Genomic DNA, 57,671 nt, shown 5'->3' with positions numbered 1-57,671 from the left:
GGCCGGCACAGGCAACACAAGGCCACACCTTCTCTGCACAAGAACAATCGCTTCCACCGAGAAGCAAGAGGGTCCACATGAACAGCAAATCCGCCGTCGCCGCAACGCAGGCTGTGGCCGGGATCGGTCGCCATCGCTTCCTGGTCCTGGCACTTATCTTCGTCATCACCGTCATCAACTACGCTGACCGCGCCACCTTGTCGATCACCGGTACCGAGGTGCTCAAGGACCTCGGCATGGACCCGGTCATGCTGGGCATGGTCTTCTCCGCTTTCGCCTGGGCATACGCCTTGGGCCAGGTCCCTGGTGGCTGGCTGCTCGACCGCTTCGGCGCCCGCCGCGTCTATGGCATCAGCCTGATCCTCTGGTCGCTGTTCACCTTGCTGCAAGGCACCGTGGGCTGGATGGGCCTGGCCGGTGTATCCGCCGCGGTGGCGCTGTTTTCCATGCGTTTCATGCTCGGCCTGGTGGAGTCGCCGGCCTTCCCGGCCAACTCGCGCATCGTCAGTTGCTGGTTCCCCACGCGTGAACGCGGCACTGCTTCTGCACTGTTCAACTCGGCGCAGTACATGGCTGTGGTGGTGTTCGCCCCGCTGATGGCATGGATGACCCATACGCTGAGCTGGGAGCAGGTGTTCATCTGGATGGGGGTATTGGGGTTGCTGCTGAGTGTCGTGTGGTTCCGCCTGTATCATGAGCCGCACAATGCGCCGTGGCTGAGCCGCGAAGAGCTGGACTACATGCGTGAAGGCGGCGCGCTGGTCGACCTGGAAAAGGAACGCAAGGCGGCCAAAAGCAAGCCGACCCGTGCCGAAGTCATGCAGCTGTTCACCAGCCGCAACCTGTGGGCGGTGTACCTGGGCCAATACTGCATCACCGCGCTTACCTACTTCTTCATCACCTGGTTCCCGATCTACCTGATCAAGGGCCGCGGCATGACCATCATGGAAGCTGGCTGGGTGGCCGCGTTGCCTGCGATTTGCGGCTTTACCGGTGGCATCCTCGGTGGCTTCGTGTCTGACTGGCTGATCCGCCGTGGCGTGCATCCGTCCAGGGCGCGCAAGACCCCGTTCATCATCGGCATGGCACTGTCCACCACCTTGGTGCTGGCCAACTATGTGGAGGGCAACGCGGCGGTGATCGCCCTGATGACCCTGGCCTTCTTCGGCAAGGGCCTGGCGGCGGTGGGCTGGGCGGTGCTGTCGGATGTGGCGCCGAAGAAGATGGTTGGCCTGTGCGGTGGCGTGTTCAACGGCATTGGCAACGTTGCCGGCATCGTCACCCCACTGGTGATCGGTTATGTGGTGGCCAGCACTGGTTCGTTCCACAACGCACTCTGGTTCGTGGCCGCCCATGGCGTGCTGGGGATCCTCGCTTACCTGTTGCTGGCCCGGCGCTTCGAGCGTACCGGGCAGGCGTAGGCAGACGCCTTGGCAACAGAGGCCCCGGGAGACCGGGGCTTTTTTGTGGGTGGCTGAATGTGCTTTTGCCTGTGCCGGCCTCTTCGCGGGCTCGCCCGCTCCCACAGGGATACCCTAAGCCTCCAGACCTGCGCTGTACATGTGGGAGCTGGCTTGCCGGCGATAGGGCCGGCCCAGGCAACACACATCCAAATGAAAAACAAAAGCCCCAGATGGCCCGATGACGCGATCGGACATGCCATTCACGACATCTGGCGCTCAGGGAAATGCCCTGTCGTGATCGAATAGTTGCGAGGCGTTCTCGTGTAATTTCCCACAGCCCTGCAAGGCTTAAATGAAGCCCGAATTGCACTGACACGTCGCATCTGTGATGCGCGCCAAAAATCAACAACAGCACGCGAGCAACGTGTCGACTTATTGATTTCAAAGGAGATATTTTTCGCCTACGCCTGCCCGTCCATCCTTGTGTCAGCAAAAAGAGAACAACATCAATGAACACCGTGGGATCTGATGGCAACCTTGCACAAGGTTTCAAGCCACGTCATGTAACGATGCTGTCCATCGCCGGCATCATCGGCGCCGGACTTTTCGTAGGCTCTGGCCACGCCATCGCGGCGGCCGGGCCAGCAACCATAATTTCCTATTTCGTGGCCGGTACCCTGGTGGTGCTGGTCATGCGCATGCTCGGCGAAATGGCCGTGGCACACCCTGACACCGGATCGTTTTCCACCTATGCCGACCAGGCCATCGGCCGCTGGGCCGGCTACACCATCGGCTGGTTGTACTGGTGGTTCTGGGTACTGGTGATCCCGATCGAAGCGTTGGCTGCCGGGCATGTGCTGAACGCCTGGTTCCCGCAGGTGGACAGCTGGATCTTCGCCCTGGCCTCGGTGCTGTTGCTGGCCGGTACCAATCTGTTCAGCGTGGCCAAGTACGGCGAGTTCGAGTTCTGGTTCGCCATCCTCAAGGTCACCGCCATTCTTGGCTTCATCGGCCTGGGCTTCGCCGCGCTGATGGGCTGGCTGCCCAACCGCGAAGTCAGCGGCCTGAGCGGGCTGATGGCCGAGTACGGCGGCTTTGCGCCGAAGGGCTGGTCGGCGGTGGTCGGCGCGTTCATCACCGTGATGTTCAGCTTCATCGGCACCGAGGCGGTGACCATCGCCGCATCCGAGTCCAGCGACCCGTCGCGCAACATCGCCAAGGCTACCCGCTCGGTGATCTGGCGCATCAGTACCTTCTACATCCTGTCGATTTTCGTGATCATCTCGGTGGTGCCGTGGAACGACCCGCAACTGGCAGTGGTGGGTTCGTACCAGCGTGCGCTGGAGATCATGAACATCCCCAATGCGGCGTTCATGGTCGACCTGGTGGTGCTGGTAGCCGTGACCAGTTGCATGAACTCGTCGATCTACATCGCCTCGCGGATGATGTACTCGCTGGCCAAGCGCGGTGACGCCCCGGCCTTCCTCAACAAGACCTCCAAGGTTGGCGTACCGCGCGCTGCGGTGTTCGGCAGCACCCTGATCGGTGCGGCCATTGCCATCCTCAACTACTTTGCGCCGAAGGGTGTGTTCGAATTCCTGCTGGCCAGTTCTGGTGCCATCGCCCTGCTGGTGTACATGGTCATCGCCATCTCGCAGCTGCGCATGCGCCGTCGCCTGGAGCGGGAGAACACCGAGCTGAAATTCCGCATGTGGCTGTTCCCGTACCTGACCTGGGCGGTGATCATCTTCATTGCCGGGGCACTGGCGGTGATGATGTACACGCCCGAGCACCGGGCGGAGGTGAGTTCGACATTGGGCCTGGCGCTGGTGATTTCCTTCCTGGGAATCGTGACCTCGCGGGGCCATGCGCAACCGGTGGGGGCGCGGTCGATGGGGTGATTGAGTTCACCTGGCGGTAGGGCAGGGGGCACCAGTGGATGGGTGCCCTTTGTTTTTTTGAAACACTTGTTTGGAGTGGCTGACGGTCGGAAGGCGGCTTTCCAGGCGTAGACTCCCTTTCGAAATCATAAAGGGAGTCGATGCATGAGCGCAGAACAAAAAACACAAGCGCCAGCGGCCCTTCCTTCGGTAAAGGATGACCGGTTCGAGGAAGTGCTCGGGTTGATTCGGGATGCCAGGCAACGTGCGGTGCAGGCGGTCAATACACAATTGATAGATTTGTACTGGCAGGTGGGGGCCTACATCAGCCGCAAGCTGGAGCGGGCTGAGTGGGGGGATTCGGTGGTCAGCCAGCTGGCTGCTCACCTGGCGCTGACGCAACCAGGATTGCGAGGCTTTACCAAGCGTAACCTTTTTCGGATGCGTCAGTTCTATGAAGCGTATCGAGGCCATGAGAAAGTGTCAGCACTGCTGACACAATTGCCCTGGACGCATAATCTCACCATTCTTACCCTGAGCAAGTTGCCGGAGGAGCGTGAGTTCTACCTGCGTCTAGCCATCCAGGAGAAATGGTCCAGTCGCGAGTTGGAGCGGCAATTCAAAACTGCGCTTTTCGAGCGCAGTGTCGCGAATCCTGTAAAGGCCTCTGCAGGTCTAAAGCAGAACTATCCTGCTGCCATGGATGTATTTCGAGATGCCTACATGGTCGAGTTCCTTGGCCTGCCAAGCGAGCATGCCGAAGCGGATCTGCATTGTGCACTGATGGGCCGGCTTAAGCAGTTTCTGATCGAACTGGGCCGGGATTTCTGCTTCGTCGGCTCTCAATACCCGCTTCAGGTCGGCGGCCGGGACTTCGCACTCGACCTGCTGTTCTTCCACCGAGGCCTCAACTGCCTGGTGGCGATCGAACTGAAAGTCGGCCGCTTCGAGCCAGAGTATCTGGGCAAGCTCGACTTCTATCTGGAAGCACTGGATCGCAATGAGCGCAAGCCTCATGAAAACCCTGCCATCGGCGTGTTGCTATGCGCCAGCAGGGAGGACGAGGTGGTCGAGTACGCACTTAATCGAAGTTTGTCTCCAGCGCTGATTGCGGAGTATCAGACGCGCTTGCCGGACAAGGCGCTGTTGCAGGCCAAGCTGCATGAGTTCTATGCCTTGGGGGCTGCAGAGGAGCAGGGTGCCTGAGCAGCAGTCAAGCCCCGCCCATCACGCTTTCCACATAACGCATCACCGCCGGCGCTTTCTCGAAGCGCCGGTGAACCAGGCTTAGCCACGAACTTGCCTGGCAGTCGACGATACGTCGGTAGTTAACCTGCGGCAGGCTGATGCGTTGCACTACCGACTCCGGCACTACGGCGATGCCTTGGCCGAGGGACACCAAGGTAATCACCGCCACCAGGCTGCCGGGTTGCGGGCCGAGCCGAGGGACGAAACCGCCCTGTGTCGCCACTTCCAGCGTGCCGGAAATCTGCTCGGGCAGAATGAAGGTCTCATTGGCCAGGCGTGAAGCCGGGATCTGCGGTACTTCATTGATGCGCGAGCTGGCGGGCAGGGCGAGGACGAAGCCTTCCTGGTGCAAGGCGATGGCTTCGAGTTCTTCCGCTAGCTCCATCGGCGAGCGCACGTAGGCCAGGTCAAGCAGGCCATCGCGAACCATGCCGGGCAGTTCGGCCATGGGCAGTTCGCGGATGTTCAGGCGCACCCCGGGGCAGGTTGCGCTGTAGCGGCTGACTTGCTGCTGGAGCATGCCCGAGTAGGCGGCCGAGGCCACGTAGCCCAGTTCGATACGCCCACTTTCACCACGGGCGGCGCGTTGCGCGCCCAGTTGCGCGGCGTCGAACTGGCGTATGGCATGCTCGGCCTCGATCAACAGCGCCTGGCCGGCGGCGGTGAGGTTGACTTCGCGCTGGTTGCGCTCGAACAGGCGCACGCCCAGCTCGCGTTCCATGTCCTGGATCTGCCGGCTGAGGGTGGGTGGGGCGATGCCCAGTTGCTCGGCAGCGCGGGTGAAATGGCCGTGGCGGGCGACGCAGAGGAAATAGCGGAAATGGCGGATTTCCATGGGTGTTACCTACAGGGTAATGACGCGGGCCGCCGGGGCTAACAAGCCATGGCGCTAGCGGCGTTATGGTGAGGCCAACACTACAAGGCTGGTGGCTTGGCGGCAAAGAAAGCCTGTGGGATTGCACGGGACCTTGTGGGAGCGACTGTCTTCCTCAAAATCTAAACAGCTTGCACGGCCCCTGTGGGAGCGGGCTCGCCCGCGAACACGGGCGGAGCCCGTGCCATCCATCGCGGCGTTTGCTTCGCGGGTAAACCCGCTCCCACAGGGGCTGCGCTGCCTTCGATGGCTGTGCAGAGGGTCTGAGGTCAGGCAAACAGGTGCTCGCCAAGCCAACCAGCTCTGCCTTTGGAGCCCCATCATGCCCTCTGCGCGTTTCACCCTGCTCACCGCCTCCCTGGTCTGCGCCCTGATCATCCTCGACACCAACATCGTCGCGGTCAGCCTGCCCAGCATCGCCCGCGACCTGTCCGGCTCGTTCGCCGATATCGAATGGGTGGTCAGCGCCTACCTGCTGGCCTTCGCCGCCTGCCTGCTGCCCGCCGGCAGCCTGGCCGACCGTTTCGGCCGGCGGCGCATGCTGCTGCTTGGCCTGGCCCTGTTCGGCATCGCCTCGCTGGCTTGTGGCGCGGCGCCCAACCTGCTGTTCCTCGACCTGGCCAGGGCCGCCAAGGGTGTCGGTGCGGCATTGCTGCTGACTGCAGCCCTGGCCGCGATCGGCAACCGCTTCCACCAGCCGCAGGAGCGCATGCGCGCCTGGGCCTTCTGGGGCGCCTGCATGGGCGCGACCATCACCTTTGCGCCGCTGCTGGGCGGGGTGATCGCCAGCACTTTGGGCTGGCGCTGGATCTTCTACATCAACCTGCCGTTGGTGGCGGTACTGGCAGTGATGGTACTGCGTAGCGTCGAAGAGTCCCGCGACACGACGGCGGCCCGGCTCGACCCGTGGGGCAGCCTGACCTTCGCCGGCAGCCTGGGCTACCTGATCTGGGCGATGATCGATGCCAACCAGGTGGGCTGGGACAGTGCCCGAACACTTGCTCGGCTGGTGATCAGCGCTTTCCTGTTCGGCCTGTTCGTCATGGTCGAGCGCAGCCAGGCGCGGCCGATGATCGACCTGCGGCTGATGCGCAGCGGGCGTTTCGTCGGCGCCTTGCTGGGCATGTTCGCCTACGCTGCCTGCGCCCAGGTGATGATGACCCTGCTGCCGCTGTACCTGCAGAACGGCTTGCAACTATCGGCCCTGGCCGCAGGGGCGGGCATGCTGCCATTCGCCGTGGCCATGCTGCTGACACCGCGCCTGGGCATGCGCCTGGCCGCGCACTGCAGTCCGGCGCAGGTGTTCGCGCTTGGCCTGGTGCTGGTGGGGGCGGGCAACCTGCTGTGTGCCTGGGCCACGCGCCAGGGCGGCTACGGCACATTCGCCCTGGCCAGCCTGGTGCTGGGGGCGGGCGCCGGGCTGCTCAATGGCGATACGCAGAAGAACATCATGGCCTGTGTGCCGCGCGAACGTACCGGCATGGCATCGGGGTTGAGCACCACCACGCGGTTCGGCGCGATCGTGCTGGCCATCGGGGTGCTTGGCGGCGTGCTGGCCGCCCGAAGCGGGCAATTGCTGTACGAGGCCATGGCCGCCGTGGCACCTGCGCAATTGGGCCAGGTTGCAATGATGGCCACACGGGTTGCCGCGGGTGACCTGCCGGCAGCGTTGGCCCTGCTCGACCCCGGCTTGCGTGAAGCAGCGGCTCCGTTGGCCCGTCAGGCGTTCATCGGTGGTTTCGAAGCAGTGTTGCTGGTCGCGGGCGTGGCGGCGCTGCTGTTCGCGGTGCTGGTCGGCATGTTGTTGAACCGACCACTGCCGGCCATGCCGGAGGGGCTGTTGGCCGAGGGGCAATCATGAAGCGGGCAGGCGTGTGGGGTCGGTCAGGCGCCGTGCAATGACCTGAAAAATAAATGAGGTGGTTTCTCATTCTCCTTCGGCCTGTGGATAAGGCCGGAATACAGGCCAGCACGCCGACCCCCTTCACGGAGCGAGAGAATGAGTTCGAACCCGGTTCCACAGCGCCATCCATTGAATCGTGCCTTGCACGGTGCGCTCTTTGGTTTGCTTGTCAGCAGCTACGCACTGCCGTCGCTTGCGCAGCCCTTGAGCGCCGATCAGCACAACCCGCTCAAGCAGTGGAACATCCCTGCCGGCCCACTGGCGCCGGCGCTTGACCGCTTTGCACGCGAGGCGGGTATCAGCCTTTCCTTCGATGCGCAGAACGTCGCCAACCGCAATACCCAAGGCGTACAGGGCGCATTCGAGACATCGGCTGCACTGTCGTCGTTGTTGCAGGGCACCGAGCTACAGCTGGAGCAGCAAGGCCCGAATGCGTATCTGCTGATACCGCAAACCAAGCCTGCTGGCCCGCTCGAACTTGGCGCAACAGAGGACTATCGCCTGGCGCCAGTCATCATCAACGCCAAGGTCAAGGCCAGTGCCGACGATGATACCAACTCGGTGGTCGCCCAGGAGCTCTGGGTAGGTGGCAAGGTGGCGACCAGCATCCGCAACACGCCAGCGTCCGTGTCCGTGGTTACCCGCAAGGAAATGGAGCAGCGTAGTGTCAGCACCACGGAAGAGGCGCTGCAGTACACCCCGGGCGTGGTCAGCGATTACTACGGTTCGGACGACCGCAACGACTACTTCCTGATCCGTGGCTTCCAGGCCACCACCTATCGTGACGGCCTGACCTTGAGCTCCATGCGCGGTGTGCGCGAAGACCCTTACGCCTATGAGCGCATCGAGATTCTGCGCGGCGCCAACTCCACCCTGTTTGGCCCGGCCGACCCAGGTGGCTCGGTGAACTTCGTGACCAAGCAGCCGCGTTTCGAGAAGTTTGGCCAGGGCTACGTGACCTACGGTTCCTATGACCATGCCGAGACAGGCATTGACGTAGGCGACGCCCTGAACGACGAACAAACCCTGGCCGGTCGCTTCACCGCCAAGATGCAGAACAGCGACCGTGAGTACGACCACTCGCAGGACGACAACCGCTTCGTCATGGGTGGCCTGACCTGGGCGCCGACCGACTACACCTCGGCCACCATGATTCTGGACTACCTGAAAACCGACAGTTCGCCGAACAGCGGCGGCTACCCGCTGGACAAGGAATACGACCGCAGCGATTTCTTTGGTGAGCCCAGCTACAACTTCCACAATGTCGAGCGCACCAGCCTCAGCGGCAATATCACCCACGACTTCGACAACGGCTTCGTACTGCGCAGCAACCTGCGTTACAGCGAGCTGAGCGATGACTTTGGTTACGCCTACCTGAGTGATAGCCCCTCGCGTGTTGGCACCGTTATTCCACGCTACGTTTTTGGTACCGACACCGATGCCGATCAGCTCAACGGCAACCTGATGCTGCAGTACGATGCTCAGTTCGAGAACATCGACAGCAGCACTTTGGTGGGTGTGGAGTATCTTGACTCGACCACCAAGCAAAGTTCCGTCTATGGCCTTGCGCCCTCCATCGATATCGCCAACCCGGTATTCACCGGCGTGCCAGGCGACATCACGCCCTATACCCGCACGAAGAACGACGCTACGACCAAGGCTGTGTTCCTGCAGCAGAACCTGTCGTTCTATGACCGCTTCATCGTTACCGCAGGTATGCGCAATGACTCGATGGACCTGTCCAGCAAGGAATACATCGGCGGAGTGCAGAAGGAAACAGACAACTTCTCCGAAACCTCTTACCGCGCGGCACTGACCTACATCGTCAACGATGAGGTTTCTACCTATGTGAGCATGGTGGAGTCCGTTTCGCCTCCACAAGTAGGCGTTACACCGCAAACGGGCAAGCAGTACGAAGTAGGCGTGAAGTATTCGCCCATGGGGATGGACGCGCTGTTCTCCGCCGCGGTCTATGACCTGACCCAGGAAAACGTCACCATCGCCGTGGTGCTGCCGAGCGGCATCATCGAGCAGCAGACCGTTGGCGAGTCGCGGGTGCGCGGCCTCGATCTGGAAGCCAAGGCGCAGGTGACGCAGGACATCAGCGTGATTGGCGCTTATTCCTACATGGAGTCCGAGGTGCTGCGCGGGTCGTTGTGGAATGGCACCTCGCTCAAGGGTAATGAGTTTGCCACTGCGCCGAAGCATACGGCTTCGCTGTGGAGCTACTACGACATACCTGGCACTGATGTGAGCGTTGGCCTGGGGGCGCGGTATGTTGGTTCTTATTACATGGATGCTGCCAACACCAAGAAGAGCGATGGGACTACGCTGTTCGACGCTGCCTTGAATTACCAGATTGCCAAGGGCACCGACCTGGCACTGAATGTCAGCAACCTGTTTGATGAACAGCATGTGGTGGGGTCGGGGACGGCGGACTATTACAACCCGGGGCGGGAGATTACGGCTAAGTTGAGTTATAGCTGGTAGGGCCAGCCTGCTTTCCAACCTCGAGACCTTTGCCCGCTGTATGGCGGGCATTGCCCAATTTGCCCTTCATGACACTGTCCCGCCCCATGGAGCTGTCTTGCCGGAGCGCCGGACCGGTCGGAAAGGGACGCGCAGGCCCCAGCAATCTTGAAGTGTGGCTGAAATCAAAGAGCTGCTAACACGCCCATTTCGCGACATAAAGTTCATCCCGAACAATACCGGCGCAGGCCGTGCCATACCCCGCATGCATAGTGGGATATGGCAAAGGTATTTCCTGCCGTGCCTCCGTCCAGCCTATGGTCTGCCTTTCACGGAGTTCCGCTTTCTCGGAATCACGGCCTTGGCTTCTTGTAGCTCAACCTGCTCCCGAATGCTTTCGCTGTCATAGCCTTCTCCATCGGCCTCAATGATGGAGTTCGGAAGGTAACTTGAACGGACCCTTACAGTGAGTCATCGAATACTTGCTTGTATGGCTGCCCACGCCACATCCCAGCGCACCCGCTCCTGTTCTAGGCGGACTTGTTGCCCACAGGTATTGCTCTTAAGCAACTGATAGAGCTTTTGTTCTGTGCTGGTGAGTAATGGGAGCTCGATGGAAAGATGCTGGTCCTTCTCCTCCACCCATAAATCTCGATGATTCATCAGCGTTGACTCATCCATAAGCACAGTCTTCAGGGCAGTGATGTATGTTCTGGCTCGATTAAGAATGGCAAAGCCATGCGTATCAATGTCACCCCAATAGATGCATTGCGCCTGTTGTAGCCATGGAAGCTGCCCCAGAATGTCAACCGCGTAACCCAGCCGCATAATCACAACCGACCCTGGCAGGTCATCAAAGGCAAGCCCGGTTTGAAGGTTCTCAACAATGAAGACATTCGTTGGCCGTATGCCAATGCTTGCCACTTCCTCAAAAGGTGCAGAGATATCGCCAAGGCCGTCCAAACGGGCTCTCAGCTCTGGGGCCAGAACACGCATGCGCAGCAGCTGCGGCTGCGGCCTCAAACCGCAGCGCCTAAAGAAGTCGCGATCCCCTGTTGGGTCATTCTGAAGTGTCGCAACCAGATCAGAGATAAGCCCCTTGCGCGACTCCAGCCATTTGCTGTCGGCACCGGCCACCGGAATTTGTCGTGGGTAGAGATTGGATTTTGAATTGAGATTGATCCAATCCAGCATCTCTGTCAGGCGACGAAAATTGGTATCGCTGTAGTCAGCGAGGATGTCAAAGTGCCTCGGTAACTGCTGCGCCAGAACCGGCCAGCGAGCAATGAGCGTTTGGTAACGAGACTGGGCTCGCTCCCATCGTCTGGATTCACCAATCCACATGGCAACATCTTCAGGACTGCGTAACGCCAGTTTCTCTGGCAGTCGCTGGACGCCAAGCGCTTTCCAGCGGCGCTCACACCAGGAAAGGATACCGATTCCTTGCCAGCGTTGCCATGCGCTTACCCAAGCTCGAACGCCGTCGACTTGCCGCAGGGCTGCCTGTTCCGTAGGTATGCCGAGTGGAACTTCCAGTGGCCATGGGCTCTCGCCAGTATCACCGATCAACCACTCGCGGTGTTTACTCTGAAAGCGACGAGCAAGAAATTGTCTGACATCGTCAGGAAGCTTCAATGCTAGCCTCCTCTCGAGCGTGCTCAGGCAGCTTCAACCGCTGACGGTCACCGTCGTACTCGATCAGCAGCAAGCCTGACACTCGCCGGTCACTGATATCTACAAAGCAGGCGCCACCGATGAATGGTTCGAGGGTCATGACGGACTTCAGTGGCGTAGCGACTACCATTTGAAACCCGAAATTGGTAAAGATGTTCATCGCCAAAGCGGTGAACTCGTTGTCAGCCTTGTCGAATGCCTCATCAAGCACGACGGGTGCATACATCGGTACGCCGTGGTCATTCCCTCCCAGTTGATACCGAAGGGCTGCGGCCAAACATGTGGTGGCTAGCTTCTGGCGTTGGCCTCCAGACTTACCAGCCCCGCTGCGATAAATCTCCACCTCAACGCCGCCTTCATCGATCTCCCGTCCGATGAACTCGACATGCTGTCGAACGTCGAGCACAGTCTCACGCCAGCGTTTCTGCTCGGGGGCCTGACTGGCAAGTCGATCAACAAGTCGGCGTAGGGCCAGGAACCGTGCTTCGGCAAACTCGCGATCCTCCGTCCATGCATGGCTGAGTGCCTGCTGGATCTCCTGCTTGAACGCCTTGACATCAACAAGTTGCCGGTCACTGGCGTCGATGTGGAGGTAGGTACGTTGATTGGCGCTTTGGTTGAACGGCACCTGGCCAAGACTGTCGTTGACCAGATCCATCCGTTCCAGGATGGCCTTACGCGCATCGTTCAGGTAGGTGGAGAGTGCTGCCAGATTTTGGTGGCTTTGGTTCTGCAGCAGTTCAAAGAATCGCTGCTCATAGGCAGGCAGGCCATCCGTTTCCAGTCGTACCAATTTGGCGAAAAAGTCCGGTGCGCTGGCGAGGCTCGTGTCCATGTCGCCAGCATCCATTGGCCACTGCCGTTTGAAATCGGCAAAGTGTGCTTCTATTTTCTTCTCGCAATCGCCGATCTCATCTTTGACCTCACCGATTTCTGTGTTGAGCCCTCGCTCAACAGCAGTTGCTGCCTTGTCGAGGCTTTCGAGCCTGATCGCGTCTGACTGCTTGCTGAAGCGTTCGTCGAGCCCCTGCATCTGATGGGGAGTCAATGGAACTCTGGAAGTATCTTGAAGGAGGGATTCCAGCTTCTGCGTACTGTCGTTTATCTGCTTGAGAATTGAGTCATGCGTAACCTTGGCTTCTCGGAGGTCCTTGTCTGCTTGATTAACCAGGCTATTTTGCTTGTCGATCCGCTCACTGATTTGCTGTAAGGCTATATTTCCTTCTCGCGCTTCGCGGATCTGCTGTTCGATGGTGGCGATGCGGTCTAGCAACGGGATTACATCGATTTCCTGCCACTGGAGATTCACCAGGATCTGGCACTGCATCGCTCGGGTTGCACGATTCTTGTCTTGGTCGGCAAGGGTTTCGATTTCTCCTCCTAGGCGTGTAATCGTGGCAGCCAGCGCCTGGGCCTGGGCTTGAAAGAGCGCAAGTTTCTCGCGATTATCGAACCCGAGCACCCAGTTTCGCCGGTCACCGACACTTCTCCGGTCGTCTTTCTCATGCCGGTTTTTGCTGTGCTTGACTTGGCCCTCACGGGTGATGGCTCGATCAGCGCTCCTGAACGACTGAATGGAGTCGACGCACGCGTAATCGAAGCGTTGCCGTAGCTCGGCGTGCAGCCAGTCGATATACGTCCCCTCCTTGACGTTCAACTTGAGGACGAGCGAGTTAGCGCCGATGGGCTTCGTCTGCCAGGTCTCCGGGCGACCAGTTCGGTAGTACACCAGACGTTGCCCAAGATGGGTGTTGTTGATGTGATTGGCCAGTGCCGAATACTGACGTTCGTCCACCAAGAGTGAGAGCGCAAATCCGTGCAGTACTCGCTCGATGGCACCTTGCCAGTCGGCCTCGTCAGGTTTCACCTCAATGAGTTCGCCGACGAAAGGCAAAGCCGATTCTGATATCCCTATAGCTGCGGCGATGTCTCGGCGCATTTCGAGCATATCGGCAGGAATGTTCGATGGCTGGCGCTGAAGCGCCTGTATCTCCTTAACCGCTTGCGAAAATGCCGTCTCAGCGTCTCTCTTTTGACCCGCCAAGTGGAACTGTTCTTCGCGGTTTTCGTTGCTGCGCTGCTCCCAGTTTTCGACTTCCTGCCGCGCGTTGCCTAGCAGTTCAGCGAAGCTCTGAGGCGAATCCGGGAGGCTCCAGCCAAGCTTCTTGCACGCATCTTCAGCCTGGCCGCGTTTGCGCAGGCGATCCATGCGCAGGCTCTCCAGCCCTGCTTTCTCTGTTTCCCATTGCTCGATCTGATCACCGCCTGCTTCACGGTGCTGTCGCTCCAGATCGCGCAAAGTTATGGTGTGGTTATCCAGAATGCTCTGACGTCGACTTGTTTCACCTTCCGAGGCGTTGGCTTGCACCTCCAGGGATGCGACATGCTGCTTGAGGAGTTCAATACGGCGGGCTTCGCGGTAGCTATCAACGCCCAGCCGAAGCTCATCCAGCTTATTGTATTGCAGCATCAACGAATCTCTGCGCTGATATTGCTCCCGGGCTGGCACGAGTGTTTGAACCTGCTCGCGAGCTGTCACTACCGATTGGTGGGCAGCATTGAGTTCACCAAATTCGCTGACCAAGCGATCCGCCACCTCGAAGGTTTCGGGCTTGTCGAGCATGAAGTCGCGCAGGAAGGTATTGAGGTCGCCGAGATTCTTGGCCGACTGGGTTTTGTGCAGCAAACGCAACGCCATTTCGCTCTCGATGCCGAGCAGGCGGCAGAATCGCTCGCAATAGGGACGAAACTCATCGCGGGTGAACGCCTCGGAGAAAGACTGCTTGAGCTTTCGGATGTCGAAGTTGGATTGACCGAAACCCTCCAGCTCGCGCAGGTCAAAGGCCCGCTCCAGGACAAGGTAGTGGCGTTTGACGTCGGTGTTTCCATTCGCATTGCCGCGAAGCCAGAACACCTGAACCAGCACCACAGACTGGCCCTGTGCGTTCTGGTAGGTCAGCGCCAGGGCAGACCACGTTGTCCCCGAGCGCAGGTAGCGGGTGGCGATTTCACCCGACTCTCCATCCTTCTGTTCGGCCCACGCGCCGCGTAAGTAGGTGACGAGGCTTCGGTCACGGCCACTGCGGTCAGCCTCGCGCGCGGCCGCGTTGAAGTCAATCCAGCGAGGAGGTACCAGCAACGCCGAAAAAGCGTCGAGAAGCGTCGATTTCCCCGCTCCGGACCGACCTACAAACAGAAAGCCGCGTTCGCTGATCGGTATGTCATGCAGGCCAGAAAAAGTGCCCCAGTTGTAAACCTGCAGGCGAGTCATCCGGAATTGCTCCCGGGCGAACAAGGACGCGGTTTGGGGGTCCGAGATCATTGGTCTCCCTCCTCATCGGGCTCGGTCTGGGCCAGTTGCGCTGGCGTCTCATTGCCGGCCATGCGTTGATACAAGTGAGTCAGGGCTTGTATTTCTTCTGCAGAGAAGAGGAGCTTCATCGTTGGCGAAATCTCGAAACGGTCTTCACTCGAGCGAATTTTCTGGAGGATGCTGTGTTTCTTGATCTTCTCGATGGATGCGTGAACACGTTTCACGAATCCTGCGTGGTCGGTGTTGGAGGCACGCTCATAGAGGGTCAGAAACTCCATGATCTCGTCAGTCGATACCACGGCACGGTCGCCCTGCGAGTCCGCCTGGGTCAATCGCTGGCGAAGGTGAAGCAGCAGAATGGAGTCAATGAAGGTCAACTGCGCGCGGCGCAGCAGAAGTGGTACCTCAAGGTCGCCGGTATCTGCTTGACGGGTGAAGGCAACTTGTACGTCCCGGTCGATGACCAGTTCGAGGAACAGCTCGGCAAGACGCCGACGTATTACCGCTTCATCTCGCACTACTATCGGCCACAGTTTTGGATGTCGACGTCCGTCCAGCGATGGCCCTGCCAGTAGCTGCACCAGGGCGCGCCGAGTATCGAGTACCAACTCGCCGCTGTCACCGGTGAAAAGGGTGTTGGCAGGTGTCTGCGCAGCATCAGGCGTTTGTGCTTCTGCTGGCATTATCGCTTCGTTGTTCTCAGACCAGTTCATTGGCCCGCTCCCTCAAAAAGAAGATCTTTGGAATTCGGGCGCTACGACGCTCGTCGTCGCCTCCAACCCAGCCTACGGTTTCGCTATGGTCGGCTTTGAAACCATGGCGACTGCCCAATGCAAGCAGGCCGACAACGCTGCCCAGACCCTGTGCAGCGGGGAATTGCTCCAGCACGTCAGCGATGGATGCCTGGGACCGTTGTTCCAGGACTGCCAGCACGTTGGCCTTCAATGTTCTGAAGTCGATCTCGGACTGGGCGACCAGTTCGCTGACGGACTCCAGGTCGATTGGCGGGGCGTCCCCTTCTGCCATTTGGCCGGGCAAAGCTTGTAGGGAGGGGTCGTACAGTACCCATTGAGACAAGGAGCGCAAACGGCTGCTCGTGAGCTCAAGCGTGTACTGGAGGGTTTCTGTGGCCCTGACTTCATTCTTCAGGGCAAGTGCTGCTCGTTGAGCGTCTTTCAGAAGATGGTTGAGTCGGCGTTGTTCGAGGTATTCACGGCTCTGGACGAAGTGCTTCAGGCTACGCGCGAAGGTTTGGAGTACCTCGTGAACCATACCACCCTGCTCGAGAAGGGTCCGCGTCAGCCGTAGAAGGAATCGTCGTTCCTTGGCTTCGAGTTGCCCCACGAACTCCCTCGACATGACGCTATCAAGCGCCTGGTCCAGCGTGGCGGCCTGTTCTGGGTCCGTAAGCAATCGCCAGAAAGCGGAGAAAGTCCTTCCGGCATCGCTCTCTGAAATCAGGTCGATTCCAGCGAACAGTGAATTCAGCACATCCCCACGATTGCCATCGTTGTCCATGATGCGTTCACGGAGCTCTCGGTTGAGCTGGTCGAACTGATCGCGAACGCGCCGGAAATCACCTGCAAGATCATCTGCCAACGTGATGATTTCCCGCGTGCGTTCCAGTGCCGCTGTGTGGGGCAGGACGCGCATCTGTCCCTTCTGGATGGCGTCGATTTCCTTATCGATGCGGGCTTGCTCGATCATGAGCCGGTCTATGCGACGGTATTTGTCTGTGTCGGTGTCCGCGGCAAGTTGGGTTAGTGCTTCGATAACAAGCGCCAGGCGGCTTTCGGTTGCGGCAGAGTGTGGCTGCTCCAGGCCAGAAACAAATCTAACTGCTTCGACGGCGGCTGTGGAGAGTTCATATTCCTCCTCTAAAGCCCCGGCAGGGAAGCGTCGCTCCAGGTACCCATCAGCGAGCCAGCTGGCGACGTACGCTTGTGCAGTTTGGGGAAAGTCTTCTCCTTGGGCGCGTAGATCTTCCAGATCTCTGGCAATTCGTTCGTGAAAAATGGAGGCAGGAAGACTTCGCTTACTTTCGTAAAGATGGACCTGAAGCAGACCGATGACGGTAGGCCCGGTGTTCGAGGCAAGCAGTCGCCATAGCGGCTGCGCCCGCATGCGCCGATAGGTCGCGATGACTTTGTCTGCTTTCACTTTCGTGCTCCAAGTGTGAGTCAGTAGTGCTCGCTGGGCATCGAGTGCCCCCCTCCAGGGTAAGGAACACGTTACTAGCCTCGGGGGGCGGTCACCAGAGATGCAAAACACTGCTGAGAACCGCGTCAATACCATTTCGCAGCGTTACTTCCATGATGTGCAGTGGAAATAGAATGGATTTTGCCAAGCGGGCGTTATATAGATACAGCTGGACTGCATAGTTTGGAGCTTGACTCTCGGCCATGGAAGCGGGTAATGATCCTTAATCACTAGCAGCTGGTTAGGCCCCTCTGACCTCGGTCAAGCGCTCCAGCACTAGATCCAGATCCCCGGGACCGGCGCAAGCTGCTCCCGGGGTTTCGCTTTTAAGGGGACGGCGTTTCGTCATCTTAGCTGGTGATCTTCGCGCGTGTGCCTGATTTGCCCAGCGCACTAAAATGCAGCTTCAGCCCGCTTGCCGCTGAGCTCATCTGCTGTAGACGGCTGTTTCAACCAGTCCCTTGTCCTTGCGCCGTAGTTCGCGTTCGCGGTGATGAGGGTTGGACACTTCCGGCTTTACGACAGTATTGGCTCAAACTAAGGTGCTGGCATAATGTAACCCTGCCCGCGCACGGCCTGGATCTGCAGGTGCTGGGCGCCGATGGCGGCAAGTTTGCGGCGCAGGTTGCAGACGTGCACGTCAGGGCCTCGGTCCAGGCGGGTATAGGCGCGGTGCAGGACGCTCTGGGAGAGGAAGGCCGTCAACACCAGGCAACATGATATCCAGCAGGATCAGGTCGAAACCGCCCTGGCGTATCGCGTCCAGGGCCTGGCTGCCGTTTTCGCAGGTATGCACGGCGAAAGCCACGGCGCTGGAAATGACAGGCCAGGTCTTGGCACAGGCGTGGGTTGTCTTCGGCGAGGAGGAGCTTGGGGGGATGGCGTGGCCTTGGATGAGCATTCGATGTAATTACGAATCATCCCATTGCGAGCTCCGGTGGGGCAATGGTTCGCATCCTGGAAGCACGCGTTTGCCCGGTACCAGTCGCAGACTGACGTCTTCGGGGTTTGGCAAGCACTCGCCCCGGAGAGCCTTTCGGTCATTTGTTTATAGTGGCTTTCCGTCACAGTAATGAAAAGGGTAACGCCAGCAGTGGCGCGACGATGCTCAGGGGCGCAATCGCACGCGGTCGATAACTCAGCAGCAGCATCTGCGTAACAGCTGCCAGGCTCAGGGCCGATACCCACAGCGCCAAGCCGATCGACGGGCCGAGCCGGTTGACGGCGGGCGCGATGGCGCAAGCCAGCAGCAACCAGCCGAGCAGGCGCAGCAGATGGCGTTTGCGCGCTCCTGGCTTGTGTCCGAAGACCTGCTCGTGATGCCGCTCCAACCCGAGGCAGAGGGCACCGAAGCCGCTGAAGCAAAGGGCCAGGCTGAACTCGATCATGACGTCGTCTCCTTGCTCGCGGGCAGCTGTCGCGGTTGGCGTTGCCGGCTGCCGGCTGGTTGGTGACGATTGACTTTCCAGGCGGCATAACCGAATAGGGCGGCGGTCGTCAGCAGGGTGAGGTCCATGCCGGCCAGCAACCAGTTGGCGTTGGCCAGGGTCGTCGTCAGGCCGCTATGGGGCAGGCTTAGGCTGAACATGGGCAGGCCGGCAAACAGCAAGGCGGCGAGCAGCAACTGTTCGACCCAGGCGCGTTTGTGCGTGCGTAGCAGCGGATGCAACAAACACAGTGCCCAGATCAGGAAGAAACTGCGTATCTCCCAATCGGCGCGCTGCGCCAGCTCGGCAGGCAAGAGTCGGTTGGCCCAGAAATAGCCGGTGATGGCCAGTGGCAACCCCGCCACGGTGCCGACATTGAGCGCCTCTACCAGGCGCTGACCAAGCGGAGTGCGACCGAGCTTCTGGCGCTCGGGTAGGCGTTTGACTACCCATAGCACCAGGCCGGTGGCGATCATTGCAGTGCCCAGCAGGCCGCTGATGAAGAAGAACCAGCGCAGGGGTGGGCCGGCAAAGCGCAGAATGTGCAGGCTGGTGAACACGTTGTAAGTTGCGTTGGCTGCATTCGCAGTCACAACAGGCGGGCCGGGCAACGGCTCGCCGCTGATAGCGTTAAAGCGCAGGCGCTCGCCCCGGCCCCGGTCTAGCAGGCTATCGCCGCCGCGCTCGCGTATTTCGACTATGGCTTGGTTGGTGGCAGGTGACATCACCTGAATGCTGGCAGCGCCTTGCGGCCAGTTCCGTTGTGCCTGAGCCAGCAGCCCGGCGATGTCTGTCATTTGCGCGGGTTGTACTGGCTCGTGGTTGCGCTCGACTGGCACACCCCCACCACGCCCTCCTGCCTCATTGAAGAAGCCTTGTCGGTTGCCTTGGTAGGCGCTGTCTAACCCCCAAGGCATGAGCATGAACATAAGCAGCAGCAACCCGCTGTAGGTGATCATGAAATGGAAGGGCAGGGCCAGGACGGCGGTCGCGTTATGGGCGTCCAGCCAGGAGCGTTGACCTTTGCGCGGGCGGAAGGTGAAAAAGTCCTTGAAGATTTTTTTGTGGGTGATCACGCCACTGATGATGGCCACGAGCATGGCCATGGTGGCGACGCCTACGATCCAGCGCGCGAGCTCGCGCGGTAGGCCATAGAGTTCGAAGTGGAAGCGGTAGAGGAAGCCGCCACCCCGCGTTTCACGCACATCTATGGGTTCTCCATTGGTTGCGTTCAGGGCCAGGTGTTGCCCACCGCCTTTGCCGATGCGCTCTCCCTGTTCGAACCACTGCACCTGCAGGGCGGTATTGCGCTCGCTGGGCAGGGTGATGTTCCACTGCGCCGCTTGTGGGGCCCGCCGGGCGAGTTGATCCAGGGCGTGGCTGGCGCTGGCATTGTCAGCACGAGAGGCATGTTGCTCCGGCTTCATCCAGAAACTGATCTCTTCCTGGAAAAAACTCAAGGTGCCGGTGAGGAACACCGCATAGAGTAACCAGCCGAGCAACAGGCCGCTCCAGGTGTGTATCCAGGCGTTGGCCTGACGCAAGCTCAGTGCCTTCATGACCAGGCCCCTTGCAGTACCAGGTGCAGAGCCGGAACTGTGCACAGGGCAGCGGCAACCAGCCAGGCGCGTATAACGCTACGCGCGCTGAAGGCCCAGATTACCAGGGCACAGTAAAGGGCGAACGACAGCTGCGTGGCGGCCAGTACCGCCTGCGGACGCGGCAGTGGCAAGGCGACGGCAAGGCTGGCGGTGCTTATGGCCGCGAAAACGTAACCGCCACCTATGGCCAGCAGGGTACGTGCTGCGATGGCGAAGCGAGAGCGTGTCTGTGCCGAGGGGTTCAGCTTAGGCATAAGCATGTTGCGCCCTCTTCATCGACCACTGCGAAATCAGCAGCGGCGCAGGCACTGCAGAAGAAAAGAATATTGGCATGAGATTCTTATTCGTAATGCTAATCAAAATAATTTGATAGAGTGTTTGTGGTTCCACTATCCCAGCCTTAGCTGACCGAAGGCTGACGTGTTCGCGGTGAATGTCATGAAGTTGCTCGTCGTTGAAGACCATCCCGCACTGCGTGATCTGTTATTGAGGCACCTGCAACGCAGTGGCTTTGTCGTCGACGTCGCTGAGCATGGCCGGGAGGCCGTCGCGATGCTCGCGCTCAGCCGTTACGATGCAATGCTGCTAGACCTTGGCCTGCCGGATATGGGCGGCCTCTCGGTACTTGCTGCACGTTCTTCGACGCGCAATGCCGACCTTCCGTGCATCATTCTGACTGCCTGTGATGCCCTGGAGCAGCGCATCGCCGGGCTTGATGCCGGCGCAGATGACTACCTGCTGAAACCCTTCGAGATGGCCGAGCTGGAGGCGCGTCTGCGTGCGGTCCTGCGTAGGCCTGGGCCACGTGCCGAACGACGCCTGCAACTGGGCAATCTGAGCTTTTGCCTGGAAAGTCGTGAGGCTTATGTCGGCCCGCAGCCACTGCTGCTATCCAAGCGCGAAATGGCTCTGCTTGAAGAGCTGCTGCGCTGCGCCCCACGTGTGGTGATCAAAGATCAGCTTGAGGAGCGTCTCTATGCCCTCAGTGAGGCGGTCACGCCCAATGCCATCGAAGCACTGGTTTCGCGGCTGCGACGCAAGCTGGTGGACGCTGGCGCCGACAGCAGCATCGAGACCTTGCGTGGACTCGGTTACCGCTTGGCATCGGGCGCCAGCTGAGGCCGCTCAAAAGCTCAGCGTAACTCCCATGTTCAGGCGACGACCGTCCAGGGTTTTGCCGTAGTCCTCGTTGGACACGTCTCTATCGAACACGTTGTACAGGCCGGCGTAGATGTCCATGTTCTTGCTCACCCGATACAGGCCGCCGAGGTCAACCAAGGTATAGGCTGGGCGCTGTTGCAGGTCTTCGTCCGACACGGTTTTGCTCTTGTAGCGCGCCCTGGTCCAGAGATTCAGGCTGTCGCTGGTGCGCCAATCCAGGCCAATGTTGAACATATGCTTGGGCAGGTTGTTGAACGGCTTGCCGACATCTTCCGGCGAGGCCTCGGACTTGGTGATCTCACTGTCGGAGAAGGTGTAGTTGGTCTTCAGGTCCAGCGTTTCGCTCAGCGGGGTATTGAAGAAAGCCTCTACACCACGTAGCTCGGCAGCGTCCTGGTTAACGTATTGGTTGATGGTCTGGCGTGGTGCGATTCCGTTGACCGTACAAGTCGGTGCATCGGCCGGGCTGGTACAGAACAGACGCTTGTCGATCTTGTCCTCGAACTCGGTATAGAACACCGTCACACCGGAGCGGATGCCATTGTCGGCGTCCCACATCAGGCCCATTTCGTAGTTGATACTACTCTCGGGCTTGAGGTCGGAGTTGCCCATGTCGTAGGAGCGACCACGGCCGGCGTTCTCGACGATGCTGGAGTCGGCCTGCTTCAATGAGGGTGCCTTGTAGCCGCCACTGACCCCCCCCTTGAGAACCCACTCGTCGGTGAAGCGATAGACACCATAAAGACGCGGGATGATCTCCTCGCCGTAATGTTCATTCTCGTCGTAACGTAGGCCGGCGGTTACCGAAAATGCGTCGGTCAGGTAGTACTCGTCCTCGACGAACAGTGCACGCTGCCAGCGTTCGAGCTCCATGTCGGTGCCGTAGAAACGACCCTGGTCGTGCTCGATGGTTTCCCACTTGTACTCGCCGCCCAAGGTGATGGTGTGGCGCTCCAGCGGAATGAAGGTCTTGGTGTTGATGAGATCGTTGGAGTACTCCGACTCGGAGCTGCCATTCTCGATTTCTTCCAGCGCGGTGGTCGCGAAGGTCGTGGTGCGCACGCCATTGCCCCAGTCAAGGTCGTGGGTAAGGCCATAGTGAGTGCGCACGTTGTTCATTTCACCTGCAGCGCCGCTCTGTTCTGTACGTTCGTTGTCGCTTTCGCTGCGGCCGGCTTCCAGCTGGAAGCTGTGCATGTCGTTGAGCACGATATCGAGGCGGGCGGTGTTGTCGTTGGCCGTCTTTTCTGCATACCCGCCGATGATGTCGTCTTCGTGGCGGTGATGATGAGAACCGTAAAGGCTCAGGGCCAGGTGCTCGTGTACCAGCGGGCCGCTTAGGTAGTAGCGGGCTTGGTTGGCCGAGCCTGCGTCGTTGTTTTCATGCAGTAGCTTGTCGTAGCTGATGCTGCCAGACCACTCACGCGAGGTCGCTTTCTTGGTGATGATGTTGATTACCCCAGCCAGGGCGCTGGAGCCGTAGAGCGAGGACATTGGCCCACGGATCACCTCGATGCGCTCGATAGCCGACATCGGCGGCAGCCAGCCGAACTGGGTGGCGCTACCGAAGCCGTTGTAGTAAGCCTCACCCGAAGCGCCAAGGGGCTTACCATCGACCAGGAACAGGGTGTACGCCTCGCCCAGGCCACGGATGTTGATCGACGTGCTTTCCAGCTTGCCACCCGCGCCACCCTCGATGGAAACGCCCGGAATGTCTTGCAGAGCGTCGGTCACGTCACGGTAGTATTTGCCTTCCAACTGTTCCTTGCCGATCACGGTGATTGATGCCGGCGCTTGTATCAGCTGCTGCTCATAACCTGCAGCGGTGATCACGACATCATTCAAGTTGAGCGCTTCATCCGCCAGGCCTAAAGAGGGTAAAGCAGTTACCGCGAGGGCTAGCGCTGCTGGGTGGAAACGTTGTGGACATTTGACGTACTGCGTCGACATGGAAAACGGGCTCCCCGATAAACATAAGGCAAATGATAAGCGATCTCATTTATGCGGACGAGACTATGCCAGCGATAGCTGACGACAAGCTGACGAAAATGAACCCGACGAGAATGCGTCGCAGCCTGCGTGGCCGCATCCTTGTCGCGTTGCTCCTGGTGTTTGCTCTGGGTTTCGGCAACCTTGCAATCCACCTGTATGGCACGCGTGACGAGTTGCGCCGCGCCGTTCTTGCGATCCAGGCGCGCGCCATTAGCGACGGGATAGCGGGGGCATCAGACGTGGGCCGTCTACCGCTGAGCTACGGCGGCACCGAGCTTGCCTACACGCTTTTTTCCGCCGACGGCAAAGTACTTTGGTTCTCTGAAAACCTGGATCGACCGCGACGGCTTCGCCCTGAAGGTTTGCAGCGTGAGAGCCATTGGTGGCGCTGGAGCCCGGTCGGTGGGCGGATAATCAATGTGCCGGTGCGCCTGGCGGATGGCTCCATCCTCATGGTGAGGCGCAATGACCTCCACGAACGCGAGATGATCGACGACTTGCTGCTCGATCGGTTGCGGCAGAGCCTGGTGATCATGCTGCCGCTCGGGGTGGTATCGGGGTTACTGATACTCTGGCTGCTACACTGGACATTGCGCCCGGTCCGGCGCGCAGCCCGGTTGGCTCATGGCATCGGACCGAACGAACCGGCGCGACGCATACCGCTGGCCGACCTGCCAAGCGAGATCCACCCATTGGCAGAGGCCGCCAACTCGGCCCTTGATCGACTGGCTACGGCCTACGCTGCCGAACGTCGTTTCGTTGCCGATGCCGCCCATGAGTTGCGTACACCGCTGACAGTACTGGACCTACGCCTGCAAGATGCCCGCGACAGCCAGCAGCCGAACTGGTCTGCGCTCGACCAAGAGATGAAGCAGATGCGCCGACTGGTGACGCAGCTACTGGAACTGGCCCGGCAGGATGGCGCATCAAACGAACGCCATGGCGTTAGCCGCCAGGCCAAGGTCTCGCGCATGGCCCGAGAGGCGGTTGCGGCGCTGCTGCCGCTATTCGAATCGCAACGACGCACCATCGAACTCGATATCGAAGATGGCTTGCTCTGTCGCGGCAATGTCGACGAACTGCGTGACGCACTGACGAACCTATTGGAAAACGCCCTGATGCACGGCGCTGGCAATGTCTGCCTGAAACTGCGCAGGCAGAACGATACAGTCGTCCTGGACGTAACCGATCAAGGCGCTGGCGTACCGGCAGAGAACCAAGAAGCGATGTTCCAGCGCTTTCGCAAAGGGCAGCAGGGCAGCGGCGGCACGGGCTTGGGGCTGGCCATCGTACGGCGCATCATCGAAAACGCTGGAGGCCGGGTTAACTTCGTAGCGGACAAGCCCAGCACGGTGCGCATTGTGTTGCCGATATTGTGAGCGGATGGTAAGCGGCCAGCGAACATGCGTTCAGAATCTCGGCGATAAGGCCGGGGTGATCTGAATTAGGTCAGTATTGATTAAGGGGGGAGTTTCGTTTTGTAATTTAAGCTGGAATACCGATTGGAATACTGCGACGAGTATTCTTGGCCTGCCGATGACCAGTTCGATCGCCCACTGTCGGGCGACCCCTGGTCCAAACGCAGTCACCGAGCTAAATGACTACGGGAAAACTGGCATAACTACACAATGTTCCCGGTCTATCCAACATCAGCAGAATAATGGCCTGAACCAGCCTGCCGAGCAGGTTGGTGCAGTCACTCAGGCGATCTCGGTTGACGCTGCTGAGATTGAAGTTTCAGTACTTCATCAACCACGGCTGCAGTTCCTGGAGGTTGCTCACCACCAGTTGCTGGGCCTCGGGAAGTATCGCCATGTTGCGGTGGTCAATCTGGTACCGCTGCAACACGTACTTCACCAATGCCCTGCGGCTGGGCACCACCAATTGCCCCTGCGTCATGCCGAAGTCAGTTTCGATGATTGCCTTCTGCGCCGCGTTCAACCGCCAATCAGGCTCGAAGATGATCGGCACCTCGACATTCCAGTCTTCATCCTGCTCGCGCGTGTTCGGCGATGCGTCGAGCAAGTCTGGCTGCCCACGCAGGCGGCTGAGGACGAAGTCGCGGTACTGGCCGTTCTTTTCGCAATAGGCCCGCACGTGCCAGCGCATGCCGGTGTAGACCAGCGTGTGCGGGGCGATCAGGCGCACCTCGACGTTGGGGGTGTTGAACGACACGTATTCGGTTTCCATGCGCAGGCCTTCCCGACAGGCCTTGAGCAAGGGGCGTAGCACCTCTGGCCGAATGGGGCGATCAGGCACCTCCAGCACCAGGGTATGCGCATAGGCCAAGGCCAGCCCGTCAATATGCAGGGCTCGCTCATTGTTCTGGTACAGCAGGTGCAGATAGGCGCTGGCACTGTCGTCTATGAACAGTGGTTCGAACTTCTCGCTCGGTACGTAGCCCTTGATCTGCTTGTCATATGTCAAGTTTTCGGACGCGTGCTCGGTGATGTAGGTATTGATGTCCTTCGACGCCTGCTGGCGGCTGATGCCAAAGCTCTGCATCAGATGCCCCGTGGTCAGCCGGCCTTCCCACCAGGCAACGGTTTCGATCAATTGATAGCGAAGTGCCAGATCCCAGCGAACCTGCTTGATGGACTGCTTGCGTTTCATACCCTCTCCATGTGCGCGATTACTTTACCTGTATAAGTCTACATTCTAGACGTGTAGTTTTGCATTACATATCTTTTGGCTGTCTTCGGAATACATCGGGGGCCGCAAAGGATATGAGCATGACTATGCCGGAAGTGGTTGCGACGGGCGCATTGGTGGCGATGGGGATCATCCTGCTGGTGCTGATACAGCAGGGGTTGAGGCTGGGTGAGCTTGGCAAGAAGGTCGAGCATTGTCAGAGGGATTTGCGCTGGCTGCAGATCTGGGAGACGGAGAACCGTGAGCTGAGGTCGGCGTTGCGGGCGGAGCGGGAGCATGTTGCGCAGTTGCAGCGCAAGTTGGTGATTTTGCAGGACGTGGCGTCTGCAGAAGATCGGCAAGGGGCGATATGAACAGAATTGAATGGATCAGAGGTTGCCTGCTGGGGGGCGCCGCCGGAGACGCGCTGGGCTCTCCCGTGAACGCTCTTGAGTGGCCTGTGATCGAGGCCAGGTTCGGGCCGCAGGGCATCACTGATTTTGCCCAGGTCTATGGCATCACCGGTGCGATTAGCGATGCTACACAGATGATGCTGTTCACTGCAGAAGGCTTGCTGCGGGCTTATGTGCTAGGCAGTTCACGACTGGCATGCCATGTGCCCAGCGTTATTCATCACGCACTGTTGCGCTGGCTGACGACCCAGGACTACCCCACGCTGATACCGGTCGCCACAGATGGTTGGCTGATCAGGCAAATGGAGCTGTGGTCGCGTCGCGCCCCTGACACGACCTGCCTTGGTGCACTCAAGGTCAGCGGGCGGTTGGGTGCGGTTGCCGAAAACAACAGCAAGGGCTGCGGTGCCTTGGTACGTGTTGCGCCCTGTGCATTCTTTGCCAACGCATTTGACTACGCGGCGCAATCCGGACGCCTGACGCACGGGCATCCTACTGGTTACCTGGCGGCAGGGCTGTTTGCCGATATTCTTCAGCGTGTTGTCGAACGACAAGATAGCCTGGAGCACGCGGTGACTCAGAGTTTGGCCAGGTACGGGCAAGTGCCTGGTATGGAAGAAACGCGCAGCCTCATCGAGCGTGTGTTGTTCTTCTATTACGAGGGCTATACACCCACCCCGCAACGCATTGACGATTTTGCTGGTGGTTGGGGCGCCGAGCAGGTGCTGGCGATCGGACTGTGGTGTGCGTTGAGCGCTCGGTCACTCGAAGAAGGGGTGATTACGGCGGTGAATCACAGTGGTGACAGCAGCAGTACCGGGCTGGTCGTTGGGCATTTGCTGGGTGCGCAATATGGTGCTGCTGCTATTCCTGGGCGCTGGCTTGAACGCTTGGAGTTGAGTCAGGTGATTGCGCAGGTGGCAGAAGATATCGAGCGCGTGCCGCGGGATTATTGCGGGGTGGGTGGTGAGTTCGATGAGCAGATCGAGCTGGCTTATCCCTCGAGTTGAACGCCGTGATGGCAGTGAGTTTGTGCAGGGAACAAGGAGCTTGAAAATGCCGATCAAACCCAGGCCCTTCACCTTTGAATGTGAAGGTTGTGGTTGGACGAAAACAGTGGCGCCGCGCAGTGATGCGTTGGCGCCGGGGGAGTGGGTTGATCATTGCCCGAAGTGTGGGGGCAAGGAGTTGAAGGTGCGCCCGGCGGGGTGGTTTGAGGGGGCGCTGGCAGAGTTGTTGGCGCGGCGGAGGTTTTGAACGGGTGGCGGGTGACTGCATCGTTCCATTGATCGGGTAGCTCAGGGGCCAGAGTTTACGCTCTGGCCAGCGTGGGCCTGCTGATAATCAAGCTGGGTCAATTGCCGTGGAGCTTCAGCCTCATCATCCTGGGGCAATGCAAACGTCCAGAAGAGCGCGAGTTCTATCTGCGTATGGCTGTCCGACAAGCATGGGAGGCACCCGCAGCAATGAATAGGCACCTGGTGAGCAGGTGCCTTCTGGGCTCGGAGTTCGGCTTTGAGGGTTACAACATAATCGACGGTAGGTAATCTACATTAAATCTCAATGGCTTGTGCAAACTCATCCTGCTGACGTCTGCGTACCAGATACACCGGTTTCTCTTCGTCCTGACTCCGTGGCTTCTCCAGCTCAAGTTCTTTGCTTTTGAACTTCGCCTCGACCAATTTTTGGGGTGTTGGGAAATCTCCTTTTTCCAGAAGGTACTGTTGGTAAATAGGTTTCAGTGGCAGCAGCAAACTGGAAAGCTCAATAAAGTTGCTACCCTGCAGAGCGTCCAAGCGGCTATTGATGTCAGCCTCGATTGCCTGGATGTAGCGCACCTTCAAATCCGCTTTCAGCGCTCGCAGATCGACTCCTTCCGTGGTCAACAGCTCTATCGTCGCCTTGAGGTCTTCGGTGTTGTGGTCCTTGATCAGTTGCAACGCTTGCACAAAGTTTTCACGCTTCAGAGCATCTTGAACATTGTTCAGAAGCTCTCGGTTCTTCACGCCGTCTCGGTAGGCTTTGATGATCAGATACGGGATGCTGATTGGCAGCGTCGCGATGCCCAGCGCGCAAATACTTACCCATTTGATCGCCGACCAGGCGCCTTTCAGTACAATGCTTGCCAGGCCGATCCCCAGCAGCAATAGAAACCCGTAGACAATAATAATCATGGTGTCACCACGTTCTGATAAATACGTAGAGAGCGTGCGTCAGCACGCTCTGCTCCAGCATCAGGCATTGGGCTTGTCGTAGGTATAGGCAATTTTTTTCTCAGCGCGAATTCGCACCTGGTCCTCTTTTAGGAAGTAAAGGCTGAGCAGCCTAGGCGCTTCAGTATGGGAGCTTTTGACCCATTGCTTGTTGGCGTCTGTGAAGTAGAGGTCGACGCCGAAGATAAAATTGTCCTCATCCCTGAGTTCGACAAACACTTCACCTGAGACGAAATCGAGGTGTCGTGTCGACTGCTCTTGAAGAATATAGGGGTCGAGCCCGACGGTTTTCTGTGCCAAAAAGTCATCCAGCGAAACCTGCCCATCTTGAATGAGCTTTTCACCTTCCTTGAGCAGCTCTTTCAGCCCCAGTTTTGCAGCCTTCTTGAGGTCCTCAAGCAGCGTGCGACCCGGTCTTTTTTCATCATGATTCATGAGTTACAGCTCCAGCTTGAGTTCTTTGGCCACGTCTTCCGAGATGTCGACTGGCTTCTGCGTGGCTTCCAGCTTGCGACGAATATGTTCGGGTACATCTGACTCGGAGATGGTACGAGTGGTGATGGTCTCTTCCCACTGCTGGTTTTCATTTTTCGAGTAGAACTTGTTCAGTGCTTGCAACCCCGCAGCGATGCCCGCCGCGACATTCTGAGTTTTCACATAAGCGGTCAGTCCCACGATGGTCGCCTTCACCACCTGCCGCACATGCTTGACGGAGGCTTCCAAAAACTTCTTGATGCTGTCCCAGAACGCCGAGACCACCACGGCACCGGCGAACAGTGCCGCGCCCAACAAAATAAATGGAATCATTCCAACACCATCCCCGTTTGCTTTTCGACGTAGTCCTTGGAGACCACTCTGGTTGTAGTTGTGTATTCGCTTTTCACGTTTGCCTGCTTGCTGGCAAAGGTATTTCGGATTTCACTCAGCACGTCCTCTTCGCTGAGACAGGTGGATTGCTTGTACGCCGCCTTGAAGGCCGCCATCAACGTCACGTTTTCGATGTCTGCCGCGCTGAGCCCCTGCGCCGCTTGCGCGTAGGCTTCGAGGTCCAGGCCTACCTGCAGCGCAGAGGGGATGTAGCGTTTGAATAGCGCAACGCGATCATCGTGGTCTGGCAGCTTAAAGTGGATATGCTTGGCGATTCGGCGCATGAAGGCCGGATCGTAGTTGGAGATGAAGTTCGTGGCAAAAATCAGAATTCCGCTAAAGTCATTCAGAATGTTCAAAAGCACCGATCGGGTCTGGTTGACGCTGGTATCCGTAGCACTGGTCATGTTGGTGACCCGCCGACTCAGGATCGCATCGGCCTCGTCGAAGAAAATGACGCAGTCCGTTTCCTTCGCGAATTCGAAAACTTTTTTCAGGTTTTTTGGCGTGTCGCCTACGTACTTCGATTCAATTTGTGAGTAGTCGACTATCAGCAGCTCCTTGCCAAAGGCCTGAGCAACGGCATGTGCCGTGATCGTCTTGCCGGTGCCCGGCTCGCCGTAAAAATTCAGGATGAATTTGTCCGACCTTTTGTGCGTGTTGGCGAAGCCGAGCACCTTATAGACAAATTCACTGTCTTTGCGCAGGGCAATGGCCGAGAGAATTTCGTCTTTGGTGTGGCGGTTGACCACCACGTCATTGAGGTTGTATTTGGGCGTAATGACTTCAAAATCATGCGTGACCACCGAAGGCGCCTGTTCCTTGCTCTGTGGCTCGGCCTTGGTGTCGTTTACTGGTTTCCCGATCGGCATAACTGCTCCAGACTTACAGAATCAGGCGGGTGAGAGGGTTTAATTAGGGCTGGTAGAAGCCAGGTATCAATGCTTGACGCCGCGCTCATTTCCCCAATGAACGCGCGCGAAAAAAATCACTGCTACAGCCGGTACCAGCGCCGAATAGCCAGGCTTCAGGATGGTCTTCAAATTGGTTACCCAGCGCCCGACTGCGCGCGTGCCCAGCAAGCTTGGTAATGCTGATAGCAAGCTCCATGCGTTCATCTGGGTGAGGTTCAATGTTTCGCTATTTATCAGCATCCCTTGGGGCGCTTCTGCCTTGAGGGGGGCTGCTGGGGTATTGACGTAGGACGCCAGGGTCAGTCGCTCTGCCAGCGCGTCCACCTGACTGAAGTAAGTTTCAGCAGCCATGGCCTTTACTGCAGAAATCGGTGAGCGACTGAACGCATGGCCATCCGGGAACGCGTTGTCGAACACTTGCCGAATCAGCAGCGCTTCGAGCTCCACAACTGCGCCACATTGTTGTCGGTCATTAATCAGATCGAAATGCTCGACCAGCATATCCAGTAGTTGCGCGTATTCAACGCCACGACCTCGCACCAAATTGGCCAGGCAGTGGCCGCCCAACAGCTGGACTTCTTGGACGAAGGAGTAAAGTGGTTGCTTGTCGTCGAAGCGTGTCCAACTGCTGGTCTTCAGATGCTTGATGCCTTGCTCCAGCACTTCGCCCGGAACGTTTTGGAGCAGGCCGTAAAGCAGGTTGTCGTTGAGCACTGGGTCTTGCACAAGGGTTACGCCCAGTTGTTGGCCTTTGAAGCCAGAAAACTCTGTGCGCAGCAGCACATCATGCAGTCTTGGCCAATAATCCAAGTGCCCAAACCCGGCCATTTCAGTGTTTACAAAATGCGCAATCTCATGCCGTCCCAGGCAGGTTTCATCCACATTCATAAGCAGCACGCTGTCCGACTTTGAATAGGCATTGATCAGACGCCCAGGACGTGCGCTGGCCGGTGAGGCAACGGTTGTCTTCAAAGCCTGGGCTTCATCTGCCGATACCTCCACCGCCGCAGCCATCAGCAGCACATCTCCAATGATCAGTTTGCAGGCCTGGCGATCCTTGGCTAACTGACGCAGAGCACTGATCACAACCCTTCCGCCTAGAGAGTGCCCGACCAGGTTGACTCGGGTGACGCAGGGATAATGTTCCAGCAGGTAGGCTTCCAGCTCTTCAAGCAGGGCCTCACCAACAAGGCTTGCGCGTTTTCGGGCCAATGCGAAATGCACCGCTCGGTCAGCTGCAAATGCAGCGACAGCTGCGGCAGGGTGCAATCGGGAGGCACCCAGAACGACATTGCGTGAAATCATGCTCACAGAGGTGAAGTGGCTGGACTGCCAAAACGCTAGAAGGTTGATCTCGGTGTTTAGGGACAGTGGTATCTGGCTGACCAGCAGAGCGCGGTCACTAAAGTTATGGCCAGCGGAGTAGCCATGGATGAAGACATTCGCCGTCGTGCTGTCACAAAAGGACTGCGTGGTGAAACTGAAGTGCTTGATTTTCAACGGTGAGGCTCCGCTCAGCTACGCAATCCCTAGGAGGTCAATATCAGGTTGTCTGCCAAGGCGGCTTAAACTTTAATACTGAATGGCCTGTCAGATTTGCGTGATCTCTCCGTTTGGAAGCCTGTCGTAGATGCTACGCGTCAGTGAATTAGCCAAGGTACCCAAACTGGACAGCGCTAAATGAATGAACGTATCGCCGAGCGTAACCGTAGTCTGACCGAGCAGGCACTAGTTTTTTCGGTGCTGATCCTGAGCGGTTCACCGAGATCAATGCCACCCAGAAAATGGCAGGCTCTCGCCTGAGCAGTGGCCGCGAACTGGCTTTGCTTCGTGAGAGTCTGGATGATGGCACTTGGCCTGCGAGCTGTAAGCTTAGGGGGCGCCGCCGGGTAGTTTGAAACAAGTCGGTATCTACCTGTTTTTTCTAGCTAATATTTTCTGGGTCAGCTTGCTTGGAATACCAGTTGGAACGCAGCGTGGTCTGGATTCCGATGGAGGTGCTTTTTGAGCACTTTTTTGTGCGGCAGCTAACAGATTGGCAGTTCCGGTATTCAATCAACACCGGAACGTGGGTAGGAATGGGGGCAGGATCAATTCGGCTTGGCTACCGTCGCGGCATCCTTGCTTAATACAGGAGCGGCTACATGCACCTTGGCCTCGGACAACGCAATACAGCGATGTGCGTAGCTGTCGATCTCTTTCAAAGCGATATTTCGGTAGCTAGCGGGACAGATCAACAACGTATCGCCGAAGCGGAACTGACGAAACGCCCTGACGCTGTACAAACCATTCGGCCCCTCGTAGCTCTCCAGTTGCCACGGGGCGCTACTGAATACCTCCTTCGGATAATCCTTTTCGTTCAACACATAGCTCAGCTCGGTATTGTCCCTGATTTTGATCAGATTGGCGGCGGAATAGACCCACAGGTCCAAGAGGGCTGGCAACAGCATGGCATTGACGAAGATGCACCCGAGCAGCACCAGTGCGGCTCGGCCGGTGCGCTGCATCGCATTGCCGTTTGTCAAATAAAAGACGAGGACTGGCGCTAGGTAGAGGCACATTATCAATAAGCAGAGAGCGATAGCCCCGAATGCCTCCTCGTCGCTCTCTCCTCGCCACGTCATGATGGCTAGCTGGGCGGGCATGACTCCACTCACCGAAGTAAACGCTAGCAGCGTACCTAGCCAGCCAACGAGGGCTGTGTAATAGAGTTTGCGATGCGAGGGTTTGCGGGGACCAGGCGGCAGCTCCAGTACTTTGTTGTGCAGGGGCGCATCGCGGCGAAGCAGAGCTATCACGGCACAAGCGGCAGCGACTACGACGATAGGGAAGAAGTAGCCTGGGGCCATGGTGTGATCAAAGAGGGCTCCCAGCAGGTTGAGCGATAGCAGTAGGTAGCCCCCGCCTACGATGAGGCCAAAGCGTAAGGCGAGCCTCTTTTCCTGCTCTCTGTCAACGGTGCATACAGACATGCTCAGCGTGAAGACCAAAGACGGCACCGATACGATGAGCAGCAGCGACGCGAGTATCAGCAGGCTGAAGAATAACCAGGCGACGAGGTTTGAAGGGTTACCTAACGAACTCAGGATCAACTCGGGGTGATGGATTACCCAGAGGTACTTGGTGAGGAGTGAGATTGAGATAAGCGTTGAAACTACCGGCAGCCACCATTTGATATCGGCGAGGAGTTTGAATAGTGCTTGCCGGGGGCTGCTGGAGGCGGAGGGGTCGGGCGGTGAAGCGGGGGATAGGCTTTGCGGGATGGTTGTGGGGGGAGATACGGCTGTCATGAGCGTGTGTTTCTTCCTGTGAGCGCAGTTTTCTTGGTTATGGGATGCAACGAGCGCGTTGAATCAGTCGTAGAGCCAAGGTTTCAGCGCGTTCAAGTTGGCGATCACGACCTGCTGCGCTTCTGGCTTAGGGTCCAGGTTCTTGGGGTCGATTTGATAGCGTTGCAGCACATACTTGACCAACGCTTGCCGGTTCGGGATCTCCAGCCGGCAATTCAGCATACCGTAGTCACCCTCTATGATCGCCTTCTGCGCGGCATCGAGCCGCGGGTCAGGCTCCAGGATCACCGATACCTCAGTGTTCCATACTGTATCGCCTTCGATGGCGTTACCATTGCCGTCCAGCAGGTCTGGCTTGCCGCGCATGCGGCTGAGCACGAAGTCGCGGTAAGCGCTGTTTTTCTCGCAGTAGGCCCAAACGTGCCAGCGCGTGCCGGTATGAATCAGAGTGTGCGGTTCGATCAAGCGAGTCTCAGGCTCGGGGTTGGCCAGCGAAACGTATTCGACCTCTAGTCGCAACCCTTCCCCGGAAGCCCGCAAATGGGGCCGAAGCACCTCAGGCTGAATGCTGCGAATGCGCATAGGCCAGCTTCAACCCTTCGATATGCGGGGCTCGTCCATTGTTCTGGGCAAGCATATCTAGGTAAGCGGGCAGCTCAAAGCGCAGGTGGACCGGTTGAGCGCTAGCGCCAAGATAAAGGAGAACGACTGATGCCGATTCGCCCTATGCCTTACACGCTGGAGTGCTCCAAGTGCCGCTGGCGCAAGACTGTTGCACCGGTCAGTGACGAGCTGGAACCGGGGGAGTGGTACAGCTGCTGTCCACGGTGTAATGGGCAAGTACGCAAGAAAATACTCAGCGGCCCGATACAGCGTATTAGTCGCTCAGTGGTGGGCGTCGGTGTGGCGAGGTGAACTTGACAGCCGTAGTGGCAAAATGCAATTTACCGAGTTGCATTGGATCCAGCCTAGGATGAACAGGGAACGATATGAGTAGGGCTCAAGATTTCTCCAAGCTGTACGCTCGGGTAGCAAATGACATTGCCACCGCGCTGGATGATGTCTCCCGGCTGGACGTGAGTAACGACAAAGGCAACGCGCACCTTGCCAGCGTCAAGGAGAAGCTCGGCGAAATGAAGTCGCGCTTCGACGGCGAAATCACCTATCTCGAGAAGCACGCCGAGTGGGAAAACTTCACCATTGCATTCTTCGGCGAAACCAACGCCGGCAAGAGCACCATCATCGAAAGCCTGCGGATCCTGTTCGAAGAGAAGAAGCGTCAAGCGCTGATCGAGCGTAACCAGGCGACCGCCAAAGACATCCAGGCGGTGTTCTCTAGCAAAAGCGATGAGCTGATCGAAGAGCTCAGCACACGCTACGTGAATTTCTGCGAAGACATCGCCACGTTAGGCGACGATATCGGGGCGCTGGTCAACCAGACCCAGCGCGACTTGGTGAGTACCCGCCAACAACTGGCGCACACCCAGCAGGATCTCACTTACATCAAAGAGCGCCTGACTAGTGCGACTACCGACCTGGAAAGCACCCGCCAATCGCTGCAGGGCAGCGAGGCGCGGTTAAGCCAGAGCCAGCTGGCGCTCACTCAGACTCAAAGCGCGATGCAGCAGGTAGAGCTTCAGCTGCAAGGCGTGCGGGCCGATTTCCAGCGCAGCCAGCAACAGCTGACCGAGCAAGGTAACCAGTTGCAGGCGACTCAAGCGCAGTTGAGCGAATGCCAGCGCCAGGGCGAAGCCACCCGCGTAGCGCTTGAGCAGAGTGGCAAAATGAAGTTGTGGTTGGGGCTGTTCGGCGGCGTGGTGATCGGTACCATCGCCGGTGCCGTGGGCTATGCGCAGTTGATGTGAGCCGGGGCGGTGATCGCCTTGAACTGACTTTCATTCCATAGACTCCGGACTTCCCCATGCGCGAACAACATTCTTTGAGCGAGCTGGTCAGCGACAGGCTGCCCACTCTGCTGAAGCAACAGCAACAACTTGAGCGCCTGCAGCGCGTTGCCGGCCAAGTCGATGGCGAAATCGTCGGCACCGGTCAGGAAGACTTCACTCAGGACAACGTCGTTTACCACTTCACCCACCAAGGCAAGTCGTTCCAGTTGATCGACGTGCCAGGCATCGAAGGCAACGAAAAGAAATACGAAGCGATGGTGCAAGCGGCCATCGCCAAGGCTCATTTGGTGTTCTACGTGAACGGCACCAACAAAAAGCCCGAACAGAACACCGCGCAGAAGATCAAGCATTACCTGAACCGTGATGCCAAGGTGTATGCTATCTGCAACTTGCGCGGCAAGGGTGACACCTACGAATTCGAGCGCGACCGCGCGTCGCTCGAGCAGACCCACAAAGACGCGGCAGCGATGCGCGACCAGACCCAAGAAGTGCTTGAGGACATGCTCGGCGCCGAGTTGGTCAGTGGCTGCCAAACGCTGCAAGGGCTGCTGGGCTTTGCCAGCGTGGCCTTCGATCAGCGAGGTCTGACCAGCATCCACCCCAGCCGCACCGACTTGCTCAAGTCGCAGCGCACCTACCTGCAAGACTTCACCAGCCAGCAGGCCATGCGCAGCTTCAGCCGGTTAGATCAATTGCAGGATGTCATCGGCAACAGCTGCGCCAACTTCGAGGTGGACATTGTCGAAAGCAACAAGCGCAAAGTGCTGCGCCTGTTGCAAGACACCGTCAATGACCTGCAAAAGCAGCGTGACGAGCACCAGGCTTTCTCCGAGAAAATCGGTGCCGAGGTCCAGGAATGCCAGGACGTCATTCGCAAAAGCTTCGAAGAGCTCAAAAGCAGCTTCACCTCCAGGCGTAATAGCGCATTGGACCGCTTCTTCAATGAACTGAACTCGGCAGCCCGTGATGCGGTTGAAGAGCATTTCAGCGACAAAGATGATGTGGAACGGGTGATTCAACAGCATGTCAGCGAGGGCCAGGATCGGCTAGCCGAGCGCTTGGAAACCATCCAGCAGCAATTGCTTGAGGACCTTACCCAAGCCATCGAACGCGCGCTCAAACGCCTGCAAGAAAATGCCAAGCGGGTGAGCTTCCAGCAGCAGTTGAGCGAAGCGGCGAACAACTCCTTGTCGCTCTCCAGCGCCATGGACGCCATCAGTTTCAACTTCTCCGACGTCGGCAGCTTCCTGCTCAGTGTTGGCGGGTACGCACTCAGCGGTTTTGGCATAGGCACCGTATTCCCTGGGATCGGCAACATAGTCGGGGCAATCGTCGGCGGTGTGTTCGGTTTGGTGGCTGCGGGCCTGAGCTACTTCTTTGGCGGGCGCGGCAAGAAAATCGCTGAGGCCCAGGAACAGGTGGCCAAGGCCATTCAAACCGAGCGCGAAAAAGTCACCAAGACCTTCGCCACCGACACCAAAGGAATGCTGGCGAAAATCAGCGAGCAGATCGAAGACAGCGTGCTGCGCCAGCTCAAAGACGAGCGCCGGAAGATGGCCGATGTCACCGCCTTGTTCGATGAAAAAATTGCCTCGATCCAGGCCCTCAAACAGCAAGTGGAAGCCAAACCCCATGGAACAATTTAAACAGTTCAACGCCAGCAAGACCGAGGTCATCAAGTCGCTCGACAACCTGCACAAGCTGGTTGGCGCGCTTGAAGAATTGGGCCTGGATGTTTCGCAAGACATCGACAAAATCAAGAAAGCCATTGGTGACGTGCAGTCCGATGCCCTGCGTATCGCCTTGCTCGGGGCATTCTCTGACGGCAAAACCAGCGTGGTGGCCGGTTGGCTTGGCCAGGTAATGAAGGACATGAAGATCGACACCAACGAGTCCTCGGACGCGCTGGCGATCTACCGCCCTGACAACCTCCAGGACCGTTGTGAAATTGTCGACACCCCCGGCCTCTTCGGTGACAAAGAGAAGGCAGCGGAAAACGGCGCCGTGGTGCAATACGGCGATATCACAAAGAACTATATTTCTGAAGCGCATCTGATTTTCTACGTCGTCGACGCCACCAACCCGCTGAAAGACAGCCACCAAGACATCGTGCGTTGGGTGTTACGCGACCTGAACAAACTAACCTCGACCATTTTCGTCATCAATAAAATGGACGAGGTCGCCGACTTGCGCGACCTCGAAGAGTTCGAGCAACAGAGCGCCATCAAGAAAACGAACCTGCTGAACAAGCTGCAGCGCTTCGTCGAACTAACGCCAGCAGAACGCGAAGCGATCAACGTGGTGTGCGTCGCCTCCAACCCGAACAGTCGCGGACTGGACTTCTGGCTGGAGCAAAAAGACCTCTACGACCAGCGCTCGCGTATCGGCGAACTCAAGCAGGTGACTCAGCAAGTGCTGGACGGCAGCGGCCGCGACACCTTGATCAAAAAGACCGGCATCGATGTGGTGCGCGATGTACTGGGCAAGAAGATCGCCGTCGCTCAAGACGAGCTGATCAAGTTCAAGTTACTGGCCGATAACCAGCGCCTCGATTCGGCGCGCATTCAAGAGGACATTGCGGAGGGCAAGCGCAAGGTCCTGGCCACAGTCGGCAACCTCTACGAGGAACTGAACAACCTCGAAACCGACCTGCTCAACAGTATTCGCACGTTGCCCCGTGACCAAGTGCACGCGTTCCTGGAGTCGAAAATTGGCTTCACCAAGGACGATATTGGCGGAAAGCTGCGTTTTCGCATCAATCACCTGTTCAGCACCGCGTTCAACCAGTCGTCCAGCATCATGAATGGCATCAGCGCGAAGATCGAACATCAGCTCGACAGTTCTTCCGACTTCGCCGACAGCATTGCAGCCTCGGCCTTGGCAGCCTCCAGCCGAGCGTTGAGCGCGGTTTCGAAGATTCCGGTCGAGAGCATCAAGAACGGAGTGTTTCTCGCACGGGAAACGCTGAAGAACCTTACGGGCTACGTTTACAAGTTCAAACCCTGGGAAGCGACCAAGCTAGCGGCCAATATCAGCCGTTGGGCCGGGCCGATCGGTGCGGGGATTCAGGTGCTGACCGACGCCATCAGCGTGGTTCAGCAGCAACGTGCGGAGGCCGAGCTGAAGCAGTTGCAACATGACTTGGCTGAAGTAGTGAAGAGCCACTTTGCTGAGCCCATGAAGTTGCTTCAGGACCATGAAAAGGTGATGGAGATTTTCGCGCCGCAGATTAAAGCGTTCGAGAAGATTCTGCTGGAGCAGGAGCAGAGCTTGGAAGACTTGCGCAGGCGGCAGGAGCAGTTGGCGGAGTTGGAAAGCCATCTGAGCCAGGCGTTTGGCGCGCGTGCGCCGATTGAGGGGGAGTATCAGGTGGTTTGATGTGAGAGGAGCGCCCGGTTGGCGTTGGGTTACCGGAGGCGGAGGCACTGCTTGATGCGCTTTGCAGTTCGCTACGAGATGCCAAGCAACGCAGCAACAGCAGCTTGGCCTCCAAGTACCTGCACGTTCATCGACCGAAGTTTTTCCCGATGGGGGGAGGCTGCGAGCGTGCAGCGCAGCATTGATTAAACTCAAGGAGCCTGGATGTCCATCCCAGATTTTCAAACCATCATGCGCCCGATACTGGAATCGGTACACGACGGCGTAGCGATTCCTCTGAGCGCGTTGCGCGAACACATAGCTGATGTCTTCCAGTTGAGCGAGATCGAGCGCAAAGAGCGCCTGCCATCGGGGCGCCAGACGGTGATGAACAACCGAGTAGGCTGGGCCCGGACCTACCTGAATAAAGCCGGTTTGCTGACTATTCCCAGCAAAGGGATGGTGCAGATCACCGCGCGTGGCCGGGAAGCACTAGCCAACGGGCCAGAGCGGCTCACCGTGACCTGGCTGAAGCAATTTCCCGAGTTTGCCGACTTTCACACAGCTAAACCACAAATGGTCGATGTGCTGGAAGGGCTTGAGGCCGAGGTGCCCGAGATTACGCCAGACGAGCAACTGGCGGAGGCACATCAGGCGCTTTTGCAATCGTTGGCTGATGAAATTCTCACGCAAGTGAGGGCGGCCACGCCGGTTTTTTTTGAGCAGCTGGTTGTCGATTTGATGCTTGCCATGGGCTACGGCGGGTCGCGGAGAGAGGCCGGTAGAGCTACACAGGCCACGAATGACGATGGCATTGACGGGATCATCAAGGAAGACAAACTCGGCCTGGATGTGATCTACCTGCAAGCCAAGCGCTGGACTCACACTGTGCATCGGCCTGAGATCGATAAATTCATCGGCGCGCTGACCCGGCAGCGGGCGCGCAAAGGCGTGTTTATTACTACCTCGGAATTCTCGGTAGGGGCTCGGGAGGCCGCGCTTGGGTTGGATATCAAGGTGGTGCTGATTGATGGCGTCGAGCTGGCGCGGTTGATGGTTGAGAATAATTTGGGGGTTAGTGTGAAGCAGGTTTACGAGGTGAAGCAGATGGATAGTGATTATTTTGGGGAGGAGTGAGGGGGGGGGGGTGATTTCCGGTAGTGCGATAGATTTCTGTTGAGCGGCACAACGATGAGATGTAGACGGAGCAGTCGATAAGTTGGTATGGGGTTTGATCGGAGTTTTTTAGAAACTGGGTTCGAGAATGGAGAGTAGGGCTGCTGATGACCTATCAGGGTGAACATCAGAGAGGATGCGGGCCGGGGTACTGTGAAACAAGTCGGTATCTATCTGTTTCTTCTAGTTAATAACTTTTTGGTCAACTTGCTTGGAATACCAGTTGGAACGCAGCGTGGCCTGGATTCCGATGGAAGGTGCATTTTGAGCTTCGCGTCCAAAACGAATCGGGGCCGAATCGATCAAGCAAATGGACGCGCTGCTGATTGTTGCCCCTGGGCTCGCAGATCAGGGGCTCCTAGTGTGGTGTTTCAGAAATACCCATGGAAATCAGGCCACCGCTTTACCCGTGCTCTGCCAGCCGATAAGGTGGCGCGCATTCCAAAATGATGGCAGCTTGCGTGGCCCAGGGATGGCTCTCTGAATGTAGCGGTGCATTAAAGCACTGTTTTGAGGCCTCCTCAGGTTCCCTCTCGCTTGTTCATTGCCCGTTTGAGTATTGGCCGGCCCATCTGATTGTGGACGGTATGGGAGTGTTATGCATGAGTGAATTGGCCCAGGCGTTGCTGGCAGCAGTACCGGAAGATGGCGGCAGCATCGGCAATCAGGCTCTTTATGAGCGACTCAAGAGCCAGTTCACCGGCCTGAGTGAAGAGCAATTCTGGGAATCGCGCGACGCGCTGATCGGTGAGGGTGTTCTGGTCAAAGGCCGCGGGCGCGGTGGTTCTGTGCTGCGCGCCCAGGCTGCAGGTGCCAGCCTGGCGGCGCAGGCTCTGAGCAAGGCGCGTGAGCGTTTCGAGCCGGCCGTGGCCGAAGTATCTGCTAGCTATGTCGTCGAGGCGGCAGCCAGCAAGGGCAAGGTGGTCAAGGTACAGGCTGCCACCAGCATCGAGGCCATGGAGAAAACCCTCTGGGCCACCGCCGACAAGCTGCGCGCCAATATGGATGCCGCCGAGTACAAGCACATCGTGCTCGGGCTGATCTTCCTCAAGTACATCTCCGACAGCTTTGCCGGCCGCCGCGCCGAGCTGGAGCGCAAGCTTACCGACGAGAACGACGACTACTACCTGGGTGATGACGATCCCGAGGCGCTCAACGCCGAGCTGGAAGACCGCGACTACTACCGTGAGGTCAACGTGTTCTGGGTGCCGGAAGTGGCGCGCTGGGAGTCGATTCGCGCCGCCGCCAAACAGGTGGATATCGGTAAGCGTATCGACGAGGCTCTGGCCGCCATCGAGGCGGAAAACCCCAAGCTGAAGAACATTCTCGACAAGCGCTACGCCCGCGCCCAGTTGCCGGACGGCAAGCTCGGTGAGCTGGTGGACCTGATCTCCACCATCGGTTTCGGTGACGACGTGGGCCGCGCCCGCGACCTGCTCGGTCAGGTCTACGAATACTTCCTCGGCCAGTTCGCCAGCGCCGAAGGCAAGAAGGGCGGGCAGTTCTATACACCGGCGAGCATCGTGAAAACCCTGGTGGCGGTGCTCAATCCGCACCATGGCAAGGTGTATGACCCCTGCTGCGGTAGCGGCGGTATGTTCGTGCAGTCGGAGAAGTTCATCGAAGCCCACGGTGGCAAGCTGGGCGATGTGTCCATCTATGGCCAGGAGTCCAACCCCACCACCTGGCGTCTGGCCGCGATGAACCTGGCCATTCGCGGCATCGACTTCAACCTGGGCAAGGAGCCGGCGGATACCTTCGTCCGCAACCAGCATTCGGATCTGCGTGCCGACTTCGTGCTAGCCAACCCGCCGTTCAATATCAGCGACTGGTGGCACGGCAGCCTGGAAGGCGACCCGCGCTGGGTCTATGGCACGCCGCCGCAGGGCAACGCCAACTATGCCTGGTTGCAACACATGCTCTACCACCTCAAGCCCAATGGCCGCGCTGGCATCGTACTGGCCAACGGTTCGATGAGCTCCAGCCAGAACAGCGAAGGCGAGATTCGCCGTGCCATGGTCGAGGCCGACGTGGTGGAAGTGATGGTCGCCTTGCCCGGCCAGCTATTCTTCAACACCCAGATTCCTGCTTGCCTGTGGTTCCTGGCCAAGGACAAACGCCATGCCCTGAGCACTGGCGGCATCGACCGCAGCGGCCAGGTGCTGTTTATCGATGCGCGCAAGCTGGGTACCAGCGTCAGCCGGGTGCAGATCGAGTTGACCGATGCCGATATCGAGCGCATTGCCAGCACCGTGGCGACCTGGCGTGGCGAAGCACTGGACGAGGGCGGGCATGTTGGCGAGTACGCCGATATTCCCGGCTTCTGCCGCAGTGTTACTCTGAGTGATATTGCCGAGCATGGCCATGTGCTGACGCCGGGTCGCTATGTCGGAGCCGAGGAGGTGGAAGACGACGACGAAGCCTTCGCCGACAAGATGCAGAAGCTCGCGGAAAAGCTCGGCGAACAGATGACCAAGGGGGCGGAGCTCGATCAGTTGATCCGGCAGAAGCTGGGAGGGCTGGGGTATGAGTTCTGAGTGGCGCTCATATCGCCTTGATGAGGCGGGGCGAATCGTTACGGGAAAGACGCCAAAAGGCAATGTGGCTGAATATGTTGGCCGTGATGTGCCATTTGTAACGCCGCCAGACTTTGATGGTTCTAAGTGGATTGATGAGACGGCTCGTAGAATATCTAAGGCTGGTGCTCTCTCCGTAAAAAGCTCCATTGTTCCGGCTGGAAGTGTGTTGGTTACATGCATCGGCTCTGATATGGGGAAGGCAGCGCTTACGAGGTCGAGTTGTGTAACTAATCAGCAGATTAACGCTGTTGTTGTCGATGAGGATCGATTCTGTCCAGAATTTTTGTATTACAACCTTTCGCTTAGAAAGGATGAAATTCGTGGTTTGGCAGGCGGTTCTGCGCAGCCCATTCTGAATAAAAGTGCGTTTGGACAAGTGAGGTTCGATTGCCCGCCGCTTTTACAACAGAAGGCGATAGCTGCTGCGGTTGGGCCGCTCGACAACCGCATCACTCTGCTACGCGAAACAAACGCCACCTTGGAAGCCATCGCCCAGACGCTGTTCAAATCCTGGTTCGTCGATTTCGACCCCGTGCGCGCCAAGGCCGAAGGCCGCCAGCCAGAAGGCATGGACGCCACCACCGCCGCCCTGTTCCCCGATAGTTTCGAAGAGTCGGAACTAGGTTTGGTGCCGAAGGGGTGGAGTGTTGCTAAATTTGAGGAGTTTATTGAGCGGCTTTCTGTCGGGCAGAAATATGACCAAAAGTCGGCAAATTCTTCTGGGTTGGTCCCAATTTTGGATCAGGGGAAGTCGGGTATCATCGGCTATCACAATGACGCCCCTGGGGTTTGTGCCAGTTTAGAAACTCCAGTCGTGGTCTTTGCTAACCACACTTGTTACATGCGGCTGATCTGCTTTGACTTCTCGGCGATTCAGAATGTCTTGCCGTTTAAGGGGCGAGGGGTCGATAGTGTGTGGGCCTTTTATGCGACAAGGGATCGCGTTAAGTTTTCAGAGTATAAAGGTCATTGGCCGGATTTTTCCATTGAGAAATCGGTTGTTCCTACTGAAAGTTTAACAAATGCTTTTCGCGACTTCGTTGACCCTCTGGTTCGCAAGATGAGGCTGAACGATCTACAAGCCCAAGCCCTCTCCCAGCTCCGCGACACTCTTTTACCCCGTCTAGTCTCCGGCCAACTGCGTTTGCCTGAGGCCGAAGCGCTGATCGAGGAGGCGGTATGAGTCTGAGTGTTAATGCTGATTTCTCTCGGCTGCTGGACTACCTGAAAGCGCAAGGCGCTGCTGTACAAAAGCGCACTGAGGATTCCCAGCAGTATCAGGACTTTCTGCAGGCCTTCGGGCGAGCGACATCGAAGATTGCGGGCATCCTTGAGGAGAAAGTAGGCGCGCTTGCTGCTCAAGGGCGATTGCAAGTGGCTGATGGGGTAGTCACGGCAGCCGCTGATTTGGGGTAGATAGCCCGTTATCGCAACTGTAATCGACTAAGTGGATCGCATTGAGCTTGCAGAGATGCCAGGTAAGGCTCGTTAAGGACGGATATGACCGAAGACCAACTGGAACAGGAAACCCTCGGCTGGCTCACTGAGCTGGGTTACGCGCACCTCTATGGGCCGGACATTGCCCACGACGGCGATAACCCCGAGCGCGAGAGCTATCGCGACGTGCTGTTGACCATGCGCCTGCGCACGGCCATCGCCCGGCTCAACCCCCAGATCCCACTGGCGGCGCGTGAGGACGCCTTACGCCAGGTGCTGGAGCTGGGCGTGCCGGTGCAGCTGTCGGCCAATCGCCTGCTTCATCGTCTGCTGGTCGGCGGTGTGCCGGTGCAGTACCAGAAGGACGGAGAGACCCGCGGCGATTTCGTGCGTCTGATCGACTGGGTGGATGTGCAGGCCAACGAGTGGCTGGCGGTCAATCAGTTCAGCATTCAGGGGCCGAAGCACACACGTCGACCGGACATCATCCTGTTCGTCAACGGCCTGCCGTTGGTGCTTCTGGAGCTAAAGAACCCGGCGGACGTGAATGCCGACCTGGTCAAGGCGTTCGACCAGCTCCAGACCTACAAAGAGCAGATTCCGGACGTCTTTCACTACAACGAGATTCTGGTGATCAGCGATGGCAGCGAGGCGTGCATGGGCTCGTTGTCCGCGGATATCGAGCGCTTCACCCGCTGGCGCACCATCGATGGGGCTACGGTCGATCCGCTGGGTGAGTTCAATGAGCTGGAGACGCTGGTGCGTGGAGTGCTGCAGCCGGCGATGCTGCTGGATTACCTGCGCTACTTCGTGCTGTTCGAGGATGACGGCCGGTTGGTGAAGAAGATTGCTGGCTATCACCAGTTTCATGCCGTGCGTGCGGCGATCCAGCAGGTGGTCAGCGCCTCGCGCCCCGGTGGCACGCACAAGGGCGGGGTGGTCTGGCATACCCAGGGCTCGGGCAAGAGCATCACCATGACCTGCTTCGCCGCCCGGGTGATGCAGGAAGCGGCGATGGAGAACCCGACCATCGTGGTGATCACCGACCGCAACGACCTGGACGGCCAGTTGTTCGGAGTGTTCTCGCTGTCGCAGGACTTGCTGCGTGAACAGCCGGTGCAGGTGGCCACCCGCGGCGATCTGCGCGAGAAACTGGCCAACCGCCCCAGTGGAGGCATTGTCTTCGCCACCATCCAGAAGTTCATGCCGGGCGAGGATGAAGACAGCTTCCCGGTGTTGTCCACGCGCTCGAATATCGTGGTGGTGGCCGATGAGGCGCACCGCACCCAATACGGCTTCAGTGCTTCGCTGAAGGTGCCGGACTTTAAGTTGGCCGAGGCCAGTGCCCGCTACCAGGTGGGTTATGCCCAGCATCTGCGCGATGCTCTGCCCAATGCTACCTTCGTGGCCTTTACCGGAACGCCGGTGTCCAGCGAAGACCGCGACACCCGTGCGGTGTTCGGCGACTACATCCATGTCTACGACATGCAACAGGCCAAGGAAGATGGCGCCACCGTGGCCATCTACTACGAGTCGCGGCTGGCCAAGCTGTCGCTCAAGGACTCGGAGCTGGCGCATATCGACGACGAGGTCGACGAGCTGGCCGAGGATGAGGAGGAAGATCAGCAATCACGCTTGAAGTCGCGCTGGGCCGCGTTGGAAAAAGTCGTGGGGGCCGAGCCGCGTATCAAGAGCGTGGCGGCCGATTTGGTGGCGCACTTCGAGGAACGCAACCAGGCGCAAAACGGCAAGGCCATGGTGGTGGCCATGAGTCGTGAGATCTGCGTGCACCTCTACAACGAGATCATCGCCCTGCGCCCCGAATGGCACGCTGAGGATCCGGAGAAGGGCGCGGTGAAGATCGTCATGACCGGTAGCGCATCGGACAAGGCGCTGCTGCGCCCGCATATTTACCCAGGGCAGGTGAAGAAGCGCCTGGAGAAGCGTTTCAAGGACCCTGCCGATCCCCTGCAATTGGTGATCGTCCGCGACATGTGGCTGACCGGTTTCGATGCGCCCTGCGTGCATACCCTGTACGTTGACAAGCCGATGAAGGGCCATAACCTGATGCAGGCCATCGCCCGGGTGAACCGGGTGTTCAAGGACAAGCAGGGCGGCCTGGTAGTGGATTACATCGGCATTGCCAACGAACTGAAGGCGGCGCTCAAGGAGTACACCGCCAGCAAAGGCAGGGGGCGGCCCACCGTCGATGCCCATGAAGCCTATGCGGTGCTGGAGGAAAAGCTCGATGTGCTACGTAGCCTGCTGTATGGCTTCGATTACGGCGACTTCCTGACTGGCGGGCACAAGCTGCTGGCCGGTGCTGCCAACCATGTGCTGGGGCTGGAGGACGGCAAGAAGCGATTTGCCGACAATGCTCTGGCCATGAGCAAGGCGTTTACCTTGTGCTGCACCCTGGACGAGGCCAAAGCCGTTCGGGAGGAAGTGGCTTTCCTACAGGCCATCAAGGTGCTGCTGATCAAGCGTGACATCAGCGCCCAAAAGAAAACCGACGAAGAACGTGAGCTGGCGATCCGCCAGATCATCGGCAATGCCGTAGTCTCCGGCGAGGTGGTGGATGTGTTCGAGGCGGTCGGTCTGGACAAGCCCAACATCGGCCTGCTCGATGATGAGTTTCTTGCCGAGGTGCGCAACCTACCGGAGAAAAACCTGGCGGTTGAGCTACTGGAGCGCCTGCTGGAGGGTGAAATCAAGAGCAAGTTCGCTAGCAACTTGGCCCAGGAGAAGAAGTTCTCCGAGCTGCTAGATAGCGTGATCAAGCGCTACCAGAACCGCTCCATCGAGACCGCCCAGGTCATCGAAGAGCTGATCGAGATGGCCAAGAAATTTGCCGCAGCGAGCAAGCGTGGAGATGCGCTGGGCCTGAATGATGACGAGTTGGCTTTCTACGATGCGCTGGCCAATAACGAGGCCTCTGTGCGAGAGCTGGGCGAGGAGATCCTAGCCAAGATCGCCCATGAGCTGACCGATAGGCTGCGCCAGAACGTAACCGTGGACTGGAGTAATCGTGACAGTGTGCGGGCCAAGCTGCGGCTTCTGGTCAAGCGCATCCTGCGTAAATATAAGTATCCGCCGGATCAGCAGGAGGAGGCGGCACAACTAGTGCTGGCGCAGGCTGAGACGCTCTGTGAGGCATGGATGTAGGGCTGGCTGCCGGTATGAACTCACAAATGCCATGACGGTCACCTCATCTCTCGCTCTCCGATCCTCGCCCCACGTCATCCCGCCAAGAGTGTTGAGTGTTATCAGGGACTAAGGCCCCTGCGACCTGTGGGGATGTCCTCTAACGCGGGACTGGCGACTCCTTGCGACCGGGAGTAAGGGCGGCACCAGGAGTCAAATAACCGTTCTATTTTATTGATTGGTATGATTTTTTTTGGCTAAAAAATAACTGCTACCCTTAAAAATACCCTTTTCCTGTCAATCCTAGTTTGGCTTTCAAGTGGGCTCTCACGTAAATGGATCTATTCTCACATCACGCGGATACTGCGTCATTTGTAGTCAGTTTACTAAATGGGAATTCGGATATTTGGCGGTTGTGGTGTCCCTGTCAAATCTCTCAGTAGAGGCCAGAGGCGTTGACAACCCTGAGCGCACCGGACAGATAAAAACCGGAAAACAGCCGCCTTTAAAAAAGAACGATCACGAAATCCACAGCCTGATAAATATTCCTCATATCGATTGATTGCATCCGTCACATCATGGTCAGTCGCAAATCTAAGTGTGGCGCTCCTACAATAGTTTCTGAAGTCGCCAAGCCACTGATTAAATGTTGGTTCATCTAGGATGTCTCGTTTCCAGCGCTCTCTGATATGAAATATAGTGTCCCAACTTTCAATGGCTTCACTCGCAGGTTGAAAGTCAATCACCCATTCAGTCATTATACGGTCGGTGGCGGCTTCGTCGACTATACTATTGTTTAGTGAAATGCTTACGCCATTTGCTAGGTATGGGTCACAAGCTATTCTGCGGTTCCCCTCATTGTCACGCAGCGGATCCTGCATATGCTTGTATGAGGCGTTACACCGGCTGCCCATGGGTGCTAAGTTTCTCAGATTTGCAGCGGCAAATGGATACTTCGATCGCGGAATGTAGTGATCTAAGTCTTCCTGCGGTGCTCCAGGTGCATCTAACCCTTCACAGCCACAGAAAGGGCATATGCGCGCGGGCATAGTTTCGCACAATACTTTATATTGACGTTGGCGAATTCCGTAATCGGTGAGGAGTCCGAAAGCGAATGTGAAAAGTTTCTTGATCGGCTCCCGAGAGGCTGCTGGCAATTCTTCTAGCTTCATGCAGTCACATTGCCGGCTTAAGAGCTCGGATATATTATTCTGTGAGCTAAGAGCCTGAAGTATCGATTCTCGGTCGGCGATGCTTAGACGCTTGATGGCCTTGGTATATGCCGCTAATCTGTCGGCTAGCCCTGTCCGGCTAGATAATCGCTCCCTATAAGCCTCTGGAAAGATATTCGGCCACTTTGGCATGCGCTTTCCTTCGTCAACTAGTGAGTGAACCTTTCTAACTGCCGCTATCATGCTTTCATGTAGCCAGTTTTCAGAAGTAGCTGCGATTGAATAGCCAAACAGCACGTTATTCCCTCGTTTTTCGTTGTAGTTGACGAATGCGATCTGCAAGAAGTATTTTTTCTACGGACTCGCCGAGAGTCTGCATGCGGTCTTGGATTTCTTGAGGGTCGTCTGAAGACTTCAACTCCTCGATTACTGCCTTGGGCACATCAGACATTGGAGGGCGTATGTCAAAGCACTCTGCTAGGATTGAGTCGAAAGTTGTTCCGAATGTTTCTATGTCGGGATGTCGAACGTCAATCTTTCCGGTCTCTGAGTTCTTCGTGAATATCAAAATACGCTCCCTTGGCATATCAGATGGAACAAAGGGAGAGTGGGTTGTAAGGAGTAAGTCCTGCAGGGCTGCGGCGCATATCTCTCTGCGCTCCCCGTTCGCTGTAGGCAAACTCAGTATTTTGGACATAAGTTTCACCCGCCATTGCGGGTTGAAGTGGGACTCCGGTTCATCAAGGAGAAAAAGAGCATTTGGGAAGGATGCCATGCACAGAGTACCTAAAAGCTGTGCCTGCTGGTGTTCCCCGTCGGAAAGCGATACGTAGTCGACAGTGCCCCTTTCTTCCTGAGCATCGAATGTAACTCGTTCGAACCTGAAAACTTTATCTTCGTCCTGGGGCTCCGGTAAGCGAGATGCAAACTTGCGCTGCTGAGTTTCTTTTTTAAATCGATCGCGCGTCGTTTTCGGGATGGCTAGATCATTTAACATTGCTAGTTTATGTAGGGCTCCATATAGCTCTAGCGCCGATGACCAGAAGGTGGCGAAAGCAATACGTGTTTCCTTTGTTATGAAAAAATCAAACGTATAGCTATCATTTTTAGGATCGTGGCTATGACTTGTCGCGCAACGTTTAAGTTGATCTAGATAATGTTCCAGCTCGTCAGTGAGCTGTATACCTTTTCTTTTATATCGACCTCGTTTTGCTTGCGCTGTTTTAGGAACTGCGGAGTGTGCGAGTTGAATAACACATCTGAACGTATGCAGGTCTTGAACGCGCGCATCGCTCAAAAGAGCTGTTCTTTGCTCTTCTGTTCCTAGGAGTAGATTAGATACTAGTACTTCTAGGTGTGTGCCATAGTCGACTAGCATTAGTCTAGTGTCTGGAACTGATTCCGAAACTGTTTCTTCATTTAGCGCCCTACGTGTGACTTCATCAGCGTAGCCACTACGAGAAACTAAAAATGGCAGGCTAAGAGTTTCGTTAGCCCCGGAGGTGTATCCAATGACTTTGGTCGGGAGAAGCGCAATAGTCTGGGGATCAGTCAGATCGCACTCTTTCCATTCGTAATCGTCAATTTTCTTAGATAGGGTTATTACGGGCCGTTTTCTCCCATGCGCTAGGCGGGATGCTCGTACTTCTATCGGCTTGTCTGCTATTTCTGAGGATATGAGATATTCGATCTCGAACAGCAGGTTTTCATTTCCTTCGCCTCGTTCTTCAGTAGGGACTACCGCATAAAACAAAGACTGAAAAGCTTCTGCAATTACCTGAATTAGCTGTGATTTTCCGGCGCCATTTGGGCCTATCAGGCAAAGCGGCTCGAATTCCATTGGCCCCGAGCTTGAGTCTCGTAAGGTGATGTCGAGACCGTCCAGTAGACCACCACACGATTTAGCGGAAACAATGTGTACTCGAAGGAGCTTCATCCTTGTACCTGCCTGAACTTCATGGTTTTTGCTTTGCTATCAAAAAATTGTTGAATGGACGGATTTTTCATGGCAAGCAGTTTAAATAGTTCTTCTTTGATAGTCTCGTAGTCTCGGGAGACTAAATTGCTGAGTTCTTCAAAAGTGAGGCCGTCCTTTGGTATCTTGGTGATCACATCTGATAGAGTTTCGCCGAGCTCCGTGTTCAATGGAGTCTTCCCTTTAGGTTCTGTAGCTCTCGCGCTCGGCCTTTGAGTTTCATTTGTATCCATGGAACGGTCGAGCATATCTTTAGCTGGTATATCGGATGGATTTTGGGACACAAAATTTCCGCTAAATGCCTTAGAAATAAGCGAAGGTACTAGTTGGTTTACCTGGGCGAGAGACACTGTATGTTTCGCATCAATTGTATCCGCGAGCGCAAAAAGAGACTCAATACGCCTCACTATCTCAGCTTGTTCCTCAGGAGGCGGAAGCGCTACTGGCAAAGATGATAAAACAGATTTGTTTATAGATGCTAAATTTGTAGTTTGTTTTCCATTGTTCAGGAAGTAAGCATGTCCCCGACTGTTGCCGTACCAAGAGATATATCGTGGCTCAAAATTTTGACAGAGCAGGCGAGCGCGAAATACATGATTTTGGTAAGTGCATTCTGGAAGCTCATCATTCCAGATCCAGCCTCTGCCAAGCTTATCTATATCGCCTCCCTCGTTAAAGAGTATGTCTCCGGCTTTCAAAAGTAAGCTTTCGAATTTTTCAGGTGGTACACGAATAGACTTAACTTCGTCTAAGTTCAAAAAGCCACGTTGAACATTGGCTACACGCAAGTAGGGTATCTCGCGATGGAGGTGAGACTGTTTTTTTAAGTCTTTGGTTATTCCGCCCTGAATTGAAGCAATTTCTGAGAGTCGTACAGCTTTCCAGCTTGAAGGGAATTGATATGTCTTGAAAGAACCGCTTTCGTCGATTTCAAAAGATTGAAAGTCATCGTGTATATTTTTAGCTTCCCGCCACTCAGCGGATAGTTCTCCACTTGTTGCAGACTCCAAAATGGCCTGCCGGAAGTCGTTTAGCACTTTCGGTATACGGTCAAGGCGCTCCCTGCAAAAATTTGCACGAGAAATAAGACGCTCAAGTTTATCCGCGATCCGTCTTTGCTCGGGTAGCGGTGCAAGCAAAATAGGGATGTTTTTAAGCTTTGCTTGAGACAGATTGCGCATGGACTCACTTGTCCCTGTCGCATTGGCTTCTATGTAAGTCCGAGCAATAGGTGAACGTAACGCCAGCACTAAATAACGGGGATCAACAAGTTCAGCTTTATAAAGCACGCGCAAAATTTTATCGGGGAGCATCAAGTAGTCGTAGTCTTTGTCGACTAGGACTGGAGCTCCTACCAGCGTAGTGGTATTCGCTCGAGAAATGAGCAGATCGCCTGATTTAACTGTTTCATGAGGGCGTGGCCTGTCAATAGGGGCAAGTGCTTTATTTTCTTCTGGCTGAAACCGTCCCCAAGTAACGGCACTAATTTTTAACACGCCAAACTCATTCGGCCCTGCAGGCGTGCCAGCCGCCTGAATACTCCTACCCGTTTCGAAACCGTCAATAACCTGGCCCAGTGTGGCTTCAATCCAGCCATTCGGAAGCGTGTTCACTCCTCGCCCTCATCCAGCTCCTCGCCTAACTCCAACAAAATTCCCTTCAGATCTTCCAATGCCTGTTCCAGTTCGCCAACAGCTTCACGAGCTAGTAGTGCTGGATCTGAGGGCAGTTCATGCTGTCTTTCTCCGTCATCCTTTAACCAAGAAATGTCCAGGTTGTCGCCTCGGTTCGCAATGAAATCTCTCGTGAAAACACGCCAGCGTCCTAGTTCGCCCTGATCTTTGCGGCTAGATAAGCTTGTGGTATCTCCATAAGGATCATCTCCAAATTCAGCTTCAAATTCGGCAAAGAGTTTTTTAGTAAGCTGAGTGCGCTTTCCAAATTGAGGCATGTTCGTGCGCATGTCATATACCCAAACTTGGGTTGTGTTATCTTTATTTTTTTTGCCTCTAGTTAAAAATAAAACATTTGTTTTTACTGTTTGCGCATAAAAAATCCCTGTGGGAAGTCGGAGAATTGTATGCAGGTTGCACTTATCCATGAGTTCTCGACGGACTTCTGCAGCTATACTTCTATCACATAGTACATTGTCAGGGAGTACAATTGCGGCCCGGCCACCTGGCGCGAGGGTATTGATAATATGCTGTACGAAACAGAGTTGTTTGTTACTTGATGCGAATGGTAGATCAGTCCGTGCGGGTAATCCACCGCCCTTTTTGGTTCCGAAAGGGGGGTTGCTCAGAACCAAAGTAGCACCTGTTTTGGCTAAAGTTTCGCCTTCAGTGCCAAGTGTGTCGCCGTAGTGTATTCCGCCTTTTGTAGGCCCCATATCTCCCGCACTGTTAATGCCGTGGAGTGTGAGGTTCATAAGTGCTAATCGATGAGTGTCTTGGACGTGTTCCATCCCAAAAAAAGTTTCGCAACTTAACTTGCGTTTCTGGGACTTGCTGAGTGCATCGAACTTGTTGTGTTCTTTAAGATAATGATGGGCAGCGATCAAGAATCCGCCCGTGCCAGCTGCTGGGTCCTGGATTCGATCGTCTAAATTAGGCCTCATTACTGCAACCATACTGTCTATCAGAACGCGCGGCGTAAAGTATTGTCCAGCTCCGCTTTTCTTTTCGTTAGCGTTTTTTTCTAAAAGGCCTTCATATATGTCGCCTAAACCTTCTTGTCGAGCGCTATACCAATCTAGCTTGTCTATTTCAGTTACTAAAGAAGATAGCGTTGCAGGTTTTTTAATGAAGCTGCTTGCGTTTGCAAATATTTCTTTTACGATTGGCGAGCTATGGCTCCCCAGACGAATTAAGGTGACCTTGTAGAATTCCAGGCGTTGATCAGGGCTTTGCGCAACTAAGTCGGTCCACTCGCATCCAGCAGGTATTTGGTCCGTTTGACCGGTCTCATCTACCATCTTTAAGAATAAGAGATAAGTGAGCTCCGTGAGATATTGATGGTACGTCACACCATCGTCCTTCAAGACGTTGCACAGGTTCCAGAGCTTGCCGACAATATCTTTAGTAGTCATTTGGACGAGACTGAGAGTTGAGCAGCCGGTAGGTGGATCGACTGGCTGCCTGTGCGGGTTTTGTTCACCAAAGGCATCGGATCGGTTTCCAAATTTGTAGCGGCATGTATCTAGGATTTTCCGGCGGCTGTGTAGCTCCACCGTAGCGTTTTGGACCAAAAACTGGTTTCGTTTAGGGTCTCGGTGTCTTTTGGCGTGCTGCGTTCTTTGGGACGAACGATCTTTGAGAAGCATAGCGCCAAGGTTGGCTATTTTCTCAGTTCTATGGAGAAATTGAAACCTTAGGAGTCTGCAGACCTGCTGACCTCTGGGTTCCTCGATGGTGAGGCTGCGCATACCCATGGCTAGCCAAACCATAGCTTTCCAAGCCTGCGACCGACCAGTCTTAAGGTGAGGATGTAGTAGTAGCGCGTAGCAGTGGAGTGGTGCTTTGAGCTTTGGTTCAGAAACCACATGAGATGCTTTTTTCGCCAGCTCCATGGGTTGCTCAGCCCCCAACGGCTTTCGATGGCTGCTTGAATCGTCTTAGCCTGGCGTATGTGACGTTCACGTGTGGCATGGGCCCCTGTCACTATCCCTGTTAGGAAAGCCTCCATATCGAATGGCCTATTCATGATTGACCACCAATGTAAGCCGAGACCACGTCGAGGCGGCCGTGCCCGAGCTCATAGCTGATTTGTTTTCGGGCACCATGATCAAAATTACGATCGACGTGGTCGTGACTCACGGCATTGATAGGAGCAGGATGCAGGGTGATCTGCTCATAGCGCTCACACGCGTATGCCGCTCGTAGCTCATGGAAGCCTTTGAGCTTGTGGGCATGCAGGATGTCTCTCGCTGGGCGGATGATTTTTTGCAGAAGATTCAGGTAGCTTTCGTGTGTCGCAATTAGGTTGTGGCTACCCACAGGTGACACTTGCTGTGCAAACCCAAGCGCCTCGCGAACATGGTCGCTCACCGCGATCCAACGGGGCGCCGAAGCCCCGGCGCGGCCGCCTTTGGTGCCTTCCTGAATGTTGATCCTGTCTAGGTTGTTGGCCTCACGGCTTAGCCGTGGCAGGTCTGCCAGGATGGCTTCACGCAAGCGCATGCCGGTAGCGCGGGCCAACAGAACGATCGCAGCGGCTCGTAGCTGATGATGGCGGCAAAGTGCATCGACGATCTGCTTCACCTGTTCGCGGTCTTGGCCCTGCGGCACTGACTGGCGAATCCCAGTGCGCTGCATTCCCAACGCTTTGCTCGGGTTTGACAGTTTTACATGCTGATCACCGCGAAGCGCCGCCATAGTTCTGTTAACGCTGGATAGCCGGTTTTGCGCGGTACTGACGGCGAGGTCACCGTGCTCAACAAGGTCCCGCAGGTACGCCGCATAGTCGGCCAATACCTTCCGATCGATTTGTCGCGCATCATTGATCCCTGGCCCCTGTTCGGAACGGCACCATTTCACGAATGCCCGCCACCTATCACTGTGCGCTTTGACTGTGCCGTAGTGTCCTCCGCCGAACATGTCTTCCAGCGCCTGCGGCCCTGCGTAGCTCAATTGTCTGCCGTAACCGAAGTTGCGGCCATCGCGTCTACCTACCAATGCCATGTCAGTCACCTCATCATCCGCTCTCCGATCCTCGCCCCACGTCATCCCGCCAAGAATGCTGAGTGTTATCAGGGATCAAGGCCCCTGCGACCTGTGGGGAATGTCCACTACGCGGGACTGGCGGCTCCTTACGTCCGGGAGCAAGGGCATCTCATGATCTGGCCTCCTGAGCACCGTTGCCGGTGGGCGGGTGGAGGCAGCATTGGCTGACGAAACCAGTACCTAAAGATCCTGAGCCAAGTGCAAGCAGCAATGCGATGACCGGGGCATGCCTGATTGTCAGTCAGGTGCAGTCCATTCCTTGGTCTGCGGCGCCATCATCTACAGCGCTGTTGCTGGTGACATCGGCGTTTGTCACGCCGATTGTCACGCCGATTGTCACGAGGGGGAATGCCGCAAAGCCTTGTGCGATCAGGGCTGCAGCAGTGGTAGAAGTGCCCGTCTCTTTCCAGAAGAAAGAGACGGGCACAGGTTGGCGCAATATTTCGGCCAAGCGGATAGGTTGCTGCAGGGCAGCGAGGTGCGGAGCATCTGGCGCACGAGCGCTATATGTGTAAGAGCATTCATCACATGGGTAGTGACCGGGCGAGCTGCCGAATGCGAATCGCCCTTGGGAAGAACCACCGCGAGAGCGGCGTGGCTTTGAAGGTTCGGGCCACCTGGGGTGCTGTCATCGACAGCGCTTGCACGGCCAGTTCTACGCCTGTGGATAAACTCGGTCAAGTGCCGAAATTTAGCGCTCTTTGGGGCGTGAAAAGCGGTTATCTACCGATGGAATTCCGTGGTAAATCCCGGACAACGTCGTGGCTTTTAGCTCTTCAAAGTAAGGTCCATCCAAACAGGGCGGCTTTGCAGCCCTGTTTGGATGGACCCGTATTAAAAAGCGGATAAGCGAGGCTGCCTGCCCCGAATCTTGAGCGCTCAAATGTTGCTGCTGCGGTTCTTGCGCTGTACAGCGCTAGCGTATCGGCACCACGTTCTTGTCTCTGACTTGGCCGTATGCTGAGGCAAGCAGGCTGCCGGTGGCGGCCTTCTGGATGTACTCACTCCACCAAGCCATCATCGGACGCCGGCGCTCGATGTAGTCGGCCCGGTTGTAAGCGCTGCGCACCTCATCCTTGTCGACATGCGCCAGTGCGACCTCAATGAGTTCCGGGTCCCAGCCATGCTCGTTCAAGATGGTGCTGGCCATCGAGCGCATGCCGTGGCTAACCAATCGATCCTGAAAACCCATGCGTTTCAACGCCATGTTGGCGGTCTGGCTATTGGCGTGGGTGCGTGGATTTCTATCGGCCGGGAAGACGTATTCGCGATGGCCGCTGTGAGTCTTCAGTGACTCCAATAGTGCGACAGCATGATCACTCAACGGGATGCTGTGTGGACGGCGCTTCTTCATACGCTCCGGTGGGATAGTCCAGACACGCCTTTCGAAGTCAATGTCTGCCCAGCGAGTAGTCGCCGCCTCGGCGGGGCGGGTCATCGTGTGCAACTGCCATTCGATCAGGCAGCGGGTGGTGCGTTTGATGCTGGCGTTCGCGATCTCCAGCATGAGCTCCGGGAGCTCTTCGGGTGGAAGCGCAGCCATGTTCTCTTTTTTGGGCTTCTTGAAGACTGCCCTGATGCCGCTGAGCGGGTTGGCGAAGATCAGGCCGGAGTTTACGCCGTAGGTCATGATCTCGTTGAGTCGTTGGCTGAGACGCTTGACCGTCTCCAGGCTGCCTTTCGCTTCGATTGGGCGAAGCAATGCGATCACCATCGGAGCGGTGATCTTCGTCAGTGGCGTCGTCTTCAAATCGGGGAACACGTGCAGCGTGAGCGATCGCCAAATGTCCTCGGCGTAGGCCGGGGTGACCGAGTCTTTCTTGAGTTCAAACCAGGCGGTGGCCACGTTCTCAAAGGTGTGTTCGGTTTCCGCGCGTTTGGCTTCATTCAACGTATTGCGTTGCACCTTCGGATCGATGCCTTGAGCGAGCAGCTCGCGGGCTTCGACTGCCTTCTTTCGTGCGTTCGCCAGTGACAGTTCGGGGTAGGTCCCGAAGCCAATGTTTATGCGCTTCTTGGTCACCGGTTCGCGGTAGTTGAAATTCCACAGCAACGAGCCGTTGCTGCGTACGCGGAGCTGCAAACCGTCACCGTCAGTGAGGACATAATCCTTGGACGCGGGTTTGACTCCTTTGAGCTGTCGATCGGAGAGGCGGAGGTTTTGGGCAGGCATGAGATTGTCCTCAAGCACTGATTCGGTATTCCAAAGATTAGCACCGGGTGAGTTGGAATACCGCCTGGAATACCCGAATGGCTGGAACTCAAAAACTCTTGAAAGACCGCAAAAGCGCTGGAGGCCGCGTTTTTACTGGCTTTCAGGCAAAAAAAAAGACGTCCGTGGACGTCTTTTTTTGATCATTTGGTGGAGCCGGGGGAATTAAAGATTTATACATAAGATATTGTTTTAAATGGATTTATTTAAAAGTTCATTATTAAGTGCCCCCATAAGTGCCCCCGTGCACGTATTTCCGATGAGCGGCTATTTAAGGAGTTGAACTGGCGTCCTGAATCTCGTTAGCGACCGGGCGAGGCCAGTCAACCACCGGGAGCATTTAATAGAGTCGGTCGTGTACAGCACAACCTCGGTTAGCTGGCCAGAGGGTTTGATGCCCAGCTCAGACCGGTTGCTGGGTAGATGTCAGGTCACGCAGTTGGGTTTTTTCAGCGGCAGCGCACCATGGGCTCATCTAAGACGATTTGAGCTGAGGTGCGGTATGAGACACTCGATGGT

At 56.9% G+C, this 57,671-nt stretch carries 42 protein-coding genes and 4 pseudogenes; 20 read left to right on the top strand and 26 right to left on the bottom strand.

What is annotated here, in order from left to right:
• Positions 1-77: 77 nt before the first annotated feature.
• From TZ03_RS12865 to TZ03_RS12855, 3 genes are all read left to right on the top strand, one after another.
• Positions 78-1,421 carry an MFS transporter gene (locus TZ03_RS12865; RefSeq protein ID WP_051098070.1) on the top strand — a complete coding sequence of 448 codons (1,344 nt, stop codon included), beginning with the start codon at positions 78-80 and terminating at the stop codon, positions 1,419-1,421.
• A gap of 491 nt (positions 1,422-1,912) precedes the next feature.
• On the top strand, positions 1,913-3,304 hold the full coding sequence (locus TZ03_RS12860; protein ID WP_051098069.1) for an amino acid permease: 1,392 nt from the start codon (positions 1,913-1,915) through the stop codon (positions 3,302-3,304).
• Positions 3,305-3,448: 144 nt separating this feature from the next.
• Positions 3,449-4,489, top strand: coding sequence for a PDDEXK nuclease domain-containing protein (locus TZ03_RS12855; RefSeq protein WP_051098065.1), 1,041 nt, complete (start codon positions 3,449-3,451; stop codon positions 4,487-4,489).
• Between the two features lie 7 nt (positions 4,490-4,496).
• On the opposite strand, the gene TZ03_RS12850 is transcribed toward TZ03_RS12855, so the two are convergent.
• Positions 4,497-5,366 (bottom strand): LysR family transcriptional regulator, encoded by an 870-nt coding sequence (locus TZ03_RS12850; RefSeq protein ID WP_051098063.1) that lies wholly within the window; start codon positions 5,364-5,366, stop codon positions 4,497-4,499.
• A 361-nt stretch (positions 5,367-5,727) separates the two neighbouring features.
• On the opposite strand from TZ03_RS12850, the gene TZ03_RS12845 reads away from it, so the two are divergent.
• Positions 5,728-7,266, top strand: coding sequence for an MFS transporter (locus TZ03_RS12845; RefSeq protein WP_051098061.1), 1,539 nt, complete (start codon positions 5,728-5,730; stop codon positions 7,264-7,266).
• 138 nt (positions 7,267-7,404) lie between these two features.
• Positions 7,405-9,798: a TonB-dependent siderophore receptor gene (locus TZ03_RS12840; RefSeq protein WP_051098060.1), complete on the top strand. Its 2,394-nt coding sequence runs from the start codon at positions 7,405-7,407 to the stop codon at positions 9,796-9,798.
• A gap of 303 nt (positions 9,799-10,101) precedes the next feature.
• Here TZ03_RS12840 and TZ03_RS30190 read toward each other — a convergent pair.
• From TZ03_RS30190 to TZ03_RS12805, 9 genes and pseudogenes are all read right to left on the bottom strand, one after another.
• Positions 10,102-10,188: pseudogene (locus TZ03_RS30190) on the bottom strand (IS5/IS1182 family transposase); the annotation flags it as partial.
• Positions 10,189-10,248: 60 nt separating this feature from the next.
• The gene (locus TZ03_RS12835; protein ID WP_051098058.1) at positions 10,249-11,412 is read right to left on the bottom strand and encodes a Wadjet anti-phage system protein JetD domain-containing protein; all 1,164 of its coding nucleotides are present in this window, start codon (positions 11,410-11,412) and stop codon (positions 10,249-10,251) included.
• The gene (locus TZ03_RS12830) at positions 11,399-14,773 is read right to left on the bottom strand and encodes an ATP-binding protein (protein ID WP_051098052.1); all 3,375 of its coding nucleotides are present in this window, start codon (positions 14,771-14,773) and stop codon (positions 11,399-11,401) included. The genes TZ03_RS12835 and TZ03_RS12830 overlap by 14 nt, the downstream gene beginning before the upstream one ends.
• Positions 14,770-15,477: a DUF4194 domain-containing protein gene (locus TZ03_RS12825; RefSeq protein ID WP_051098050.1), complete on the bottom strand. Its 708-nt coding sequence runs from the start codon at positions 15,475-15,477 to the stop codon at positions 14,770-14,772. The genes TZ03_RS12830 and TZ03_RS12825 overlap by 4 nt, the downstream gene beginning before the upstream one ends.
• Positions 15,464-16,924 (bottom strand): DUF3375 domain-containing protein, encoded by a 1,461-nt coding sequence (locus TZ03_RS12820; protein WP_051098049.1) that lies wholly within the window; start codon positions 16,922-16,924, stop codon positions 15,464-15,466. Before TZ03_RS12820 ends, TZ03_RS12825 begins: the two co-directional genes overlap by 14 nt.
• A gap of 576 nt (positions 16,925-17,500) precedes the next feature.
• A pseudogene (locus TZ03_RS28750) lies at positions 17,501-17,874 on the bottom strand (DNA-binding response regulator).
• 153 nt (positions 17,875-18,027) lie between these two features.
• Entirely contained in the window at positions 18,028-18,351 is a 324-nt protein-coding gene (locus tag TZ03_RS12815; protein ID WP_051098046.1) for a DUF3325 domain-containing protein, read from the bottom strand.
• On the bottom strand, positions 18,348-19,949 hold the full coding sequence (locus TZ03_RS12810) for a PepSY-associated TM helix domain-containing protein (RefSeq protein WP_051098044.1): 1,602 nt from the start codon (positions 19,947-19,949) through the stop codon (positions 18,348-18,350). The genes TZ03_RS12815 and TZ03_RS12810 overlap by 4 nt, the downstream gene beginning before the upstream one ends.
• On the bottom strand, positions 19,946-20,251 hold the full coding sequence (locus TZ03_RS12805; RefSeq protein WP_051098042.1) for a hypothetical protein: 306 nt from the start codon (positions 20,249-20,251) through the stop codon (positions 19,946-19,948). The genes TZ03_RS12810 and TZ03_RS12805 overlap by 4 nt, the downstream gene beginning before the upstream one ends.
• 178 nt (positions 20,252-20,429) lie before the next feature.
• Between TZ03_RS12805 and TZ03_RS12800 the strand changes: the two genes are divergently transcribed.
• Positions 20,430-21,110 carry a response regulator transcription factor gene (locus TZ03_RS12800; RefSeq protein ID WP_051098040.1) on the top strand — a complete coding sequence of 227 codons (681 nt, stop codon included), beginning with the start codon at positions 20,430-20,432 and terminating at the stop codon, positions 21,108-21,110.
• A 6-nt stretch (positions 21,111-21,116) separates the two neighbouring features.
• On the opposite strand, the gene TZ03_RS12795 is transcribed toward TZ03_RS12800, so the two are convergent.
• Entirely contained in the window at positions 21,117-22,997 is a 1,881-nt protein-coding gene (locus TZ03_RS12795; protein ID WP_236692827.1) for a TonB-dependent receptor domain-containing protein, read from the bottom strand.
• A gap of 137 nt (positions 22,998-23,134) precedes the next feature.
• Here TZ03_RS12795 and TZ03_RS12790 point away from each other — a divergent pair, with 137 nt between their 5' ends.
• A complete protein-coding gene (locus TZ03_RS12790; protein WP_236692825.1) occupies positions 23,135-24,523 on the top strand; it encodes a sensor histidine kinase in 1,389 nt (462 codons plus the stop codon).
• 358 nt (positions 24,524-24,881) lie between these two features.
• Here TZ03_RS12790 and TZ03_RS12785 read toward each other — a convergent pair whose 3' ends face one another.
• Positions 24,882-25,757, bottom strand: a complete 876-nt coding sequence (locus TZ03_RS12785; protein ID WP_051098033.1) for a WYL domain-containing protein — start codon at positions 25,755-25,757, stop codon at positions 24,882-24,884.
• 119 nt (positions 25,758-25,876) lie between these two features.
• On the opposite strand from TZ03_RS12785, the gene TZ03_RS12780 reads away from it, so the two are divergent.
• The 4 genes and pseudogenes from TZ03_RS12780 to TZ03_RS31525 form a co-directional block, all read left to right on the top strand.
• A complete protein-coding gene (locus tag TZ03_RS12780) occupies positions 25,877-26,149 on the top strand; it encodes a hypothetical protein (RefSeq protein ID WP_051098030.1) in 273 nt (90 codons plus the stop codon).
• A complete protein-coding gene (locus TZ03_RS12775) occupies positions 26,146-27,198 on the top strand; it encodes an ADP-ribosylglycohydrolase family protein (RefSeq protein WP_051098028.1) in 1,053 nt (350 codons plus the stop codon). Before TZ03_RS12780 ends, TZ03_RS12775 begins: the two co-directional genes overlap by 4 nt.
• A 46-nt stretch (positions 27,199-27,244) precedes the next feature.
• A complete protein-coding gene (locus TZ03_RS12770) occupies positions 27,245-27,445 on the top strand; it encodes a hypothetical protein (protein WP_051098027.1) in 201 nt (66 codons plus the stop codon).
• A 92-nt stretch (positions 27,446-27,537) separates the two neighbouring features.
• Positions 27,538-27,645: pseudogene (locus TZ03_RS31525) on the top strand (DUF1016 domain-containing protein); the annotation flags it as partial.
• 96 nt (positions 27,646-27,741) lie between these two features.
• Here the strand turns inward: TZ03_RS31525 and TZ03_RS12760 are convergent.
• From TZ03_RS12760 to TZ03_RS12740, 5 genes are all read right to left on the bottom strand, one after another.
• Positions 27,742-28,362, bottom strand: coding sequence for a hypothetical protein (locus TZ03_RS12760; RefSeq protein ID WP_051098023.1), 621 nt, complete (start codon positions 28,360-28,362; stop codon positions 27,742-27,744).
• A gap of 60 nt (positions 28,363-28,422) precedes the next feature.
• The gene (locus tag TZ03_RS12755; protein ID WP_051098021.1) at positions 28,423-28,836 is read right to left on the bottom strand and encodes a hypothetical protein; all 414 of its coding nucleotides are present in this window, start codon (positions 28,834-28,836) and stop codon (positions 28,423-28,425) included.
• Positions 28,837-28,839: 3 nt separating this feature from the next.
• The gene (locus TZ03_RS12750; RefSeq protein WP_051098018.1) at positions 28,840-29,208 is read right to left on the bottom strand and encodes a hypothetical protein; all 369 of its coding nucleotides are present in this window, start codon (positions 29,206-29,208) and stop codon (positions 28,840-28,842) included.
• Positions 29,205-30,140, bottom strand: coding sequence for an ATP-binding protein (locus TZ03_RS12745; protein ID WP_053388435.1), 936 nt, complete (start codon positions 30,138-30,140; stop codon positions 29,205-29,207). Before TZ03_RS12745 ends, TZ03_RS12750 begins: the two co-directional genes overlap by 4 nt.
• Before the next feature lie 66 nt (positions 30,141-30,206).
• Entirely contained in the window at positions 30,207-31,682 is a 1,476-nt protein-coding gene (locus TZ03_RS12740) for a DUF726 domain-containing protein (protein WP_053388434.1), read from the bottom strand.
• Positions 31,683-31,862: 180 nt separating this feature from the next.
• Between TZ03_RS12740 and TZ03_RS31740 the strand changes: the two genes are divergently transcribed.
• The gene (locus tag TZ03_RS31740; protein WP_269082552.1) at positions 31,863-31,985 is read left to right on the top strand and encodes a hypothetical protein; all 123 of its coding nucleotides are present in this window, start codon (positions 31,863-31,865) and stop codon (positions 31,983-31,985) included.
• Between the two features lie 287 nt (positions 31,986-32,272).
• Here the strand turns inward: TZ03_RS31740 and TZ03_RS12735 are convergent, their stop codons facing one another.
• A complete protein-coding gene (locus TZ03_RS12735; protein WP_051098017.1) occupies positions 32,273-33,472 on the bottom strand; it encodes a hypothetical protein in 1,200 nt (399 codons plus the stop codon).
• A 63-nt stretch (positions 33,473-33,535) separates the two neighbouring features.
• Positions 33,536-34,151: pseudogene (locus tag TZ03_RS12730) on the bottom strand (WYL domain-containing protein); the annotation flags it as partial.
• A 310-nt stretch (positions 34,152-34,461) separates the two neighbouring features.
• Here TZ03_RS12730 and TZ03_RS12725 point away from each other — a divergent pair.
• The 8 genes from TZ03_RS12725 (at position 34,462) to TZ03_RS12690 (ending at position 47,093) form a co-directional block, all read left to right on the top strand.
• Positions 34,462-35,337, top strand: a complete 876-nt coding sequence (locus TZ03_RS12725; RefSeq protein ID WP_051098016.1) for a hypothetical protein — start codon at positions 34,462-34,464, stop codon at positions 35,335-35,337.
• A 56-nt stretch (positions 35,338-35,393) separates the two neighbouring features.
• Positions 35,394-37,025: a GTPase gene (locus TZ03_RS12720; RefSeq protein WP_051098014.1), complete on the top strand. Its 1,632-nt coding sequence runs from the start codon at positions 35,394-35,396 to the stop codon at positions 37,023-37,025.
• On the top strand, positions 37,012-38,757 hold the full coding sequence (locus tag TZ03_RS12715) for a LeoA/HP0731 family dynamin-like GTPase (protein ID WP_051098012.1): 1,746 nt from the start codon (positions 37,012-37,014) through the stop codon (positions 38,755-38,757). The genes TZ03_RS12720 and TZ03_RS12715 overlap by 14 nt, the downstream gene beginning before the upstream one ends.
• A 204-nt stretch (positions 38,758-38,961) precedes the next feature.
• Positions 38,962-39,873 carry a restriction endonuclease gene (locus TZ03_RS12710; RefSeq protein WP_051098011.1) on the top strand — a complete coding sequence of 304 codons (912 nt, stop codon included), beginning with the start codon at positions 38,962-38,964 and terminating at the stop codon, positions 39,871-39,873.
• 641 nt (positions 39,874-40,514) lie between these two features.
• Complete coding sequence (locus TZ03_RS12705) at positions 40,515-42,449, top strand: type I restriction-modification system subunit M (protein WP_051098007.1); 1,935 nt, start codon at positions 40,515-40,517, stop codon at positions 42,447-42,449.
• On the top strand, positions 42,439-43,674 hold the full coding sequence (locus TZ03_RS31240) for a restriction endonuclease subunit S (protein WP_082056623.1): 1,236 nt from the start codon (positions 42,439-42,441) through the stop codon (positions 43,672-43,674). The genes TZ03_RS12705 and TZ03_RS31240 overlap by 11 nt, the downstream gene beginning before the upstream one ends.
• Positions 43,671-43,907 carry a lipase chaperone gene (locus TZ03_RS12695; protein WP_051098006.1) on the top strand — a complete coding sequence of 79 codons (237 nt, stop codon included), beginning with the start codon at positions 43,671-43,673 and terminating at the stop codon, positions 43,905-43,907. The genes TZ03_RS31240 and TZ03_RS12695 overlap by 4 nt, the downstream gene beginning before the upstream one ends.
• A gap of 84 nt (positions 43,908-43,991) precedes the next feature.
• Positions 43,992-47,093 (top strand): type I restriction endonuclease subunit R, encoded by a 3,102-nt coding sequence (locus TZ03_RS12690; protein ID WP_051098005.1) that lies wholly within the window; start codon positions 43,992-43,994, stop codon positions 47,091-47,093.
• Positions 47,094-47,458: 365 nt separating this feature from the next.
• On the opposite strand, the gene TZ03_RS30175 is transcribed toward TZ03_RS12690, so the two are convergent.
• The 7 genes from TZ03_RS30175 to TZ03_RS12655 form a co-directional block, all read right to left on the bottom strand.
• Positions 47,459-48,586 carry a hypothetical protein gene (locus TZ03_RS30175; RefSeq protein ID WP_152645442.1) on the bottom strand — a complete coding sequence of 376 codons (1,128 nt, stop codon included), beginning with the start codon at positions 48,584-48,586 and terminating at the stop codon, positions 47,459-47,461.
• Positions 48,543-50,180 carry a restriction system-associated AAA family ATPase gene (locus TZ03_RS12685; RefSeq protein WP_051098004.1) on the bottom strand — a complete coding sequence of 546 codons (1,638 nt, stop codon included), beginning with the start codon at positions 50,178-50,180 and terminating at the stop codon, positions 48,543-48,545. Before TZ03_RS12685 ends, TZ03_RS30175 begins: the two co-directional genes overlap by 44 nt.
• Positions 50,177-51,832 carry a restriction endonuclease subunit S gene (locus TZ03_RS28745; protein WP_082056622.1) on the bottom strand — a complete coding sequence of 552 codons (1,656 nt, stop codon included), beginning with the start codon at positions 51,830-51,832 and terminating at the stop codon, positions 50,177-50,179. The genes TZ03_RS12685 and TZ03_RS28745 overlap by 4 nt, the downstream gene beginning before the upstream one ends.
• On the bottom strand, positions 51,829-53,307 hold the full coding sequence (locus tag TZ03_RS12670) for an N-6 DNA methylase (protein WP_051098146.1): 1,479 nt from the start codon (positions 53,305-53,307) through the stop codon (positions 51,829-51,831). Before TZ03_RS12670 ends, TZ03_RS28745 begins: the two co-directional genes overlap by 4 nt.
• A gap of 610 nt (positions 53,308-53,917) precedes the next feature.
• A complete protein-coding gene (locus tag TZ03_RS12665) occupies positions 53,918-54,898 on the bottom strand; it encodes an integrase domain-containing protein (RefSeq protein ID WP_051098144.1) in 981 nt (326 codons plus the stop codon).
• Positions 54,899-55,181: 283 nt separating this feature from the next.
• Positions 55,182-55,391, bottom strand: a complete 210-nt coding sequence (locus tag TZ03_RS12660; RefSeq protein ID WP_236692824.1) for a hypothetical protein — start codon at positions 55,389-55,391, stop codon at positions 55,182-55,184.
• A gap of 465 nt (positions 55,392-55,856) precedes the next feature.
• The gene (locus tag TZ03_RS12655) at positions 55,857-57,113 is read right to left on the bottom strand and encodes an integrase domain-containing protein (protein ID WP_051097997.1); all 1,257 of its coding nucleotides are present in this window, start codon (positions 57,111-57,113) and stop codon (positions 55,857-55,859) included.
• Positions 57,114-57,671: the final 558 nt, after the last annotated feature.

Origin of the sequence: Pseudomonas sp. 10-1B (assembly GCF_000935045.1) — a bacterium.
Classification (GTDB): Bacteria; Pseudomonadota; Gammaproteobacteria; order Pseudomonadales; family Pseudomonadaceae; genus Aquipseudomonas.
The sequence above is the reverse complement of the archived record's forward strand: the minus strand, read 5'-3'. Positions and strand labels throughout refer to the sequence as shown.

Bases quoted from the DNA above. Each gene is read 5' to 3' on its own strand.
- TZ03_RS12810 (WP_051098044.1), bottom strand. From the start codon at position 19,949: ATGAAGGCACTGAGCTTGCGTCAGGCCAACGCCTGGATACACACCTGG.
- TZ03_RS12665 (WP_051098144.1), bottom strand. From the start codon at position 54,898: ATGGCATTGGTAGGTAGACGCGATGGCCGCAACTTCGGTTACGGCAGA.
- TZ03_RS12760 (WP_051098023.1), bottom strand. From the start codon at position 28,362: ATGATTATTATTGTCTACGGGTTTCTATTGCTGCTGGGGATCGGCCTG.
- TZ03_RS12860 (WP_051098069.1), top strand. From the start codon at position 1,913: ATGAACACCGTGGGATCTGATGGCAACCTTGCACAAGGTTTCAAGCCA.
- TZ03_RS12805 (WP_051098042.1), bottom strand. From the start codon at position 20,251: ATGCTTATGCCTAAGCTGAACCCCTCGGCACAGACACGCTCTCGCTTC.
- TZ03_RS12790 (WP_236692825.1), top strand. From the start codon at position 23,135: ATGATAAGCGATCTCATTTATGCGGACGAGACTATGCCAGCGATAGCT.
- TZ03_RS31740 (WP_269082552.1), top strand. From the start codon at position 31,863: ATGAATGAACGTATCGCCGAGCGTAACCGTAGTCTGACCGAGCAGGCA.
- TZ03_RS12855 (WP_051098065.1), top strand. From the start codon at position 3,449: ATGAGCGCAGAACAAAAAACACAAGCGCCAGCGGCCCTTCCTTCGGTA.
- TZ03_RS12670 (WP_051098146.1), bottom strand. From the start codon at position 53,307: ATGACTACTAAAGATATTGTCGGCAAGCTCTGGAACCTGTGCAACGTC.
- TZ03_RS12755 (WP_051098021.1), bottom strand. From the start codon at position 28,836: ATGAATCATGATGAAAAAAGACCGGGTCGCACGCTGCTTGAGGACCTC.
- TZ03_RS12775 (WP_051098028.1), top strand. From the start codon at position 26,146: ATGAACAGAATTGAATGGATCAGAGGTTGCCTGCTGGGGGGCGCCGCC.
- TZ03_RS12785 (WP_051098033.1), bottom strand. From the start codon at position 25,757: ATGAAACGCAAGCAGTCCATCAAGCAGGTTCGCTGGGATCTGGCACTT.
- TZ03_RS12690 (WP_051098005.1), top strand. From the start codon at position 43,992: ATGACCGAAGACCAACTGGAACAGGAAACCCTCGGCTGGCTCACTGAG.
- TZ03_RS12815 (WP_051098046.1), bottom strand. From the start codon at position 18,351: ATGATCGAGTTCAGCCTGGCCCTTTGCTTCAGCGGCTTCGGTGCCCTC.
- TZ03_RS12780 (WP_051098030.1), top strand. From the start codon at position 25,877: ATGACTATGCCGGAAGTGGTTGCGACGGGCGCATTGGTGGCGATGGGG.
- TZ03_RS12770 (WP_051098027.1), top strand. From the start codon at position 27,245: ATGCCGATCAAACCCAGGCCCTTCACCTTTGAATGTGAAGGTTGTGGT.
- TZ03_RS31240 (WP_082056623.1), top strand. From the start codon at position 42,439: ATGAGTTCTGAGTGGCGCTCATATCGCCTTGATGAGGCGGGGCGAATC.
- TZ03_RS12845 (WP_051098061.1), top strand. From the start codon at position 5,728: ATGCCCTCTGCGCGTTTCACCCTGCTCACCGCCTCCCTGGTCTGCGCC.
- TZ03_RS12725 (WP_051098016.1), top strand. From the start codon at position 34,462: ATGAGTAGGGCTCAAGATTTCTCCAAGCTGTACGCTCGGGTAGCAAAT.
- TZ03_RS12735 (WP_051098017.1), bottom strand. From the start codon at position 33,472: ATGACAGCCGTATCTCCCCCCACAACCATCCCGCAAAGCCTATCCCCC.
- TZ03_RS12715 (WP_051098012.1), top strand. From the start codon at position 37,012: ATGGAACAATTTAAACAGTTCAACGCCAGCAAGACCGAGGTCATCAAG.
- TZ03_RS12825 (WP_051098050.1), bottom strand. From the start codon at position 15,477: ATGAACTGGTCTGAGAACAACGAAGCGATAATGCCAGCAGAAGCACAA.
- TZ03_RS12850 (WP_051098063.1), bottom strand. From the start codon at position 5,366: ATGGAAATCCGCCATTTCCGCTATTTCCTCTGCGTCGCCCGCCACGGC.
- TZ03_RS12745 (WP_053388435.1), bottom strand. From the start codon at position 30,140: ATGCCGATCGGGAAACCAGTAAACGACACCAAGGCCGAGCCACAGAGC.
- TZ03_RS12840 (WP_051098060.1), top strand. From the start codon at position 7,405: ATGAGTTCGAACCCGGTTCCACAGCGCCATCCATTGAATCGTGCCTTG.
- TZ03_RS12685 (WP_051098004.1), bottom strand. From the start codon at position 50,180: ATGAAGCTCCTTCGAGTACACATTGTTTCCGCTAAATCGTGTGGTGGT.
- TZ03_RS12720 (WP_051098014.1), top strand. From the start codon at position 35,394: ATGCGCGAACAACATTCTTTGAGCGAGCTGGTCAGCGACAGGCTGCCC.
- TZ03_RS12710 (WP_051098011.1), top strand. From the start codon at position 38,962: ATGTCCATCCCAGATTTTCAAACCATCATGCGCCCGATACTGGAATCG.
- TZ03_RS12830 (WP_051098052.1), bottom strand. From the start codon at position 14,773: ATGATCTCGGACCCCCAAACCGCGTCCTTGTTCGCCCGGGAGCAATTC.
- TZ03_RS12750 (WP_051098018.1), bottom strand. From the start codon at position 29,208: ATGATTCCATTTATTTTGTTGGGCGCGGCACTGTTCGCCGGTGCCGTG.
- TZ03_RS12695 (WP_051098006.1), top strand. From the start codon at position 43,671: ATGAGTCTGAGTGTTAATGCTGATTTCTCTCGGCTGCTGGACTACCTG.
- TZ03_RS12800 (WP_051098040.1), top strand. From the start codon at position 20,430: ATGAAGTTGCTCGTCGTTGAAGACCATCCCGCACTGCGTGATCTGTTA.
- TZ03_RS12865 (WP_051098070.1), top strand. From the start codon at position 78: ATGAACAGCAAATCCGCCGTCGCCGCAACGCAGGCTGTGGCCGGGATC.
- TZ03_RS12655 (WP_051097997.1), bottom strand. From the start codon at position 57,113: ATGCCTGCCCAAAACCTCCGCCTCTCCGATCGACAGCTCAAAGGAGTC.
- TZ03_RS12705 (WP_051098007.1), top strand. From the start codon at position 40,515: ATGAGTGAATTGGCCCAGGCGTTGCTGGCAGCAGTACCGGAAGATGGC.